62 protein-coding genes and 3 pseudogenes (1 of these 65 cut by a window edge) are annotated in these 54646 nt (G+C 66.0%); 35 read left to right on the top strand and 30 right to left on the bottom strand.

Annotated features, from left to right (window positions below):
• The 8 genes from ABZX61_RS08895 to istB all read left to right on the top strand — a co-directional run.
• Positions 1-69, top strand: the final stretch of a protein-coding gene (locus ABZX61_RS08895; RefSeq protein ID WP_158441122.1) for a hypothetical protein. It extends 99 nt beyond the left edge of the window; only the last 69 of its 168 coding nucleotides appear in the window; its start codon lies off the left edge, out of view; it ends in the stop codon at positions 67-69.
• Between the two features lie 232 nt (positions 70-301).
• Positions 302-895, top strand: a complete 594-nt coding sequence (locus tag ABZX61_RS08890; protein WP_355192844.1) for a PadR family transcriptional regulator — start codon at positions 302-304, stop codon at positions 893-895.
• 101 nt (positions 896-996) lie between these two features.
• Positions 997-1962 carry an ATP-binding cassette domain-containing protein gene (locus ABZX61_RS08885; protein ID WP_355192842.1) on the top strand — a complete coding sequence of 322 codons (966 nt, stop codon included), beginning with the start codon at positions 997-999 and terminating at the stop codon, positions 1960-1962.
• Positions 1959-2804 carry an ABC transporter permease gene (locus tag ABZX61_RS08880; protein ID WP_355192840.1) on the top strand — a complete coding sequence of 282 codons (846 nt, stop codon included), beginning with the start codon at positions 1959-1961 and terminating at the stop codon, positions 2802-2804. The genes ABZX61_RS08885 and ABZX61_RS08880 overlap by 4 nt, the downstream gene beginning before the upstream one ends.
• Before the next feature lie 103 nt (positions 2805-2907).
• Positions 2908-3330 (top strand): DoxX family protein, encoded by a 423-nt coding sequence (locus tag ABZX61_RS08875; protein ID WP_074946215.1) that lies wholly within the window; start codon positions 2908-2910, stop codon positions 3328-3330.
• Between the two features lie 27 nt (positions 3331-3357).
• Positions 3358-4191, top strand: a complete 834-nt coding sequence (locus ABZX61_RS08870; protein ID WP_355192838.1) for an alpha/beta fold hydrolase — start codon at positions 3358-3360, stop codon at positions 4189-4191.
• Between the two features lie 422 nt (positions 4192-4613).
• The gene (istA, locus tag ABZX61_RS08865; RefSeq protein WP_355192836.1) at positions 4614-6290 is read left to right on the top strand and encodes an IS21 family transposase; all 1677 of its coding nucleotides are present in this window, start codon (positions 4614-4616) and stop codon (positions 6288-6290) included.
• On the top strand, positions 6287-7066 hold the full coding sequence (istB, locus tag ABZX61_RS08860; RefSeq protein WP_355192834.1) for an IS21-like element helper ATPase IstB: 780 nt from the start codon (positions 6287-6289) through the stop codon (positions 7064-7066). Before istA ends, istB begins: the two co-directional genes overlap by 4 nt.
• Positions 7067-8052: 986 nt before the next feature.
• Here istB and ABZX61_RS08855 read toward each other — a convergent pair.
• From ABZX61_RS08855 to ABZX61_RS08845, 3 genes are all read right to left on the bottom strand, one after another.
• Positions 8053-10038: an ATP-dependent helicase gene (locus ABZX61_RS08855; protein WP_355192832.1), complete on the bottom strand. Its 1986-nt coding sequence runs from the start codon at positions 10036-10038 to the stop codon at positions 8053-8055.
• Positions 10035-11981: an AAA family ATPase gene (locus ABZX61_RS08850; RefSeq protein WP_355192830.1), complete on the bottom strand. Its 1947-nt coding sequence runs from the start codon at positions 11979-11981 to the stop codon at positions 10035-10037. Before ABZX61_RS08850 ends, ABZX61_RS08855 begins: the two co-directional genes overlap by 4 nt.
• Positions 11982-12699: 718 nt before the next feature.
• On the bottom strand, positions 12700-13806 hold the full coding sequence (locus ABZX61_RS08845) for a virulence RhuM family protein (protein WP_355192828.1): 1107 nt from the start codon (positions 13804-13806) through the stop codon (positions 12700-12702).
• A gap of 118 nt (positions 13807-13924) precedes the next feature.
• Here ABZX61_RS08845 and ABZX61_RS08840 point away from each other — a divergent pair, with 118 nt between their 5' ends.
• Positions 13925-15118: a Fic family protein gene (locus tag ABZX61_RS08840; protein ID WP_355192826.1), complete on the top strand. Its 1194-nt coding sequence runs from the start codon at positions 13925-13927 to the stop codon at positions 15116-15118.
• 63 nt (positions 15119-15181) lie between these two features.
• On the opposite strand, the gene ABZX61_RS08835 is transcribed toward ABZX61_RS08840, so the two are convergent.
• The 3 genes from ABZX61_RS08835 to ABZX61_RS08825 all read right to left on the bottom strand — a co-directional run bounded on the left by ABZX61_RS08835 (position 15182) and on the right by ABZX61_RS08825 (position 18035).
• Positions 15182-15577, bottom strand: coding sequence for a hypothetical protein (locus ABZX61_RS08835; protein WP_355192824.1), 396 nt, complete (start codon positions 15575-15577; stop codon positions 15182-15184).
• 430 nt (positions 15578-16007) lie between these two features.
• Positions 16008-16799, bottom strand: a complete 792-nt coding sequence (locus tag ABZX61_RS08830; RefSeq protein WP_355192822.1) for a DNA-processing protein DprA — start codon at positions 16797-16799, stop codon at positions 16008-16010.
• A gap of 846 nt (positions 16800-17645) precedes the next feature.
• Positions 17646-18035 carry a metalloregulator ArsR/SmtB family transcription factor gene (locus ABZX61_RS08825; RefSeq protein ID WP_355192820.1) on the bottom strand — a complete coding sequence of 130 codons (390 nt, stop codon included), beginning with the start codon at positions 18033-18035 and terminating at the stop codon, positions 17646-17648.
• A gap of 77 nt (positions 18036-18112) precedes the next feature.
• On the opposite strand from ABZX61_RS08825, the gene ABZX61_RS08820 reads away from it, so the two are divergent.
• From ABZX61_RS08820 to ABZX61_RS08790, 7 genes are all read left to right on the top strand, one after another.
• Positions 18113-19192, top strand: coding sequence for an NAD(P)-binding domain-containing protein (locus tag ABZX61_RS08820; RefSeq protein ID WP_355192818.1), 1080 nt, complete (start codon positions 18113-18115; stop codon positions 19190-19192).
• A gap of 114 nt (positions 19193-19306) precedes the next feature.
• Positions 19307-20701, top strand: coding sequence for an FAD-dependent oxidoreductase (locus ABZX61_RS08815; RefSeq protein ID WP_355192816.1), 1395 nt, complete (start codon positions 19307-19309; stop codon positions 20699-20701).
• 174 nt (positions 20702-20875) lie between these two features.
• On the top strand, positions 20876-22057 hold the full coding sequence (locus ABZX61_RS08810) for an MFS transporter (RefSeq protein WP_355192814.1): 1182 nt from the start codon (positions 20876-20878) through the stop codon (positions 22055-22057).
• Positions 22054-22401: a metalloregulator ArsR/SmtB family transcription factor gene (locus ABZX61_RS08805; RefSeq protein WP_355192812.1), complete on the top strand. Its 348-nt coding sequence runs from the start codon at positions 22054-22056 to the stop codon at positions 22399-22401. Before ABZX61_RS08810 ends, ABZX61_RS08805 begins: the two co-directional genes overlap by 4 nt.
• On the top strand, positions 22398-23453 hold the full coding sequence (locus ABZX61_RS08800; RefSeq protein ID WP_355192810.1) for an ArsO family NAD(P)H-dependent flavin-containing monooxygenase: 1056 nt from the start codon (positions 22398-22400) through the stop codon (positions 23451-23453). The genes ABZX61_RS08805 and ABZX61_RS08800 overlap by 4 nt, the downstream gene beginning before the upstream one ends.
• Positions 23454-23513: 60 nt before the next feature.
• Complete coding sequence (locus ABZX61_RS08795; RefSeq protein ID WP_355194039.1) at positions 23514-23627, top strand: helix-turn-helix domain-containing protein; 114 nt, start codon at positions 23514-23516, stop codon at positions 23625-23627.
• Between the two features lie 38 nt (positions 23628-23665).
• On the top strand, positions 23666-24022 hold the full coding sequence (locus ABZX61_RS08790) for a metalloregulator ArsR/SmtB family transcription factor (protein WP_355192808.1): 357 nt from the start codon (positions 23666-23668) through the stop codon (positions 24020-24022).
• A gap of 2 nt (positions 24023-24024) precedes the next feature.
• Here ABZX61_RS08790 and ABZX61_RS08785 read toward each other — a convergent pair whose 3' ends face one another.
• The 8 genes from ABZX61_RS08785 to ABZX61_RS08750 all read right to left on the bottom strand — a co-directional run bounded on the left by ABZX61_RS08785 (position 24025) and on the right by ABZX61_RS08750 (position 28895).
• Entirely contained in the window at positions 24025-24369 is a 345-nt protein-coding gene (locus ABZX61_RS08785) for a helix-turn-helix domain-containing protein (RefSeq protein ID WP_355192806.1), read from the bottom strand.
• Between the two features lie 77 nt (positions 24370-24446).
• Entirely contained in the window at positions 24447-24902 is a 456-nt protein-coding gene (locus ABZX61_RS08780) for a tetratricopeptide repeat protein (RefSeq protein WP_355192804.1), read from the bottom strand.
• Between the two features lie 83 nt (positions 24903-24985).
• Entirely contained in the window at positions 24986-25393 is a 408-nt protein-coding gene (locus ABZX61_RS08775) for an arsenate reductase ArsC (protein WP_355192802.1), read from the bottom strand.
• A 29-nt stretch (positions 25394-25422) separates the two neighbouring features.
• Positions 25423-26073: an arsenate reductase ArsC gene (locus tag ABZX61_RS08770; protein WP_355192800.1), complete on the bottom strand. Its 651-nt coding sequence runs from the start codon at positions 26071-26073 to the stop codon at positions 25423-25425.
• Between the two features lie 2 nt (positions 26074-26075).
• Positions 26076-26756: an ArsR family transcriptional regulator gene (locus ABZX61_RS08765; protein ID WP_355192798.1), complete on the bottom strand. Its 681-nt coding sequence runs from the start codon at positions 26754-26756 to the stop codon at positions 26076-26078.
• Between the two features lie 47 nt (positions 26757-26803).
• A complete protein-coding gene (locus ABZX61_RS08760) occupies positions 26804-27517 on the bottom strand; it encodes an MIP/aquaporin family protein (protein ID WP_355192796.1) in 714 nt (237 codons plus the stop codon).
• Positions 27514-27861: a metalloregulator ArsR/SmtB family transcription factor gene (locus ABZX61_RS08755; protein WP_355192794.1), complete on the bottom strand. Its 348-nt coding sequence runs from the start codon at positions 27859-27861 to the stop codon at positions 27514-27516. Before ABZX61_RS08755 ends, ABZX61_RS08760 begins: the two co-directional genes overlap by 4 nt.
• Before the next feature lie 122 nt (positions 27862-27983).
• The gene (locus tag ABZX61_RS08750) at positions 27984-28895 is read right to left on the bottom strand and encodes a Clp protease N-terminal domain-containing protein (RefSeq protein ID WP_355192792.1); all 912 of its coding nucleotides are present in this window, start codon (positions 28893-28895) and stop codon (positions 27984-27986) included.
• 113 nt (positions 28896-29008) lie between these two features.
• On the opposite strand from ABZX61_RS08750, the gene ABZX61_RS08745 reads away from it, so the two are divergent.
• Positions 29009-29779: an ankyrin repeat domain-containing protein gene (locus ABZX61_RS08745; protein ID WP_355192790.1), complete on the top strand. Its 771-nt coding sequence runs from the start codon at positions 29009-29011 to the stop codon at positions 29777-29779.
• A gap of 27 nt (positions 29780-29806) precedes the next feature.
• On the opposite strand, the gene ABZX61_RS08740 is transcribed toward ABZX61_RS08745, so the two are convergent.
• Positions 29807-30838, bottom strand: a complete 1032-nt coding sequence (locus ABZX61_RS08740) for an alkylmercury lyase family protein (protein ID WP_355192788.1) — start codon at positions 30836-30838, stop codon at positions 29807-29809.
• Between the two features lie 83 nt (positions 30839-30921).
• On the opposite strand from ABZX61_RS08740, the gene ABZX61_RS08735 reads away from it, so the two are divergent.
• Positions 30922-31317 (top strand): heavy metal-responsive transcriptional regulator, encoded by a 396-nt coding sequence (locus ABZX61_RS08735; protein WP_355192786.1) that lies wholly within the window; start codon positions 30922-30924, stop codon positions 31315-31317.
• 36 nt (positions 31318-31353) lie between these two features.
• Here the strand turns inward: ABZX61_RS08735 and ABZX61_RS08730 are convergent, their stop codons facing one another.
• Positions 31354-31932, bottom strand: a complete 579-nt coding sequence (locus ABZX61_RS08730; protein WP_355192784.1) for a hypothetical protein — start codon at positions 31930-31932, stop codon at positions 31354-31356.
• Positions 31914-32252, bottom strand: a complete 339-nt coding sequence (locus tag ABZX61_RS08725) for a helix-turn-helix transcriptional regulator (RefSeq protein ID WP_355192782.1) — start codon at positions 32250-32252, stop codon at positions 31914-31916. The genes ABZX61_RS08730 and ABZX61_RS08725 overlap by 19 nt, the downstream gene beginning before the upstream one ends.
• An 88-nt stretch (positions 32253-32340) precedes the next feature.
• On the opposite strand from ABZX61_RS08725, the gene ABZX61_RS08720 reads away from it, so the two are divergent.
• The gene (locus ABZX61_RS08720) at positions 32341-32853 is read left to right on the top strand and encodes a hypothetical protein (protein WP_355192780.1); all 513 of its coding nucleotides are present in this window, start codon (positions 32341-32343) and stop codon (positions 32851-32853) included.
• 74 nt (positions 32854-32927) lie between these two features.
• On the opposite strand, the gene ABZX61_RS08715 is transcribed toward ABZX61_RS08720, so the two are convergent.
• The 4 genes from ABZX61_RS08715 to ABZX61_RS08700 form a co-directional block, all read right to left on the bottom strand.
• Complete coding sequence (locus ABZX61_RS08715; RefSeq protein ID WP_355192778.1) at positions 32928-34172, bottom strand: GNAT family N-acetyltransferase; 1245 nt, start codon at positions 34170-34172, stop codon at positions 32928-32930.
• 12 nt (positions 34173-34184) lie between these two features.
• A complete protein-coding gene (locus ABZX61_RS08710) occupies positions 34185-34520 on the bottom strand; it encodes a metalloregulator ArsR/SmtB family transcription factor (protein WP_355192776.1) in 336 nt (111 codons plus the stop codon).
• Between the two features lie 455 nt (positions 34521-34975).
• Positions 34976-35173: a hypothetical protein gene (locus tag ABZX61_RS08705; protein WP_355192774.1), complete on the bottom strand. Its 198-nt coding sequence runs from the start codon at positions 35171-35173 to the stop codon at positions 34976-34978.
• Between the two features lie 130 nt (positions 35174-35303).
• The gene (locus tag ABZX61_RS08700) at positions 35304-35666 is read right to left on the bottom strand and encodes a metalloregulator ArsR/SmtB family transcription factor (RefSeq protein WP_355192772.1); all 363 of its coding nucleotides are present in this window, start codon (positions 35664-35666) and stop codon (positions 35304-35306) included.
• A 374-nt stretch (positions 35667-36040) separates the two neighbouring features.
• Here ABZX61_RS08700 and ABZX61_RS08695 point away from each other — a divergent pair, with 374 nt between their 5' ends.
• The 13 genes and pseudogenes from ABZX61_RS08695 (at position 36041) to ABZX61_RS08635 (ending at position 44589) form a co-directional block, all read left to right on the top strand.
• The gene (locus ABZX61_RS08695) at positions 36041-37039 is read left to right on the top strand and encodes a PstS family phosphate ABC transporter substrate-binding protein (RefSeq protein ID WP_355192770.1); all 999 of its coding nucleotides are present in this window, start codon (positions 36041-36043) and stop codon (positions 37037-37039) included.
• A gap of 2 nt (positions 37040-37041) precedes the next feature.
• Complete coding sequence (gene pstC, locus ABZX61_RS08690; RefSeq protein ID WP_355192768.1) at positions 37042-37983, top strand: phosphate ABC transporter permease subunit PstC; 942 nt, start codon at positions 37042-37044, stop codon at positions 37981-37983.
• Complete coding sequence (gene pstA / locus ABZX61_RS08685) at positions 37980-38879, top strand: phosphate ABC transporter permease PstA (protein ID WP_355192766.1); 900 nt, start codon at positions 37980-37982, stop codon at positions 38877-38879. Before pstC ends, pstA begins: the two co-directional genes overlap by 4 nt.
• 9 nt (positions 38880-38888) lie before the next feature.
• Positions 38889-39725 carry a phosphate ABC transporter ATP-binding protein PstB gene (pstB, locus tag ABZX61_RS08680; RefSeq protein WP_355192764.1) on the top strand — a complete coding sequence of 279 codons (837 nt, stop codon included), beginning with the start codon at positions 38889-38891 and terminating at the stop codon, positions 39723-39725.
• Positions 39726-39747: 22 nt separating this feature from the next.
• The gene (locus tag ABZX61_RS08675) at positions 39748-40479 is read left to right on the top strand and encodes a response regulator transcription factor (protein ID WP_355192762.1); all 732 of its coding nucleotides are present in this window, start codon (positions 39748-39750) and stop codon (positions 40477-40479) included.
• Positions 40480-40727: 248 nt separating this feature from the next.
• Positions 40728-41102, top strand: coding sequence for a metalloregulator ArsR/SmtB family transcription factor (locus ABZX61_RS08670; protein WP_355192760.1), 375 nt, complete (start codon positions 40728-40730; stop codon positions 41100-41102).
• Positions 41099-41335 (top strand): hypothetical protein, encoded by a 237-nt coding sequence (locus ABZX61_RS08665; RefSeq protein WP_355192758.1) that lies wholly within the window; start codon positions 41099-41101, stop codon positions 41333-41335. The genes ABZX61_RS08670 and ABZX61_RS08665 overlap by 4 nt, the downstream gene beginning before the upstream one ends.
• A 118-nt stretch (positions 41336-41453) precedes the next feature.
• Entirely contained in the window at positions 41454-41852 is a 399-nt protein-coding gene (locus tag ABZX61_RS08660; protein ID WP_355192756.1) for a hypothetical protein, read from the top strand.
• Positions 41853-41879: 27 nt separating this feature from the next.
• Positions 41880-41990, top strand: a pseudogene (locus ABZX61_RS08655) (helix-turn-helix domain-containing protein); the annotation flags it as partial.
• Positions 41991-42274: 284 nt separating this feature from the next.
• Positions 42275-42928 carry an arsenate reductase ArsC gene (locus tag ABZX61_RS08650; RefSeq protein ID WP_355192754.1) on the top strand — a complete coding sequence of 218 codons (654 nt, stop codon included), beginning with the start codon at positions 42275-42277 and terminating at the stop codon, positions 42926-42928.
• Between the two features lie 115 nt (positions 42929-43043).
• A complete protein-coding gene (locus ABZX61_RS08645; RefSeq protein ID WP_355192752.1) occupies positions 43044-43517 on the top strand; it encodes a three-helix bundle dimerization domain-containing protein in 474 nt (157 codons plus the stop codon).
• Positions 43493-43762, top strand: a complete 270-nt coding sequence (locus tag ABZX61_RS08640; protein ID WP_355194071.1) for a hypothetical protein — start codon at positions 43493-43495, stop codon at positions 43760-43762. Before ABZX61_RS08645 ends, ABZX61_RS08640 begins: the two co-directional genes overlap by 25 nt.
• Positions 43763-43944: 182 nt before the next feature.
• Positions 43945-44589, top strand: a complete 645-nt coding sequence (locus ABZX61_RS08635; RefSeq protein WP_355192750.1) for a methyltransferase domain-containing protein — start codon at positions 43945-43947, stop codon at positions 44587-44589.
• A 96-nt stretch (positions 44590-44685) separates the two neighbouring features.
• Here the strand turns inward: ABZX61_RS08635 and ABZX61_RS08630 are convergent.
• Both ABZX61_RS08630 and ABZX61_RS08625 read right to left on the bottom strand, forming a co-directional pair.
• Positions 44686-44979: pseudogene (locus ABZX61_RS08630) on the bottom strand (transposase); the annotation flags it as partial.
• A 159-nt stretch (positions 44980-45138) separates the two neighbouring features.
• Positions 45139-45819 (bottom strand): TetR/AcrR family transcriptional regulator C-terminal domain-containing protein, encoded by a 681-nt coding sequence (locus ABZX61_RS08625; protein ID WP_355192748.1) that lies wholly within the window; start codon positions 45817-45819, stop codon positions 45139-45141.
• A gap of 108 nt (positions 45820-45927) precedes the next feature.
• On the opposite strand from ABZX61_RS08625, the gene ABZX61_RS08620 reads away from it, so the two are divergent.
• Positions 45928-46635, top strand: a complete 708-nt coding sequence (locus ABZX61_RS08620) for a DUF4386 domain-containing protein (RefSeq protein WP_355192746.1) — start codon at positions 45928-45930, stop codon at positions 46633-46635.
• Here the strand turns inward: ABZX61_RS08620 and ABZX61_RS08615 are convergent.
• The 7 genes and pseudogenes from ABZX61_RS08615 to ABZX61_RS08585 form a co-directional block, all read right to left on the bottom strand.
• Positions 46632-47656 (bottom strand): annotated as a pseudogene (locus tag ABZX61_RS08615) (IS5 family transposase). The gene ABZX61_RS08620 and the pseudogene ABZX61_RS08615 overlap by 4 nt on opposite strands.
• A gap of 119 nt (positions 47657-47775) precedes the next feature.
• A complete protein-coding gene (locus tag ABZX61_RS08610; protein WP_355192744.1) occupies positions 47776-49062 on the bottom strand; it encodes an alkaline phosphatase in 1287 nt (428 codons plus the stop codon).
• A 148-nt stretch (positions 49063-49210) separates the two neighbouring features.
• Entirely contained in the window at positions 49211-50563 is a 1353-nt protein-coding gene (locus tag ABZX61_RS08605) for an FAD-dependent oxidoreductase (RefSeq protein WP_355192742.1), read from the bottom strand.
• Between the two features lie 26 nt (positions 50564-50589).
• Positions 50590-50991, bottom strand: a complete 402-nt coding sequence (locus ABZX61_RS08600) for an arsenate reductase ArsC (protein ID WP_355192740.1) — start codon at positions 50989-50991, stop codon at positions 50590-50592.
• Positions 50981-51235, bottom strand: a complete 255-nt coding sequence (locus tag ABZX61_RS08595) for a DUF2180 family protein (RefSeq protein WP_355192738.1) — start codon at positions 51233-51235, stop codon at positions 50981-50983. Before ABZX61_RS08595 ends, ABZX61_RS08600 begins: the two co-directional genes overlap by 11 nt.
• Complete coding sequence (arsB, locus tag ABZX61_RS08590) at positions 51232-52332, bottom strand: ACR3 family arsenite efflux transporter (RefSeq protein WP_355192736.1); 1101 nt, start codon at positions 52330-52332, stop codon at positions 51232-51234. Before arsB ends, ABZX61_RS08595 begins: the two co-directional genes overlap by 4 nt.
• A 26-nt stretch (positions 52333-52358) precedes the next feature.
• Entirely contained in the window at positions 52359-52700 is a 342-nt protein-coding gene (locus ABZX61_RS08585) for a metalloregulator ArsR/SmtB family transcription factor (protein ID WP_355192735.1), read from the bottom strand.
• A 357-nt stretch (positions 52701-53057) separates the two neighbouring features.
• Between ABZX61_RS08585 and ABZX61_RS08580 the strand changes: the two genes are divergently transcribed.
• Together ABZX61_RS08580 and ABZX61_RS08575 are read left to right on the top strand one after the other, a co-directional pair.
• Positions 53058-53438 (top strand): hypothetical protein, encoded by a 381-nt coding sequence (locus ABZX61_RS08580; protein ID WP_355192733.1) that lies wholly within the window; start codon positions 53058-53060, stop codon positions 53436-53438.
• A gap of 171 nt (positions 53439-53609) precedes the next feature.
• Positions 53610-53816 carry a hypothetical protein gene (locus tag ABZX61_RS08575; protein WP_355192731.1) on the top strand — a complete coding sequence of 69 codons (207 nt, stop codon included), beginning with the start codon at positions 53610-53612 and terminating at the stop codon, positions 53814-53816.
• Positions 53817-54646: the final 830 nt, after the last annotated feature.

The following is a 54646-nucleotide window of genomic DNA, read 5'->3' as shown; positions in this document are numbered from 1 at the left end:
GATCAGGCCGAACTGTGGGCGGGACAGGCACGCACCGAACTGGAGTGGGCGAAGAGCCTGAGCAAGTGACTGTCTGAGGGCGCCTACACCATGGCCGATGATCCAGGTTCGTGGCGAACGGTCCCCGATCACCTCAAGATGCGCGCCTAATCAACCTTGACTAGACGTTTCTTCCTCGTGTACTTTGGCCAAGTAGTCAAACTGGACTAGTCTCTACCAATCCGTTCGCAACACGGGAGAAGGAATCGAACCCATGGGAAAGCTCGCGATCGAGACGAGAGGGTTGAGCGGAGGTGGGCGCATGTCGGCGACGAAGCTCCTGGTACTCGGTATCGTGCACCTCTCCGGCGGCGCGCATGGCTACCAGGTGCGGTCCGAACTGCAGAGCTGGGGTGCGGAGAGTTGGGCCAAGATCAAGCCCGGCTCGATTTATCACGCGCTGAAGAAGGCGGCGGCTGATGGCCTCCTCACCGAACACGCCGAGCCGGGCAACTCCGGGCCGGAGCGCGTTCTGTACCGCGCGACAGCTCGGGGACGTGACGAGATGGTCGAACTGGTCCGCGACGGTCTGCGGCGCACCCACGACCCGGACATGCTCAACGCGTCCATCGCCATGTTGCCCATGCTGACCAGGACAGATGCCATCGCGCAGGTTAACGAGCGGGTCGCGCGCCTGGAAGCGGAGCTCGTAGTGCAGGCCGAGTGGCGGGAGCACCCCAATAGGGACGCCCCCGAGCACGTCCGCGATCAGGCCGAACTGTGGGCGGGACAGGCACGCACCGAACTGGAGTGGGCGAAGAGCCTGAGCAAACGACTGTCTGAGGGCGCCTACACCATGGCCGATGATCCGGGTTCGTGGCGAACGGTCCCCGATCACCTCAAGATGCGCGTCTAATCAACTTGACTAGACGTTTCGTCCTCGTCTGCTTTGGCCAAGTAGTCAAACTTGACTAGCTCACCAATCCGTTCGCAACGCCGAGAGAAGGAATCGAACCTATGGGAAAGCTCGCGATCGAGACGAGAGGGTTGAAGAAGAGCTTCGGCACGACCCACGCGGTCGCCGGTGTGGACCTGGCCGTGAGCGCCGGGGGCGTGTACGGCGTGCTCGGTCCGAACGGGGCGGGCAAGACCACCGCGATCCGCATGCTGGCCACGCTCCTGCGCCCCGACGCCGGAGAGGCGCAAGTGCTCGGCTACGACGTCGTGCGTGACGCCCGGGCGGTGCGGAGCAGGGTGGGCCTCACCGGGCAGTTCGCGTCGGTCGATGAGGATCTCACCGGGGTGGAGAACCTGTTGCTGCTCGCCAGGCTGCTCGGCTACTCACGCCGCCGAGGCAGGGAGCGGGCGGCCGACCTGCTCGACGCGTTCGGTCTTGCCGAAGCGGCCGACCGGCAGGTGAAGAAGTACTCCGGAGGGATGCGCCGGCGCATCGACATCGCGGCGAGCCTGGTCGTCACCCCCGAACTGATCTTCCTCGACGAGCCCACGACCGGGCTCGACCCGCGCAGCAGGAACCAGGTCTGGGAGATCGTCAGGGGTATGGTCGCCGAGGGCACCACCGTGTTGCTGACCACGCAGTACCTCGACGAGGCCGACCAGCTGGCCGACCGGATAGCGGTGATCGACCACGGGAAGGTGATCGCCGAGGGCACGAGCGGCCAGCTCAAGGCATCGGTCGGCGCCGGCTCGCTGCACGTACGGCTACGTGCGCCCGAGCAGCGGGCCGAGGCAGAGCGGGTCCTCGCCGGCGTCCTCGAGGTGCCGGTCGAGCCGTCCGCTGACCCGGCCGCGCTGTCCGCGGGGATCTCCGACCCCGAGCGGGTCGCCCGCGCCCTGGCCGAGCTGTCCCGCAGCGGCATCGACGTCACCGAGTTCGCGCTCGGCCAGCCGAGCCTGGACGAGGTGTTTCTCGCCCTGACCGGTCACCCGGCCGAGGAGACACCCGAGGAGGATGCCGCATGAATGCCACGTCCGCGGAGCAGGCGTCGGCGCTGGTCACTGAGGACGCGCTGCGCAGTGTGCTGTTGGCCGGCGAGCGGCCGTCTCGGCCTGGCCCGGTGCTCACCTCGTTGACATTCGGCTGGCGCGCTCTGCTGAAGATCAAACACGTCCCGGAGCAGCTCGTCGACGTGACCATGTTCCCGATCATGTTCACGCTGATGTTCACCTACCTGTTCGGTGGCGCGCTCGCCGGGTCGACACAGGCGTACCTGCAATTCCTGCTGCCCGGCATCCTGGTGCAGGCGAACGTCATGATCACCATGAACACCGGCATAACGCTGAACACCGACATCCAGAAGGGGGTGTTCGACAGGTTCAGGTCACTTCCGGTGTGGCGACCGTCGCCGCTGGTCGGCGCCCTGCTCGGCGATGTGATGCGCTACTCGATCGGGTCGGCGATCGTGATCACGCTCGGATTGGTCCTAGGGTTCCGGCCGGAGGGTGGCGCCGTCGGGGTGGTGCTCTCGGTGGTGCTGCTGCTGGTGTTCTCGTTCTGCCTGTCGTGGCTGTGGACGATGCTCAGCCTGATCCTGCGCACGCCGAACTCGGTGGCGGGGGTCAGCATGATGCTGATGTTCCCGCTGACGTTCGTGAGCAACATCTTCGTGGACCCGAAGACGATGCCCGGGTGGTTGCAGGCGGTCGTCGAGGTCAACCCGATCACCCACCTGGCGACCGTGGTACGCGGCCTGATGCACGGCTCGGTGCCCGCCGGGGAAATCGGCTGGGTGCTCGTCTCGTCAGCGCTGCTCGTCGCGGTCTTCGGTCCCATCACCATGGTCCTCTACCGCAACAAGAAGTAGATGCCGCTCCCGCGAGCACTTGGTCGAAATCAACTCCGACAACCCGGCCCACTCGGCCAACGCCATCACCGGTACCAGGCCCGGACACGACAAGGAGAGCCGAATGAGCACCATCCCCAAGAACAACTCGGAAACCGTTGCGCACACGCCCGGGCGGGCGAGCAGCATCGGGGTCTGGATTCTGCAAGTCGTGCTGGCGGCGATAATCGCGGGCGGCGGAATCTCGAAGCTCGCCGGCGACCCGGTCATGGTGGACATGTTCGCCGACATCGGGGCTGGCCAGTGGCTCCGGTACCTGGTCGGAGCGCTGGAGGTCGCGGGAGGGGTTGGACTTCTGATCCCGGCTCTGGCGGGCCTGGCCAGTCTCGGGTTGGCGGCATTGCTGACCGGTGCTGTCATCACCGATCAGTTCGTGCTCGAGCAGAGCCCTTGGCTGCCGCTCGCCTTACTCGTCGTGGCGGCCGTGATCGCAAGGACGCGGTGGTCGCGCACCGAGGCCGTCGTCGGCACGCTGCTCAGGCGCTGAGACAAACCTCTCGAACGGAGATGTGAGATGAACGAGATGGCCTTTCGCGTGACATCAAACGATGGCACCACCATCGCCTACGACAGGGAAGGAAGCGGTCCGGCCGTCATTCTGGTGGGCGGAGCACTCGACGAGGGGGTGGAGAACGCTCCCTTGGCGCCGGCTCTCGCCGAGCACTTCACGGTCTACAACTATGCCCGTCGGGGACGCGGCGCGAGCGGCTTCACCGAGCCGTACGCCGTGGAGAGGGAGATCGAGGACCTGGATGCGTTGATCGCGGAGGCGGGCGGCTCGGCACACCTGTTCGGGGCGTCCTCTGGTGGCGCGCTGGCGCTGGAAGCGGCCGCGGCCGGGTCAGCCATCGACACGATCGCCGTGTGGGAGGTGCCCTACGCGGTCGGGGACGACATCCGCCAGCGATTCGAGGAGTACGTCGCGGACACCCGACGCGCCTTCGACGCCGGGCGAGACGAGGAGGTTCTCGAACTGTTCATGCGCTTGAGCGGCGCCTCCGACGACAACATCGCGGCCAGGAAAGCGGCAGGCAAGCAGACGGCGCATTGGGCGCATTCGGTCGCCCTCGCGCCCACGCTGGTCCACGACAGCGTCTTCCTCAACCGCTACCAATTGCCGGCCGATCGACTGGCAACGGTCACCCAACCGGTCCTGGTCACCACCGGAGGACCGATCACGGTCCCCTATATGGCAGGCCTGCCCTCGGACTTCTTCGACCGCGCAGCCGACGAGCTTGCAGACCAATTACCCCACGCTCAACGGGAGACCCTCGAGGGGCCGGATCACGTCGTCGACCCACAGACCGTCGGCCCGCTGTTGCTACGGTTCTTCAGCAGCGAACACTGAGGGGCCTGCGAGGTGTTGCGGGAAGACCGATTAGGCACCGCGCAAGCAGATCTTCGTCGCGCCAGGGACACGGGGCGGACAGGTGGTGTCGAGGTTGATGTCGTCGGCGGCATCACAGGCCTGATCCTGGGCGTGCTCGTCACCAACGTCTTCGTCACCACGCAAGGCCGGGCCGTCGTACTGACCTGGGCTTCAGTGGGACTCGACCTGGCCTACTCGCTGCTCATCGGCTCCGTCGTCGGTCGTACCCTCCGCTCCGGGCCGACTCAGTACCGCCCACCGAAGCCCTGCGCAGCACATGACCAGGCACCTCGGTAGGGCCAGTGATTCCGGGCTGTGGTCGCATGCGGTCACCGTTCCCAGGCGGTGGCCCCGGTGCCGAAAGTCGTGCCCACGGCGTGCTCACATCAGGAGTGCCACCGATGACGCAGCCGCGTTCCCGGGTCGACCTGTACGCGGCGATCCGACGGGATGCCCGATCTGGGATGTCCAACCGCGCGCTGCAGCGCAAGCACGGCGTCGGCTTCCGAACCGTGACAGCGGCGCTGGAATCTGCATGGCCGAAGGAGAGAAAGCAACCGCCCAAACGCGGCTCACGGCTTGACGCGTACCGAGTGGTGATCGACGACTGGCTGCGCTCGGACCTCGACGCGCCGCGGAAGCAGCGACACACGGCGAAGCGGATCTTCGATCGACTGCTTGACGAACATGACGGGGCCGGGGTGGTGTCGTACTGGATGGTCCGCGAGTACGTCGCCACCCGACGCCGTGAGATTCGCGTCGAGGTCGGACGGGAACCTGCCAACGCGTTCATCCCGCAAGAGCACCGCCCGGGCCGCGAGGCCGAGGTTGACTTCGGCGACGTCGCCATCCGCCTGCGCGGCGAGCTCGTAACCTGCGCGCTGTTCAGCCTTCGGCTCTCCTACTCGGGCAAGGCCGTGCACAGGGTCAGTGCCTCGGCTGGGCAGGAAGCCTTCTTCGAGGGTCACGTCCACGCCTTCAACGTGCTCGGCGGGGTGCCGACCGGGAAGATCCGCTACGACAACCTCAAGGCCGCCGTCGCGAGCGTGATCGGGTTCTCCCGCCAGCGGGTCGAGGCCGACAGGTGGACCGCCGTCCGTTCCCACTACGGCATCGAAGCCTTCTATTGCCAGCCCGGAATCCAAGGTGCGCACGAGAAGGGCGGCGTCGAGGGGCAGATCGGCTGGTTCCGACGCAACCACCTCGTCCCCATCCCAGAAGTCGACTCCCTCGCCGAGCTCAACGCTATGGTCGACGCCTGGGACGAAGCCGACGACGCCCGGCGGATCGGGTCCCGCGCCCGCACGGTCGGTGAACGATTCGCCACCGAGCAGCCACTCCTCGCGCCCCTTCCGACCGAGCCGTTCGAGACCGGCCGCTGGTTCACCCCGCGCGTGGACCGGTACGCCCAGGTCACGGTCCGGATGAACAAGTACTCCGTGCCCGCGCGCATGGTCGGCCGTCAAGCCCGGGTGCTCCTGAACGCCAGCGACCTGGTCGTGTTCGACGGCAGGACCGAGATCGCCCGCCACGAACGGCTCATGACCAAGGGCTCGACCCGGGTCGACCTGGACCACTATCTCGAGGCCCTCCTCCGCAAACCGGGCGCGCTACCCGGTGCGAAAGCGCTGGAGCAGGCCAGGGCATCCGGGCGGTTCACGCCCGTTCACGACGCCTGGTGGACCGCGGCCTGCAAGGCCCACGGTGACGCCGACGGCACCCGTGCCCTCATTGAGGTCCTGATGCTGCACCGGCACCTTCCACACGACCACGTCGTCGCCGGACTCGCGACGGCGCTGCGTGCAGGCGCGCTCACCGCGGACGCTGTCGCGTTGGAAGCGCGCAAGTACAACGACACAGCAGATGGCGGAGCCGACGACACGACAGCGGACCACCAGTCCCTGATGAGCGGCGACAGGGCACGCGGAGAAGGCGAGATCCCTGCCGTGCGATCGCTGACCGAGCGCCGGCTCCGCGCCCACATCCCGGCCGACACTCGGCCGCTGCCGAGCGTGGAGAAGTACGACCAGCTGTTGGCCAGCCGACGTGACACCCCGAACGAAGGAACCGCACCGTGACCACCAAGCGCCGTGGAATGACCGAAGAAGCAGCCGACGCCGCGATCGACCAAGCGTGCCGGATGCTGCGAATGCCCACCATCCGCAACTCCTTCACCAACTACGCCGACCAGGCAGGGCGTGAGCAGATGTCTTACCGCGGGTTCCTCGCCGAACTATTGCTTGCCGAGTGCGACGATCGCGCCCGACGCCGGTCCGAACGCCGGATCAAGGCCGCCAAGTTCCCCCGCGAGAAGTCCCTGCGGGCCTTCGACTTCGACGCCAACCCCAACATCGATCCCGCCGTGATCCACACCCTCGCCAAGTGCGAATGGGTCCAGAAGGGACAGCCGCTGTGTCTGATCGGGGACTCCGGCACCGGCAAGTCCCATCTGCTGATCGCACTCGGCACCGAGGCCGCCATGGCCGGCTACCGGGTCAAGTACACCCTGGCGACCCAGCTTGCCAACGAGCTCGTCGAGGCCGCCGACGAGATGACGCTGGCGAAAACCATCGCCCGCTACGGCCGCGTCGACCTGCTCTGCATCGACGAACTCGGCTACATGCAACTCGACCGCCGCGGCGCGGAACTCCTCTTCCAGGTTCTCACCGAGCGTGAGGAGAAGGCCTCGGTCGCGATCGCGTCCAATGAGTCCTTCGGCGGCTGGACCAAGACCTTCACCGACCCCCGGCTATGCGCAGCCATCGTCGACCGACTCACCTTCGGCGGCACCATCCTCGAGACCGGCACCGACTCCTACCGTCTGGCCCAAGCCACAAGGCAGCGGACAACCTGACACCCGTCGGGCGCGGAAGCGGTGTCGACGCAAACCAACATCCGCGGCACCGACACGTGCCCGGCGGTGTCAGAACTCGCCAACAAGCGGTGTCGGACGAAACCTCCGCAGCCATGAGTAGGTACCCTCGGTGTCGCTCAGTGTCGCGAAGTGCTGTTTTCTATCGCTGCCGCCGGAATTCTCCCCACCGCCGTGTCGGGAAGTGATGGTGGCTGCTGTGCTGTACCGCGTGCACGCGAGTAACCACCGAGCAACCACCCGTTCTTGACCATCGGGTATTCTGCGCCATTTGTCCCTGTTTCAGCAGGGTGGCGTGTGGCCAGCCTTTCGTGAGGAGGCTCGAGTTTTCCGGCAGATCAAACGCGTACGAGCAGCCACCGAGTAGTCATTGGCCGGAGATTGCGTTCGCGAGCCAGGAAGGCTTGCAGCCGATCTCGGATGCAGAGTCCGCCCAGGTCATTGGTGGCAGGGTGCCCGAGACCTGAACCCCGGAACCTACGGATTAAAAGTTGCCAGCTTTTATGCCGGCCCCTGCCTCAGAGCGTTCAATTGTGACACTCTCTTTATTTTTGTCCCTTTTGTAATGCCCCAGAATGTCGCCCCGTGTTCGTCGGTGCCGTTGGCCGAAGAGCATGCGACGAGCACGTGAGCGCGGGGTCCATGGCCGCCCGCCATAGCTCGTGGTGAACCTTTGACTGTTCGATCGGTTCCACTCTGGCCGTATTTTGGTCTTCGCCTGCGGTGGGTGTCATGCGGCGCTGGTTCTGGTGCGGAGAGACGGACTTTGAACGCGGCCCTTTGTTTCCCGGTCAAAGATGATTCGGCCTTCCTCTCTGGCGGGCGCAGCTCGGAGTCTGCGAGGTGACGATCTCAACCATCTGCGATCCGACGGCCGAAGAATACGTCCTCGCAGAATGAGCAGCCAATGCCATCACGTTGCTTAACCGCAGCTCAGATCACGTGACCCAATATCCGAGCGGCGCAGGTCAGGCTTCAGGCCATGCCTGAGTAGTGACCACTCGCTCACGGATACCCGCCTGGTCGAGCAGCGCATAAAGGTCAGCGATTCCGCCTGTGCGGGCTGTCGGGGACGTACTGGTGAAGACCAGGCGCTGGGCCGCGCGGGACAGCCCGACGAAGAACGCCGATGTTGAGCCCTGCACATCCTTTGTATGCGCCCACCACTGCTCGTCGTCGAGGCCAAGGAAGAAGACGGTGTGGTACTCGAGTCCTTTGCTGCGGTGGATGGTCAGCAGGCTGACGGCATCTGCGGCCTCGTACTCTTCAAGGAGGGCTGGCCAGTTGAGCGCAGGATCGGTGACTTGACGTAGCCGGGCGTGAACGCACTCGAGGATGTCCGGGAGTTTTTCGCCGCGGTTGTAGCGGCTGAGGGCGTCGAATCCGATCGCGGCCACTACTCGCTCCAGGGTCTCGGGTAGGAGCGCCTGGGTCGGGGGATGTTCGTTGAGCCAACTGCGCAGTGCGACGATGAGATGGGAGAGTTCGTCGCTGAGGGCGCGGACTGCTGCTTCCTCGCCTGTCGCTCCGCAGATACGTCCCATGGCAGTGGCCACGTCCATCCATACCTGTGGGAGCCCGGCGGGCGTGGCCGCCAGGCGCAGCAACCCGATGAGGAGCTGGGCGACCTCGTTCTTGAGGAGGTCCTGTAGCTTCATTTTTCCGACGCTGGCGTCGTCGTTACGCAGGCGGATGCCGTGATGGGCTAGCTCGGGCTGGAAGAGGAGGTCGATGTCGGCGACCTTCTGCCGAGCGACTAGTGCGAAGTCTGACGCTGCCCGTTTCGACGTAGCGATGTCGTCTGCGATCCATTTGGCTATGGTCTGAGCTTCGCTCTGGCGGTTGCCGAAGATCCATAGGCCGCCCGGCTCGTCTGTGTGCGGATGCTTGGCTTTGGAGATTGCGTGCGTCGTTGATGTGTCCAGTTGGCGCGCGACGATGTGCTGCAGATCCACCAGTGATTCCGATGACCGGAAGTTCCAGGTGAGCTCATGACTTTCGGGGGCGAAGTCCGCAGCGAAGGATTCGAAGGCGTTGGGCAGCGCTCCGGCAAATCCCATGATCCGTTGCTTACGGTCGCCGACGATGGTGACCGTCGGCCTGTGGGCGAACCCAGAGTAGGCAGCGACCGGGCGGTCAGAGTTCCCGAGGGCGGAGTTGGCAACGGTGACATCGGGGGCGGCGAACAGTGAGCGTAGGAAGGAGAGCTGCGCCGATGTGGTGTCCTGGAATTCGTCGACGAAAACGAACGGGTAGGTCAGGCGCAGCGCCCGACCCAGCCGGGGGATGGCTCGCACCAGCAGTTCCCCCAGCCGGTTGATCATGACGAAGTCGAGGCGGGGCTGAGCGGCGGCCAGATAGTGTCGGCGCCACCACGCGAGGGCAGCGAAGGCTACCGGATCGCGCGGAGCGCCCTCGGGCCGTACGAGAGGTAGATCCCATCCGCCTACCACATGAGGAAGGAAAGTTCTGGCCGCGAAAGTCTGGATCGTCGATTGCAGGGCCGGAGGAGTGTTCCGCCGCAGCTGGGCGAGAAACACCTCGACTTGCCTCGTGGAGGGGTACTCGATGATGTAGTCACCAGGCATGGCCCAACTGGCTGGCAAGGAGAGTCTGAATCGATCGAGGAGGCTCTTGGTGAAGGCATCGAAGGTCATCGAGTCGAACCGCCACGCGTGCTCGGGAATCCGTGAACGGACCCGGTTGCCAAGGTTGGCAGCGGCGTCGCGTTTGTAGGAGATCGCGAGAATGCGTCGAGGGGACGGGCATACACCGGTCTGGAGCAGGTAGGCAGCTCGTTGGGCGAGCAGTTCGGTCTTTCCCGCACCGGGACCAGCAGTGACGGAGGTAGACACCGTCGATCGCACCACCTGCCAGGCAGCGGGCTCTAGGTCGTCGATTCCGACCGGACGCCACGCATCGGTGTCTCGTGCCGGGCTTGGGCTGCCGATCATAGGGCCAGCTTCCGCTGGATGTAGGCGACCAGCTCGTTGAGAGCTTCCGGGCCGTGTTTCAGCTGGTCATCGTTCAACCGCGTGAGCGCGCTCAAATGGGTACTGGGCTTAGACCGGGACAGGAACAAGTATCGGTACCAGCGCAGTTCGTCGTCGCGGTCATCCTTGTCGGCTTGATCCGCTGAATCCCAGTAGGAGGTGACGGGGTGGTCGGCGCCCAATACGCTCTCGTGTGCGTTGGAGGGGTGGGGGCCCCGTTCGTTGCCGGTGCGGACCTTGTAGGCATCGGGGTAAGCACGGACCATGCTGTGGTCGAGGTCGAGAGGGCTGCTGAAGAACACGCCGAAAGAACGCAGGTGCGTTGCGACCTCTTCGACCTGGTCGTAGGTGATGTCAGAGGTGATTTCAGCGACGCTCTCATATTCGTCCAGGCCGGCCAATACGTCGACGCCTTGGTCCAGCAGCCGAGTACAAGCGTCTCTCAACCGCCCGGGGCCGCCTCCGGAACGGCCGTAGTCGAGATCCAGGAGTGTGGCATGGGGGATGTCGAGGTCGTTGAGGAGCTTCCAGAAGTGATTGGTGTGGCGTCCGCCGAGCGGGACCATCGCTACGAAGGACGGATCGAGCGCGATGCCCTGTGCTTCAGCGATGCGAGGGATGACGATCTGTTCCGAATCGCCTTCTCCCAGGACGACGAACCGGGCGAAGTAGAGCTCAGGATGTGCCCTGACCGCTTCGCGCACGTATTTGCCGGCCTCGCTGCTTTCCTCGGGAAGGGTGATGGGCCGGACTGATGCGGTGCCGGTATCGGCGGCCAGCCGGAAGTAGCGGATGCTTTCGGGCTCGATGCGCGCCAGAGCTCCGGCGGAGTGGCTGGCGATGATCGCTTGGGCGCGGGGGTTGGCACTAAGCTGTTTCAGCTGGCCGGCGATGCGCGATAGGTAGAACGGTGACAGGCTGTTCTCTGGTTCTTCCACGATGACGACTGTCAGGCTGGGCAGCCGGACGGAGCCTAGGTCGAACTTGTCGGCGTGTACTCCCTCAGCCAGGCCGCTCTCGATATCCAGAGCAGCTGCGGTAAGCGCCAGATGAAGCAAAGAGCGCTGCCCATCGCTCAGCATTTCAGCTGATCGGGGCCTGCCGGTGTGTGTCGGCTCGAACACCAGCTCGGTGTCACGCAGCAGTTGTGCCAGGTTGCCCTCTAGCGGGCGTAGCCGGGGCACGGCGTGTGTGTCGGCGTCGTGGAGTTCCTGCCATCGGCTCGCCAGCGCCGCCTCCACAACGCTGGTGCTTGGCTCGGCGTGAAAGTGGTTCGTAATCGTTGCGGTGGCTTGTGTTACAAGGTCGCGAATCTCCGGCGACCAGCGTGCGGCTCGCCAGATCCGGCTGCGCAGAAACGTGGCCAGCTGGCGGGCGCCGTCACGCGACGCCGGAACGTAGATCACCTGGATGCGCGAACGCTCAGCGGGCGGCAGTGGGTGGGTGGCGTCGCTGCCATACTTCTCATCGAGGGTCAAGACGGTTTCGTACGTTTCGGTCACCGAGCCGTCGAGGGTGCCATCAGCTTCCCACGTTGCTTTCAGGACGATGCGGCATTTGAACGTTCCATCGGCGGTGGAGGCCATGCGGTGGAAGAACTCGGGGACCGTGATGTTGCCCAGGTCGCTCTCCTCCTCCAGTTCGGGGAAGGCAAGCACTGCCTCGATAGTCAGGTTCCGACTTTCAGGTGGAGTGGTCTCTCCTGCTGGCACATGGAAGTCGTCGGCACGGACGCCTCGATCACTGGCGCTGATGCCGAACAGTCGAAGCAGAGCTTGGCAGGCTGCGGTTTTGCCGGCCCCGTTGGCGCCGATGAATGCCGTAAATCCGTCACCAATACCGATAACCGTCGGGGTGGGGCCAAAACATTGAAAGTTTCGTAGGGTAACGCTCTCGATGTGCAATCTGATACATCCGTCCATATGGTACAAATTCGACATTGTAGAAGGCGATATTGCTGAGCACGTTTCAACAGGTGCGCCAAGCGTCACGCCATCTTGGCAGAAACTATTCGCGAGGAACGGCTCAATGCGTAGAACGATATGACTGTCACGGAGAGTCATCGTTGCACGCTTGCCGAAGTACTTGAGTATGACTAGACCAGGAGTCGCTATGACTCCGGTTCGTCGAGTGGTCGGTTGGCATGCACAGCGCAACGGGTTTCCGGACATGCCAAATGGAGAAGATTCTCAACCAGCTAGGTCATTGTGCGCCGGGCTAGGCGGCTGAGGGGCGAAGTTTCGGACTCCCACAGGTTATCGATCTCCCGGGGCACCACACTGGAAGCCAGTCTACGCGCGGCGATACGAGCAGCCGGGCTGACCAGCTCTCGGCGGGTAGCGGACATGAAGAATTCACCTACGTCTTTAGAAGATCAAAGGCGGCGCCATGCTCGGCAATGACGTCGACGTGCGGGCGGGTCTTCAGGAAAGCAGGGCGCCGGAACGGGGCCATCGGGATGTTGGTGCGATGGTGTCATCCTCGGCTTCGTAGAGAGCGCGCTGCAGATTGCCTCCGGGCTCCTTGCGTTGAATGGAGTCGTCGTGCTCACGCCAGCCTCCACAACGACTCCTGCGAACTCCTGAAGGCACTTCCGACCTCAGGAATCCGGAACCGCGAGGTTTACTCGTCTCGGGCGGCACGAATGTCGTTCTCGATGGCCTCCAGGTCGACGAGAACAGACTCGACCGCCTCTGCTTCCTGGAGCAAGCGGGCCGTCTCCGCCTCATGCTCCTTTTCGGCGAGCGCCGCGGCGATCTCTTTGCGCCGCTTGTCGAACAGCGCAAACTTCTGATTCGTAGTGGCGAGCATGGCGTCGTGAGACACCTTGCCAGCGCCGTTTAGGACGCCGAAGTCGTTCATCTCGATGAAGCGGTCGGCCTGCTTGGCCCAGTCGGCCATCGTCATGGCCTTGCGTCGGCGAGCCTGCAGTTCTGCGTAGTCCAGGAACTGGGTCGTGAGGATGTTGAGCATCTCCATCTCCTCGTGGTTGAGGTAGTTCTTGGAGATGCTGACGTCCTCTTTGCGTACCTTGTCTCCCCTCCAGCAGGTGAGCCCCATGTTCGGCTTGTCGGGATCGGCACGGTTTAGGACGAGTTCGGCGGCGGTATGCCCTGTGACGGCGAAGACGAGCTTGTTCTGGATGGAGGCGAAGAACTTCTTCGCCGTGGGCGCCTTGGAGTCGTAGTCGACGCTGGTGCTGAAGACGTCGCGCACCTTCTGGTAGAACCGCTTCTCGGACGCCCGGATGTCCCTGATGCGCGCGAGCAGCTCGTCGAAGTAGTCGATGCTGTCCGGGTCCTTCAGGCGGTCGTCGTCCATCACGAAGCCCTTGACCAGATATTCGCGGAGCGTCGTCGTGGCCCACTGGCGGAACTGGGTACCTCTTGGGGAACGCACCCTGTAGCCGACCGCAAGGATGACCTCGAGGTTGTAGCAGTGGATCTCGCGGCGAACGAGCCGTTCGCCTTCCTGACGAACTAGAAAGAAACTCTTTCCAGTTGCCTGCTCTGGCAGCTCCTCATCCTCGTAGATGTTGCGGACGTGCTGTCCGACGTTCTGAGGCGTGACACTGAACAGCTCCGCCATCTCGCTCTGCGAGAGCCAGACCGTTCCGTCAACGGCACGCATCTGTACCTGCGTCCGTCCGTCCACTGTCGTATAGAGGATGAGCTCTCCTGGACTCTCAGCCACAGTCTTCCCTGCCTTCGATCCGCCCTTGCCTTCCACACGATCCATTAGACACCCTTGGAGACACACATGTGGACACATGATGAGACATACTGGCAGGTAACGATCTCCTAAATGCCCTTCTACCTGCGCATATGGATGGCATAGAATTGGACACATGAGCCGACATTTCACGCGATCGCATCCATGGATTGCGTTCGACTTCGACCCCCGCGAACAGCTCGACTACCGCACCTGGATGCTCCTCGGCGAGGTGCTCTCCAAGGTGGCGCACATCGCTGGCGCCCCCCTCCAGCCGCAGCTAGCCGATGAGCTCAACCAAATCTTCCTCAGCAGGAGCGCTCACGCGACCACCCGCATCGAGGGAAACACGCTGTCGGAAGGCGAGGTACTTCGGCGAGTCCGCAACGAACTCGATCTTCCGCCATCCTTGGAGTACCTCGGCCAAGAAGTCGACAACATCGTGGACGCTTACGACCTGATCGAGTCCGACCTAGAGAGCAGAAGGTCGCTTGCTCTGACCCCTGAGCGTGTCAAGGAGCTCAACCGGCTCGTTCTGCGTGACGTCCCGGGGACCGGCAGTATGAAAGCGGGCGAAGTGCGGGCCGAGAGCGTACTCGTCGGTAACTATAGAGGGGCGCCGCCGGAGGACTGCGAGCACCTACTTGATCAGCTATGCAAATGGTTGCGGGTGATCTCTAGAGTTGCAGGTCCGGAGTTACAGCAGCCAGCTGCGATCTTGTCGGCCTTCCTTGCTCATCTGTACATCGCGTGGATCCATCCGTTCCGGGACGGTAACGGGCGTACAGCGCGACTGGTGGAATACCAATTGCTCCTCCACGCGGGCGTGCCAAATCTCGCCGCCCATCTGCCGGCGAACTTTTATATGCGCACTCGTACGCGCTACTATCAGGTCCTAGAAGACAGCAGCATGCTGCCCTACGGTCCGGTCGGCTTCCTCTACTATGCTCTGCAGGGGTTCGTCGACGAGCTACGTGAACAAGTCAGGACGATTCAAGCACAGCAGTTGATGGTAGCCTGGGTTAATTTCGTTCATGAGACGGTCACTGACGGCCATACCGCTGCTAGCGTCCGTCAACGGCATCTGGTTCTAGATCTTCCAATCGGCGAGTGGACCTCCATCAGCAAAATCCCAGAGCTTACACCTCGTCTTGCCCGTGAATATGCAGGGAAGACCAGACGGACGGTGAGTCGGGACGTGAACGCTCTGGAGGAGCTTGGATTGATTCTGAAAGTCCGTGGTAACGTCTGCCCTTTCATTGATCAAATGCGCGCTTTCCTTCCGCTGAAAGCAAAAACGGACGAAAATCAAGAACCAGGCGAGGACTGATCAGAGCAGTATGGGTTGAGTCCAGCGCGGCGTCCGTCGTTGATGGATCGCCGCTTAGTTTGGTCACCCGTGGGCATTGTATTGAGCAGCCTGACTTGCAGGTCCAGTCGATGTGTCGCACAGGCAGCAGCGATCGAAGCAGAAACGCTCGGCCGAGGCATTTGCCCAAATTGAGCGATTCGCATCGTTGTAACTCTGATCAATCAGTCTCGCGATCACAAGAGCAACAACAGCGTCGGCCCCGGCACGGGTCATCGCCGAAGCCGCGCTCTGCACCGATCCCCCGGATACATAAAGCTCGCTTAATAGCAGTACCTTCTCGCCCTTTACTCGCTTTGATGCCTCAAACGCATATTCGTGGGACTTATGGTCAAGGAGGGCTGCCGCGCCTCGGCCCAGCGAAAGAATGTCGTCGTACAGATCCCAAAGATCGGGGATTTGTTGAACGAGTCGCTGCATGGGGTGAACTGCCAAGCCTGATGAAGAACAGGTCTAGGCATCGTGGTTACCATCGTGAAGTTGCCGCCAGCCAACTCCTGCAAACATGAGGCGTGACGACGGTAGAAGCGCGTTGTGACATCGCCGAGGATCGCCATGAGGTCAATGCTGTCTGGCGCTGGAGGAGGCTGATCGTAGTAGGACACATATGTGTATAGCTGGGATCCCCGCTCTTCGGTATCAACACACAGAGAAATCGGGATAACGTGGATCGTCGGCTGGGATACCTCTCGCAGGACAACTTCACAGCCAGCGCAGATCGGGTGCGGCTTGCCGGTGAGATCGTCGTTTGGCCCCGAGTGGCAGATCCGGCAGACTCCGGGGCGTACAGCCGGAACATTCCTAAGGTGACGGATGTACCGCTCCATCAAGTCGCGGTGAACATCCATGATCACAGGGCTGTCATACGAGGGGTCATATCTACCACATTGACGACCTGCTTCGTGAGGTCGTCAATGTCCTGAACGGCAGTGATACCTCCCCTGAAACCTATCCGGCTGACCCACTGTTGTTCCTGGTGAAGCTTGTGGGGCACAAACACGTGCTTGCTATGATCGAGAGCGATCTCAGCTTGAAGGTGAGAAGGGCCACCATCATGCCCGTCAACGACATAGACGGAATCAGCTAATCCGCTGGTCACGACACGTGACAGCTCGATTGTCTTGCTGGTTGGTATGGCGTCGGGCCAGAACTGGGAGACGACCGCCCCGCTGCGGGCTATCTTCTCGGCCACATTGGCGTGCTCAACCGGACCGATAGGCATTGTGATGCCCCCCGCCAAAACCGCGATGGTGCGCCCACCGGCCCGCAGGGCGGCGGTGTGGATGGCGGCGTCTACATCGGAGCGCAGCGCGGCCACGACGGTCAGGCCGGCCTCCACCAGAGCTCGAGCTGCCTCGCAGGCTTGGGCGATGGTGTAGTCGCTATCGCCAATCACGGCGACAGATCGGTAGTCCTCGGCCAGCAGTCCGCCGCGGACCCACAGGAAGGGCTGGACGTTGTGGGCGAAGTAGAAGTTCGACGGGTACTCCGGCTCCAGTACGGTGACCAACTGGGCGCCTTGGGCATGAGCTGCCGCGATGAGATTCTTGGCCCAAGTATGGTCGTTAGGCTGCAGTCGGGCAACGAGCTCTGTGGCATGCGTCTCGTCTCGCTTGCTCAGGCCAGCGAAATCGCTGTCCATCAGACGTAGGGCGCTTCGCCGCGCCGCGATGACGCGGGCAGTGCGGTTCCAGGGGCCTGGAGTGGCTCTGGTCAGGGCGAGCACTGCAGCTCGCTCTTCGGTAGTTAACGACATCTTCCTACCCCATCTATGGCTGATACGACGTGCAGGAGACACTTACAGGAGACGGCTAGTCAGCTGAAGCGGTTGGCGAACCACGGGTTCTTGTCTACTTCCGGACGGTGGTACAGGTGCTTCCATCGTGTCGAGAGTTAGTGATCAGGGAAGTGGAATCGCCGAATGGTCTTGATACGGGTCTGTAGGGCGCCAAACTCCTCCAGCCCCCTGACCTGGGACGCTGTCGCATGATGACAGCCTGCTGCCGGGACAGGCTTGAGTAACCGCTCAACAATGTTTGAGCGGTTGCTTAAGAGGTGATCTTTGTATATCGAAGACTTGCAGGTCGGATCGTTGGACGCAGTTTTCGGCACTCGCAGTGATCGCCTCGGCGGCCTGATCCATAAATATGCGCAGGTCGCGTAGGGCGGCCGAGTTTCTGGCACCCACAGGGCTGCGCCTCTGGACGGACTGGCGGCGGCCAGCACATCCCTTTGTGGCCACCGCCGCGCCTGGTGGGGGACATCTTGCGAGCGTTTGGCCACCCGGACGTCCTGCACATCACGACGGAGGGGCAAATTGCCCCGAGCCGTTGAGGGCTGCACCAGGGAGCGATCGCCTCCTGGCCGAAGGCTTCGGATACTGGCCGTGTGGCAGGTGGGTGGCGATGGAGAGCCCTTGAGTCCGTAGGCCCCGCCCAGGAGGACAAGGCGTGCGTGCTGGGGGTTGCGCACGCTCAGGCGGCGGATGTCAGCAGCAAAAGCGCAGATAGGTCTGCAGATCCCCGAGGGTGCGGGCGACGCTGTCGCGGTCGCCGCGATACAGCACCTCCTTGCCGTCGCGGCGGGAGGTGACGATGCCGCCGCGGCGCAGCAGGGCCAGTTGCTGGGAGGCGGCGGACTGGCTGATGCCGGCGCGTTCGGCGACCTGGTTGACCGACAACTCGGCGCCCTGGGCGAACAGCAGCATGATCTGCTGGCGGCCCGGGTTGGCCAGCGCTTTGAGGAAGTCGTGGGTGGCCTGGGACAGCTGCGGTGCGCATGAGGCGCCGTCCGGCCCGCTCGACGCGCAAGACGGCGCCATCGCTTCGGGCGTAGCCGGGGTGGTGGACCCTGCGGAAGATGTTGTGGTCTCGGCCATGCCTGCTCCCTTCCGTCTGCACCCTATCGTTCACATCAACATATTGACATATTAGAAAATGACGATACGTTTCGGGCATGTCCATCCATACCGAATCCGTGCTAATCGTCGGGGCCGGGCAGTCCGGACTGGCCGCCGCACACGCCGCTCTCGAAGCAGGGCTACGGCCCGTGCTGCTGGAGGCAGCCGACCGGGCCGCCGGGTCCTGGCCGCACTACTACGACAGCCTGGCCCTGTTCTCCCCAGCTCGCTACAGCAGCCTGCCCGGCCTGCCCTTCGAAGGAGATCCACACCGCTATCCGCACCGCGATGAAGTGGTCGCCTACCTGAAGCAGTACGCGGCCGGTCTCGTACGGCGGGGCACCGAGATCCGTACCGGGACCCGCGTCATCGAGGCAACCGCAGACGGCGGGCACGGCTTCGTAGTGCGCCTGGCCGACGGCCAGGAGGTGACCGTGCCGCGCCTGATCTCCGCCACAGGTTCCTTTGGCCGGCCCTACCGGCCCGCCCTTCCCGGGCAGGAGAGCTTCACCGGGCAGATCCTGCATGCCGCCGACTACCGCGCTCCTGAGGCGCTGGCGGGACAGCGCGTGATCGTGGTCGGCGCGGGCAACTCGGCCGTCCAGATCGCTTACGAACTCGCCGAGCACGCCACCGTCACGCTGGTCAGCCGTGCCCCGATTCGGTTCCTGCCGCAACGCCCGCTCGGCCAGGACGTGCACTTCTGGTTTCGCGTGACGGGCTTTGACCGGCTGCCGCTGCGCCGCGCCGACCGCCCACCCACTGGGCCGGTACTCGACCCCGGACGCTACCGCGAGGCGCTGCGCTCGGGTCGACTGGAGCGTCGTCCCATGTTCGCCCGCCTCGACGGCGAGAAGGCGGAGTGGGCCGATGGTCGCCGCGAAGGCGTCGACGTGGTGCTGCTGGCCACCGGCTACCGCCCCAACCTGGACTACCTGGCACCGCTGGGCGCGCTGAGCGGCGATGGTCGCCCGCGCCAGGCCGGCGGGCTGTCGACCACGCACCGCGGCCTGGGCTACCTCGGGCTGGAGTGGCAACGCACGCCGGCCTCCAACAGCCTGCGCGGCGTCGGCGCCGACGCCCGTTACCTGCTGCGCAAGCTGGCCCCTGTCGGCAACCAGGCTGCTTCGACATAGCTCTAATTTGACATAGCTCTAATCAGTGAGGCATGCTGCCGACTAATTAGAAGAACATCTATCCAAGGGGTGGCGGCTCGCCCCTGGAGTCCCGTCTCATCAGGGAGAACACTCATGAGTGATGGATGCTGCGGCACCACCGCGATCGAGATCGAGCAGTTCACCACGGCCGAGCAGACCGACACCCTGCCCGTGGTCGTGATCGGCGCCGGCCCAGTCGGCCTGGCCGCCGCCGCGCAACTGGCCGAACGCGGCCTCGACTTCCTCGTCCTGGAGGCAGGGGAGCAGGCAGGGGCGTCCGTCGCCAAGTGGGCGCACGTGCGGGTGTTCAGCCCATGGAAGTTCAACATCGACGCCGCCGCCCGCCGCCTGCTCGAAGCAGACGGCTGGAGCGCACCGGACGCCGAATGGCTGCCGACCGGCGCCGAGCTGATCGATGACTACCTGGCCCCGCTAGTCAAACTGTTCGGCGACCGGGTCCGCCTGGGCTCGAAGGTGACCGCGATCAGCCGCCTCGGCTACGACCGGGTCCGCACCAACGGCCGCGAGCAGGCGCCGTTCCTGATCCGCCTGGACGACGGCCAGGAACTGCAGGCCCGAGCCGTCATCGACGCCTCCGGCACCTACGTCAGCCCCAACGTGCTCGGCGCGAGCGGGCTGCCCGCCCACGGCGAGGAGACTGTCGCCGAGCTGATCGACCACGCCCTGCCCGACGTGCTCGGCACCGACCGAGACCGGTACGAAGGCACACGCGTTCTCGTTGTCGGCGCGGGCCACTCGGCCGCCACCACCTTGCTCACCCTGGCCCAGCTGGAGGACACCCCGATCACCTGGGCGATCCGCGCGGGCAACGCCAGCCGCACCTACGGCGGCGGCGAGGCCGACGCCCTGCCCGCGCGCGGCGCGCTCGGCACCCGCCTGCACGCCCTGGTGGCCTCCGGCCGCATCCAGCTCGTGACCGGCTTCTTCGCCCACCGCGTCGCCGCCGTGGACGGCGGGGTCGAGGTGATCAGCCGCGACCCGTCCGGCGCCGAGCAGTCGATCGTCGTGGACCGGATCATCAGCGCGACCGGTTACCGCCCCGACCACTCCATCGCTGCCGAGCTGCGCCTGGACCTGGACCCCATCCTCGGCTCCACCCGGCAGCTCGCCCCGCTCATCGACCCGAACCAGCACTCCTGCGGCACCGTTCCACCGCATGGTGTGGACGAGCTGGCCCACCCCGAGCCCGGCTACTACGAGGTCGGCGTCAAGAGCTACGGGCGCGCCCCGACCTTCCTGATGGCCACCGGCTATGAGCAGGTCCGTTCGGTCGTGGCCGCCCTGGCCGGGGACTGGGAGGCGGCCCGAGACGTCCAGCTCGACCTGCCGGAGACGGGCGTGTGCTCCTCCTCGCTGGCCGAGGCCCAGGAACAGCGCGTCGGCCTGGCCACCGGCATCAGCGGCGGACTGCTGTCCACCCCGCTCCCGCTGGTCACCGTGTCCAGCGGTGGCGGTTGCTGCGGCTGACGTGAGACTGAACGTGTCCGAGAGATACCCCAGCACCGACACCGCCGAGTCCGGTAACGGCGCGTGGCGGACCACGGCGGACGGCCGTGGGGGCTCGTGAGCTCCACTGCCAAGGCCGCCGCCCCCACGACACGGGGCGGCGGCCGATCCGGCTCCTTCCACGGATGGCGGATCGTGGCCGCGCTGGCCGTCACCCAGACCATCGGCTACGGCGTGCTGTATTACGCCTTTTCGGTCTTCCTCATCCCCATGCAGCGGGACCTGGCAGCGGCCGGTACGCAAGTAGCCGCCGCGCTCACTCTGGCCGTACTCACCACCGCGCTATGTGCACCGCTGGTCGGCCGCTGGCTGGACGCCCGCGGCGGCCGCGGCCTGATGAGCGTGGGTTCAGTGCTTGGCACGTTGGCCGTGCTCGCCTGGTCACGCGTGGAGACGCTGCCCCAGCTGTACGGCGTTTTCCTGGCCATCGGCATCGCCTCGGCCATGGTGCTGTACGAGCCCGCCTTCGCCGTCATCGTCAGCTGGTTCGACGGACACGGCCGGGCCAACGCGCTGCTGGCGCTCACCATCGTCGCCGGGTTCGCCTCCTCCATCTTCCTGCCGCTCACCGGCCTGCTGGTCGAGCAGTACGGCTGGCGTCAAGCGCTGGCCATCCTGGCCATCGGCTACGGCACGCTCGCTATCCCGCTGCACGCCCTGGTACTGCGCCGCCGCCCCGACCACGCAGCCACGGCCAAAGCGGCGGCCCGCACCGACCTGGTCAAGGCCGCCGTCCGCGCCCGGCCGTTCTGGCTGCTGGCAGCGGCCTTCACCGCCCACGGCGGCGCGGCGGCCACCATCGCGGTCCTGCTGGTGACCTACCTCGTCCACCTCGGCCACAACCCCGTCTTCGCCGCCGCCATCGCCGGCCTGCTCGGCGTGCTCTCGGTGACCGGCCGCCTGGTCACCACCGGCCTGCGCCGCCGGTGGGCAGCGGCCACCGTCGCGGCCACGATCTTCGCCCTGCAAGGGATAGGAGCGCTGCTGCTGCCGCTCATCGGCGCCAGCGTGCCGGGCGCGATCTCATGCGTGCTGCTGTTCGGAATCGGGTTCGGCGTCGGGACGATCACCTTGCCGCACCTGCTCGCCGAACGGTACGGCACCGCCGCCTACGCCACCTTGTCCGGCCGCATCGCGCTGTTCTCGGTCGCCGACAAGGCACTGGCCCCCTTAGGGGCTGTCGCCCTGGCCCAGCTCATCGGATACGCCTGGGTGATGGGGGCCGTCACCGCAGCGTGTGGGATCGCCGCGTTCACACTGGTCGTCTACCATCGCCTATCATTTAGACAAATATCTAAGCAGGAGGTGTCGTCGTGACCGCCACCGCAGGAGTGTGCTGCGCCCCCATTGCCCGCGAGCCGCTCTCGGAAAGCGACGCGGCCGACCTCGCCATCCTGCTGAAGGCCGTCGCCGATCCCGTACGGCTGCGCCTGCTGTCGATGATCGGCTCGCACCCGGGCGGGGAGGCCTGCGTGTGCGACCTGACCGACGCCTTCGACCTGACCGCCCCCACCATCTCCCACCACCTCAAAGTGCTGCGTATGGCCGGGCTGATCGGCAGCGAGCGGCGCGGCACGTGGGTCTACTACTGGATCGTCCCCACGCAGGTGGCCCGCCTCGGTGCGCTGTTCACCCCGCTGGCCGAACCCGCCACCGTATGACACGTCGAGTCGACGTCCTGGTCATCGGTGGAGGACAGGCCGGGTTGTCGGCCGGCTACTACCTGCGCCGCGCGAAAGCCGACTTCGTCATCCTGGACGGTCAGGACCGGCCAGGCGGCGCCTGGCAGCACACCTGGGATTCCCTAAAGCTGTTCTCGCCCGCCCCTTACAGCTCGCTGCCCGGCCGGATGATGCCGCAGCCGCCCGGCGGCGGCTACCCGAGCGCCACCCACACCGTCTCCTACCTCACCGACTACGAACGGCGCTACGAACTCCCCATCGTCCGCCCCGTGACCGTGAAGGCGGTACGGCCCGACGCGAACCGTCTGCTGGCCGAGACCGATCAGGGGGACTGGGCGGCCAGGATCGTGGTCAGCGCGACGGGCAGTTGGTCTCGCCCGTACGTCCCCCACTGCCCAGGCATCAGCGACTTCCGGGGCAGGCAACTGCACACCGTCGACTATCGCGATCCCGAGGCCTTCCGCGGCCAACGCGTGGTGGTCGTCGGCGGCGGCAACTCCGCCGCCCAGATCGTGGCCGAACTCTCCACTGCCGCGCAGACCACCTGGGTGGCCCGGCGCCCGCCGCGCTTGCTGCCCGACGACATCGACGGCCGGGCGCTGTTCGACCTGGCCTCCCGCCGCCACCGTGCCGCTCTGGCCGGGCAGTGCGATGAGGGGGTCGGCGGCCTGGGCGACATCGTCGCCGTGCCAGCCGTGCGCGAGGCACGCGATCGCGGAGCGCTCAAAGCCGAGCCCATGTTCAACAGGATCACCCCCACCGGCGTCACCTGGGCCGACGGCGGCCAGCTGGCCTGTGACGCCATCATCTGGTGCACCGGCTTCCGCCCCGCCCTCGGACACCTGGCCCCACTGCGACTGCGCAGGCCCGACGGTCTCATCCCCACGGAGGGCACCCGTGCCGTCGGCGAGCCGCGCCTGCACCTTCTTGGCTACGGAGACTGGACCGGCTCCGCCTCCGCCACCCTGATCGGCGCAGGCCGTACCGCCCGTCAGATGGTCACCGAGATCACCAACCGACTCCAAGCTTGAGCATCGTGCAGTGGCTGGCCGCGAGGAGGCCCGCGTTGTCGACTTGACCGGCGAGACACCATCGCGGTGCACATCAAACAGCTGCGCCGCAGGGTCGGCGACGACCAGGCGCATCCCACCATCATCTGCACCGTGCGCGGTGTGGGCTATCGCATCGTCCATCCCGGTGACTGAGTGCGGCCTCCTCCCGGTGCGCTCCGTACACTGATCGGGTGGAGCAGGACGGGATGCCGTTGATCGACCAGGACGAGCACAGCCATGCCGAAACCTCCGCGTCCGCCCGTCCCGAACCGCTGCCGCGGTCAGAGGCCGAACGGCTCGCCGAGGCGTTGAGAGCGGTCGCCGACCCCACCAGACTCCAGTTGCTCAGCATGATCACCGGTAGCCCGACCGGCGAGGCCTGTGTCATCGACCTCACCGCCCCGCTCGGACTCACCCAGCCCACGGTGAGCCACCATCTCAGGATCCTTGTCGAGGCGGGGCTGCTCACCCGGGACAAGCGTGGCAAATGGTCCTGGTACGCCGTCGTCCCCGAGGCGATGAGTGCGCTCCGCGGTCTGCTGCCCTGACCTCATCGCGGCGGGCGCACCAACTGGGCTATCGCCACCCGGGTGACGCAGTAGGACGGCGTCTCGTTGACGTGGCAGACGTCCAGGCCGCCTGCGGCGACCAGGGCCTTCACGTGCGCGGTGACGGTGGTGAGGGGCTCGCCGAGGCGCTGGGCGAGCTCCGTCGCGTCGGTGCAGTCGCCTGCGGCGGCCAGGCTCAGGATGCGTAGCCGCGTGGCATCGCCGAGTACCCGGAGCAGGTCTGCGGTGCGCTCGGCGACCTCGCGGTCGATCGGCGGGCCGGGCACCGCCTCATCGCGTGCCCGAATGGGAGCCGGTTCCAGCGCCAAGACGTCAGAGACGGACATGCCTTGATCCTTTGCGGTCGGCTGGTGCCAGTTCAGAACGTGTCCCCGAGAACCGAAACGGTGGTGATGGCTCCGCGTCATCTCAGGATGACGCGTCGCCACCAGGGCTTCCGCTGTTCGCGTGCCTGGTTAAGGCTTGCGAGGCTGTTCGCCTGATCACGGCTGAATGCTTCCTCGCAGACGGCGGGAGTCCCTCGGTAGAGCGCGACGGCCTGGTCCTTCGCCCCTGTCGCGGCAAGGACGCGGGCCAGGTCGTTAGGGCTGCTCAGCGTGTCGGGATGATCCGCGCCTAGCAGCCGTTGACGGCAGGCGAGGGTCACCTCGTGGAGGGCGATGGCGTCTTGCGTATGGCCCGTCGACTCCAGCACGCCTGCCAGCAGGCCCTGGCTGGACAGGGTGTCGGGATGGTCGGCGTCGAGCAGTCGATGACGCTCGACGACAACCTCCACGAACAGGGCGATGACCTCTTGCGCCATCTCCTGCGCCGAACTGAACGCCTCTCGTGCGTGGGGAGGCGGGTTTGGCGTCGTCATGGCGATTCACCGCGGCGCAGCGGCGTGTGTGCTGCGGCTCGGCCCATCGATAGATGAGTCACCTTCCTGCCCTCCCTTGGGGCTCAATCTCCGGCCAGAATCTCGCTGATCAGCTTGTCGATCCGGGTGCGGATCTCGTCGCGGATGGGGCGTACGGCCTCGATGCCCTGGCCTGCGGGGTCGTCGAGCTTCCAATCCTCGTACCGCTTGCCCGGGAAGATCGGGCAGGCGTCGCCGCAGCCCATGGTGATGACCACGTCGGAGGCTTCGACCGCATCGACGGTGAGGATTTTGGGATGGGCGGCGGTGATGTCGATCCCGACCTCGTGCATCGCCTCGATCGCGGCCGGGTTGACCTGGTCGGCGGGCGCCGATCCTGCGGAGCGGACCTCGATCCGATCGCCCGCCAGGTGGGTGAGCCAGCCGGCTGCCATCTGGGAGCGGCCGGCGTTGTGCACGCAGACGAACAGGACGCTGGGCTTGCTGCTCAAGAGTTGGTTCCTTTCGGTTGTTTCCGTCTTCAGGCCACGGGGATTTCGAGGTCGTTGAGCAGGCGGCGCACTCGGCGTTCGATCTCGTCGCGGATGAGCCGCACGTCCTCGACGCTCTTGCCCTCAGGGTCATCCAATTCCCAGTCGAGGTAACGCCTGCCCGGGTAGACGGGGCAGGCGTCGCCGCAGCCCATGGTCACCACGACGTCGGCGGCACGGACGATCTCCTCGGTCCACGGCTTGGGGAACTCGCGGGAGATGTCGATACCCCGCTCGGCCATCGACGCCACCGCGGCGGGGTTGATCTCGCTGGCGAACTCCGAGCCGCCGGACCAGGCCAGCGCGTGGTCCCCGGCCAGGTGCTGGAAGAAGCCCATGGCCATCTGGGAGCGTCCGGCGTTATGCACGCACAGGAACAAGACGATGGGCCGCCCGTCGTTGTGGCCTTCGACGCGGGCCAGGGCGTTCAGGCGCTGGCGGGCGAAGCGTTCGGCGAGCAGCGGCAGGTAGTTGGGGATCGTGCTGTGCAGGGCGAACTGGTCGTAGCTGGTGTGCAGGAACCGCTCGATGGTCTCGGTGCCGAACGTGCCGGTGAACTCCTCGCCGAGCCGGCGGGCGGCCGTGAGCAGGGCGTGCTGCTGATCGATGGACAGGTCCAGGCGGCGGTAGGTCTGCGGCATGGCTACTCCTGGGGCGGATGGATGGCGGGTGCCAGCCGTTGCACGCGGTCGGCGATATCGGTGTAGGCGCGCTCGAACGCCTCGTCGCTGCCGGTGGGGACCGGGTCCGGGATGGACCAGTGCAGCCGTTCGAGGTCAGCGAGTTGCTCGTGGGCGGTGTCGCAGACGGCTACGACCAGGTCGTCGGGGCGCAGTGTCTGATCCACGTGACTGGTCGTGGCGTGGCCGAGGTCCAGGTCGTGGCGTGTGGCGAGGGCGAGGGCACGGGGGTGTACGTGTGGTGCGGGCGCCGTACCCGCCGAGGTGGCTGGCACGGCGCTGGCGCGGGCCCACAGGGCGGCGGCCAGTTGGGAGCGCGCGGAGTTGTGGGTGCAGACGAACACGATGCGCGGGGCAGGACGGGCCGCCGCGGGCACCAGGCCGGACAGGGATTGCGGGATTAGGCGCAGGTAGGTGCGGCGGCGGTCGCCTTCGGAGCGGCGGCGTTCGATCACGCCCGCGTCCTGCAGCAGTTTCAGGTGGTGGGCGAGCAGGTTGGTGGGCAGGCCGAGTACCTGCCCGACTTCGCCCGGGGAGGCGTCGCCCAGCAGCAGCCGGTCCACGATGGCCAGCCGGCCCGGGTCGCCGAGCGCCGCGTGCACCCGAGCCCGGGCCTCCAGCGAGGAAAACCCATCAACGTTCATTGAGTCAATGATTATTGAGGCATTCCTCGATGTCAAGCGGCCGCTGGTCAGCGCGCCTCTTGATGGGGCACAACCGACTCTGCGGTACCCACCTCAGGGCGACCGAACAGGCCATGCACCAACGCCAGGCCGATGACGCCGCCGACCAGCTGGGCCACGATGAAGCCGGGCACCGAGGCGGGCGCGATGCCGGCGAAGGTGTCGGAGAAGGCCCGGCCGATGGTGACGGCGGGGTTGGCGAAGCTGGTGGAGGAGGTGAACCAGTAGGCCGCCCCGATGTAGCCGCCCACCGCCAGCGGGGCGACGGCCCCACGACCCGACCGGGTCAGACAGAAGATCACCAGCACTAGGCCGGCGGTCGCGACCACTTCTCCCAGCCACAGATGCGCGCTCGATCGCTGGGTGACCGACAGGGTGACCGCGGGCTTGTCGAACATCGCGTTGGCCAGCACCGCACCGCCGATGGCGCCCAGCACCTGGGCGGTGATGTAGCTGCCGAGCTCGCTGCCGGACAGGCCCTGGCCGCTCTGACGTCCCTGCCACCAGTCGGCCAGCGACACCACCGGGTTGAAGTGAGCGCCGGAGACTGGGCTCAGTATGACGATGAGGACGGCCAGGCCGAAGACGGTGGCGGTGGAGTTCTCCAGCAACTGCAGCCCCACATCCTGCGGGGACAGCGTCTGCGCCATGATCCCCGAGCCCACCACCACCGTCACCAGCAGCGCGGTGCCGAGGAACTCGGCCAGCAAACGGCGCTTCACTTGCCCACCTCCACGGGCGCCGCCAGCAGCGCGGACAACTCGGCGAGCCTTTCCGGCACGATTCGGTAGTACACCCACGAGGCGCGCCGTTCGCTGGTCAGCAGGCCGACGTCCTTGAGCACCTTGAGGTGGTGGCTGATCGTCGGCTGGGCCAGGTCGAAGCTCGCGGTCAGGTCGCACACGCAGGCCTCGCCGCCCTGGTGGCTGGCCACGATCGACACGATGCGCAGCCGTACCGGATCGCCCAGGGCCTTGAACACCCGCGCCAACGTCGCCGACTCTTCCTCGCCCAGGGGCTCACGCGCCAGCGGCGAGCAGCAGTCCAGCACCTTCAACATATCCATAGACATCAATATTGACGTCCATGGATATCGGTGAGGACACGGCCGGATGAACCGCAGGTGGACGGCATTATCGGAGCGCCCATGTCGTCTGCGCAGCGTCGTGATCAGGGTTTGGCTGGTGATCAGCCAATGAGGCGTCGGCCTGGTTGCAGATCTCGTTTCGCCTGGTCGTGCTGGGTGGCGATGATCTCGGTGGCGATGGTGACGCATTCGCCGCAGATCTGCACGCCGGGGCCGTGGACCATGGCGCGGTGCGGGTCGGTGCAGCCGCAGAACGAGCATGCTCGTACGCCGGTGCCGAGCTTGCCGATCTTGCGGGCGCGGCGCCCGGGGCGGGGCGGGGCCGGGATCCACTCGTTGAGTGCCTTCTTGATCTGGGCGGTCTCTGCGCCCAGGTCGTCGAGGATCCGGTGGGCTGAGCAGCCGGGGTCGGTGGCCAGCATGAACAGGAGGTGCTCGGTGCGGGCCAGGTTCTGGCCACGGGTGGCGGCGAAACGGCGGGCACGCAACACAGCGTCGTGGGCCTCACCGTCACCCACCATGCGGCTGCCCCCGTCTCCCTCATACGGATGCAACAGGCGGGAGCCGGCTTCGAGGATCTTCTCGCGGGTGACGCCGACCCGGTCCAGCGCGTTCGCTGCCAGGCCGACCTGAAGCAGACCGAGCAGCAAGTGCTGGGTTCCGGGCACGCTGTTCTCCGCGTCCGCGGCCTCCTGGGCGGCCTGCAAGCAGGCGGCCAGGCGGGGATCGATGGCGGCCGGTTCGGTGGCGGGGCCGCCGGTGACCGCCAGGCGCGGCGCGTACCGCTGGCGGGCGGCCTGCTTGGAGATGCCCAGGCGGTCGCCGATGTCGGTCCACGACAGGCCGGCCTCGCGGGCAGCCTGGACGTAGTGGTCCACCATGGCGTCACCGGCGGCGCCCACCAGGCCGGCGTACGTAACCGCGGCCTCCAGCAGCGCGAGCGGATCGGTTGAGGAGGCCCGCTCGGCAACGGCGTCGATCATGACTTGGGTGTTCAGCGCGGGGCTGTCCATGCCGACAACATTAGATTGTCGATTCGCCCTCGACAACACGAACTTGTCATGCTCTCATCAAGTGCGGGGCGGACCCTCTGGCGAGCTGCGAGGGGGGTCGCGACAATGAGCCGGTGCGCTACCTGGACACTGATGATGCGCTGGCGGTTGCGGCGGTAAAGGCCATCCATCGTGGCGACGTCGGCGAGTTGCGCCGTTTGCTGGCCGCCCATTCCGGTCTGGCTCGGGTGCGGTTGGGGGATGAGGGCGGCATGTCGCGCACGCTGTTGCACGTGGTGACTGACTGGCCCGGCCGCTTCCCAAACGGCCCCGGCCTCGTGGGCGAACTGGTGGCGGCTGGGGCTGAGGTGGATGCCCGCTTCGCCGGCCCGCACACTGAGACGCCGCTGATGTGGGCGGCCAGCAGCGACGACGTGCCGGTGTTGGACGCTCTTCTGGACGCCGGCGCCGACATCGACGCCACCGGCGCGGTGATCGGTGGCGGCACCGCACTGTCGGACGCGTGCGCGTTCGGGCAGTGGAACGCCGCGCGCCGGCTGGTCGAACGCGGCGCAACCATCTTGCTGTGGGAGGCGGCCACGCTCGGGCTGATGGACCACATCGCTGCCGCGTTCGCTGCGGACCCGTCTCCAGGCGCAGATGAGGTGACGCACGGGTTGTGGGCGGCCTGCCACGGCGGCCAGCAGCAGGCCGCCGCGTTCTTCCTGGCACGTGGCGCCGACATCAACTGGGTTGGTTACGACCAGCTGACCCCGCTGGATGCCGCCCGCCGCTCCGGTGCCGACGAACTGGCCGCCTGGCTCATCGAGCACGGCGCCCGCTCCGCCACCCGCGCCGAGCTGACCCTCGCGCCCGCCCGGCCGAACGAATCTGATGACGAATGAGATACCTGCGGGTCGGGGCCGCGTGGGTCACGGGGTGGGGCCCGGGCTGGCGGCTAGCAATGGGCCGAAGATGGCCACGCCCAGTTCCAGCGCCGTGTGTTGGTTCAGGAGTCGGCCGTGCACCTGGGGGTGCGTCTCGGCCCAGGCCTGTGCGGTGGCCGGGGCGGTGAAGAAGTTGACGTGGCCACAGCACGCCTGCGCCGCCGCGACGACCCCTGACGCGCAGGGCTCGCAAGCTGCCTGCTGCCCGGCGAACACCACGGAGGTGCCTGGCGCCCACGCAGCCTGCCCAGCAGCGGCGACCTCCACAGTGACGACCTGGCCGCGGACAGGGTCTACCGAGCTGATGCGTACGTCGCGGCAGAGCATCGCGGCCATGCCGAGGGCATCGATCGCGCACATCGCGAACACCTCCGGTCCGTCAGCGATGCGCACTCGGTGCGCAGTGGGCGCCGCGGAGAAGGGATAGGCGGCGCTGATCTGGCCAGCGTCATCCAGGCGCAGGAAGTCGGCCGCGTGCAACTCGGCCAGCACCTGCTCGGCACTCACGCCGTACAGGGCGGCCACGCGCTCCAGTTCGCCCGGCTGCCGCGCCGCTCCCGTTTCGGCGAAGCCACGCAGCACTTGCTGATGCACCGCACGCAGCCCGCCTTCCACGGGGGCCACTCTCCCCGCTCCGGCGCGGCCCAGCGCATCCGCCCACACCGGCGTTGGCCCCCCTCTGGCCGGGCCGCCGTCTGCGAGCACCTGGCCCAGCACCCGGCGCAGTTCCGTGACCGACGGCGCTCCCTCCAGCCGGCCGTGCTCATCGCGATACATCCGGCATGCCAGCCCGATCGGCAGTGTGTCGTCGGCGAAGGGGTCGATCCAGTCCACCAGCAGCGTCGGTGAGCCACGCATCCGCCAGCGCGCTGCTTGCCTGGCATCGGTCACGGTGTGCCGCGTGATCGAGACTCGCTCGTTCGCGTCCAGTTCGGTGAGCACCCGCGCCAGCCGCTCCCCCAGGATGGGCGCGTTCGGGCAATCGGGCACCGTCACCACCGTCAGCTCCATCGCCATGGCCTCCTCACTTCGCCGAGTGCCTGTCGCCTCGACGGTAAAGCTTCCAGCGCACTGGAAGGTCAAGGCCGTACGCTGGAGACGTGCGCATCGGGGATCTCGCCGCTGAGGTCGGCGTCACCACCAAGACCATCCGCTTCTATGAACAGGCCGGGCTGCTTCCCCAGCCGCCGCGCACCCCCGCCGGCTACCGCGACTATCCGGCGGTTGCCGCCGAGCGCCTGACCTTTATCCGGGACGCGCAAGCAGCCGGGCTCACTCTGGCTGAGATCCGCGGCGTGCTGGCCATCCGCGACGCCGGTCAGCCGCCCTGTCACCATGTGACCGCCCTCATCGACACCCACCTGCAGCAGGTGGAGCAGCGCATCGCCGAACTGCTGGCCGCCCGCGCCGCCCTGCGGGCCTTGCGGCAACGGGCCACCAGCGTCGACCCGGCCCAGTGCGACCCAACCAGCATCTGCACGATCCTTACCCCCTGACTGGGGATTGAGCGTCAGGGCCAACAGGCCGGTTGCTCAGCGGGTGAGTGCCGCAGGCATGGCCCGGAGGGTGGCCAGGATGCGAATCAGACTCGCCGGCACAGCCACCAGCAGCGGCCACACCACGCTCGACGACATGCTCATCGCGGCGGCGATCATGCCGATATCCAGGGTGATGAGGCCGGTCGCGGCGGCCAGCGTCGCGATGCGCGTTCGCCGGTAGGCGTGCTTTGCCCGCGCGACCGTCAGCAACGTGAGGGCGGCCCCGACCAAGACCATGCCGTAGGCGATGCGCACGACGAGGGGAATGGGCCAATCCCACACCCGGGCGGACAGGAGAGTCGGCCCCCAGACCACCCCCATGATGGGTCCGGTGGCCAGCAGCGTCAGCGCCATCCGCCGCCAGGGAGATTCCCGGACGAATGCGGCGGTGATGGTGTCGGCGTCGCCGAACTCGGCGATCGCCGCACGCGCGGCCACATCGGGATCGTGTAGCTCGGCAAGCCGGGCTTCGTAGGCCTCCTGCAGCCCGTCGGCCAGTTCCTCCACGGCCTGTGCCGGGAGCCGCTCGGCCAGGATGGCCAGCTGCGCGGCGATCAGCTCGTGGCCGGCCATGGGCGTGTTCTCAGCGCTGCGGTGACGGCGGATGCGAACTCCAGCCAGCTGTCGCGCTCGCCACCGAGCGCCGTGCGTCCCGCGGCGGTGAGCGCGTAGGTGCGACGGCGTCGCCCGCCCACCACCGACCAGCTACCGCTGATCAGCCCGGCCCGCTCCAGCCGGTGCAGCGCAGGATAGACGGTCCCAGTAGGCAGGTCGATGCGGCCGTCGGTGATCTCACGCAGTGTTTCTTTGACGGCGTAGCCGTGCAGCGGCCCGGCCTCTAGCGCGGCCAGCAGCAGGCCGTCCAGGTGTCCTTTGAGCGCTTCTGCCCTCATAGGTAGTAACGCTATATCGGGCCTTCCTCGCCAGCAATTGCCGGAGTAGCGTCCCTATATATAGCAATGCTACTTATCGCAGGTGGCGATGGACGAAATCGATGTCTTCGGCATCCCGGTACCGGACGCCGGGCCGGTGTTCTTCACTGCCCTGGGCGTCCACGTGGCGGCCGGGCTGTGCTGTGTCGGGTGCGGGGCCGTCGCGGCCCTGTCACTCAAGGGCGGCGCCTGGCATGTCCGGTCCGGCCGGATCTACCTGTGGGGCTTGGGAGTGGTGTGGGCGTCGATGGCGGTGCTGTCGGTGATCCGCTGGCGAGAGAACGCCGGCCTGTTCGCCGTCGGAACGCTGGCCCTGGTCGCCGCGCTGGCCGGGTACACGATGCGCCGCCGACGGCCGGCACTGCACATCACCGGTATGGGAGCCTCCTACATCGCGCTGCTGACCGGCTTCTACCTCGACAACGGCCCGCACCTGCCGCTGTGGGAACAACTACCGCGCTGGAGCCACGGGGCGTTGCCGAGCGTGGTGGGCGTGCCGTTGATCGCCCTTGCCCTGTGGCGCAGAAGTCCCATGCGGACGGCGAAGAAGGTGACGTCGTGATCATTCCTCTGATCGAAGCGGCCGAGCAGGGGCCGGCCCGCGTGGGCGGGAAGGCCGCGGAGTCGTGGAGGCACCTACCTAGACCGGCCGCCACCGCCGACCGCCGAGCTCCGGCGCTCCACCATCAGCACGTCCCGCCAGACGCCGTGATGGCAGCCGATGCACTCACGCGTGCCCAACACACGGAAGCCGACCGCCTGATGCAGGGCCAGGCTCGCGGTGTTCTCACCGAAGATGCCGGACTGGATCGTCCACACCCCGGCGTCCTCGCTCGCCGAGATGAACGCCTCCAGCAGCGCCCGTCCGACGCCCTGCGCCTGGCAACCAGGGTGAACGTAGACACTGTGCTCCACCACACCCGCGTACACCGGCCGCGCCGACACCTGTGAAGCAGCCACCCAGCCCAGCACCTGACCGGTCGCGGTATCGGCGGCCACATAGCGCAGGTGCGGCAGCTTACCGGCGGCGAATCCTTCCCAGCTCGGCGCCGTCGTCTCGAAGCTGGCCTGCCCGGTGTCCAGGCCCGCCTGGTAGATGGCCAGCACCTGCTCGGCGTCAGCTGGGCGCATTGGCCGGATCTCCATTCCCGGTCCGGCCGTGGGTCTGACGGCCTGGACGGTCGCCGAGTGGACACCATCGCCGTGGCTGGCGGTCAACGTGATGCGGATGCCCACGAACCCGGTCGCCGCCAGCAGTCCGCGGTACTCGCTCGCCGGCAGCGCCCCGGCCACGCACCCGATCCGCTGCTCGGCAGCCAGGCGACGGGCCGGGTCAACGTCGCCGTCGACCACCACGTCGCTCACCCCGAACCGACCACCCGGCCGCAACACCCGGAACGCCTCCGCGAGCACCGCCGCCTTGTCGTCGGACAGGTTGATCACACAGTTGGAGATGACCACGTCCACCGACCGATCCGGCAGCGGCACCCCTTCGATTCCGCCCTGCAGGAACTCGACGTTGGCCACCCCCGCTTGCTCGGCGTTGCGGCGAGCCAGCGCCAGCATGTCCGAACTGGCGTCCAGCCCGTACGCCTTGCCGGACGGACCGACCCGCCGAGCCGACAGCAGCACGTCGATGCCGCCACCTGAGCCGAGATCGAGCACGGTTTCGCCCGGACACAGGTCGGCAACCGCAACGGGGTTGCCGCAGCCCAGGCTGGCCCGCACCGCGCCGTAGGGCAGGGCGCTGGTGTCGTCATAGCTGGCGGCGCCGAAACAGCCCTCCTCGAAGGCATCCGGCCCGCAGTCGGCGACGATCCGGCCGTCGGCCGTGGCCCGGGCTAGAGCAGAGTAGTGGTCGATGATCTCGTCATTGGTCATGACGACGCTCCTTCACTCACAGGTGGGCGCGCCTGGGGCGGGGTTGCCCATGACCACGTCGGCGGCGGTCGGGAAGCAGCTCACGCAGTTCTCGTTGATCCGGTACAGGCTGGAGGTGCCCTGCTTGTCGACCAGTACGAACCGCACCTCGGCCAGGATCTTCAGGTGATGTGAGACGGTGGACTGCCCCACACCAGAGGCTGTCACGATCTCGCCGACACTCATCGGCTTCCGCTGCCGGGCTAGCAGCGCCACGATCTGGATCCGCGTGGCATCGGCCAGGGCCTTGAACCAGCTCGCGTACTCCTCGGCCTCCGCCCTCGGCAGAGGTCCCTTCTCTTTGTTCATCGTTAATCGACGATAGTCGATTTAGCTTCGCAGGGGAATCCTCCGACTGCATAACCTGTGTTCTTCGGAACTTGCCACTTCACATGAGAACCAGTGTCAGCTGGTCAGGCGATCGCACCTGGCGAACCGTTGCATCCTGGATGAGCATCTCGTCGACCGGCCGATCATGACCATCGGCCCGTGCCTGCTCGGAAATCACTATGCCAACGAGACGAATCGCGTGCCGGGCGTGTGAGGCAGTCTGAAGAACCGTAGGTCACACAAGACCCACATGGTGGCCGCGTTGTTCGAGATCGGCGGCGCTTGGCTGGTCTGGCAAGGCGTGCGCGAAACAGCGCGACCTGATCTGAGGAGAGGCGCTCAGGCGCCGGCAGGGACGCGGGTCAGGCTGGTGAACAGATCCTGACCGTCTTGGGTGGCTCGATAGAAGGCCCACGCGCCGCGTTGGTCCGATTTCAGGAGACCCGCTTCCCGCAGTTCCTGAAGGTGCTGGTCGACGGTGGCTTCGTCAAGGCGGAAAGCTCTGGCTTGACGTCACACGCGCATGCTTCGCCGTCGGCGCGAGACAGCACGATGCTCAGGATGCGCAGCCGCACCGGATCGGCGACGGCCTTGAGACGCCGGGCCAGCTCGGCGGCTGCGGCGTTGGGCATGGGTGGGGCTGGTCTTGGGCCGACGCAGTCGTCGGTCGCCACCAGAGGCGGCAACTCCCCATACATAGACACGGATCTATATTTACGAACGTGGCGTTCTTTGTCCAGCGACTGCCTGCGCACGTCAAGCTCAGGGAATCAGGCCGCGCAGGACCGCAAGTTTCTCGGGCACGATCGTGAACCACGCCCACTTTCCGCGCTTCTCTCGGGAGAGCAATCCGGCATCAACAAGAATCTTGAGATGGTGACTGACGGTCGGCTGCGTGAGCCCCAGTGGTGCGGTGAGATCGCAAACGCAGGCTTCTCCGGTCGGACTGCCGCTGATCATGCTCAGCAGTTGCAGCCGGGTGGGATCCGCGACTGCTTTGAGTGCTCCGGCAAGTTGTTCCGCCTGCGCCCGTTCTAGCGGTTCCGCGATCAGCGAGACAGGCGGACAGTCATCATCGTGGCCGGGAACGTTAGGGGAAGCTGCCGTGATCTCATCCTGATACACCCGTCAAGTCTACAAACGGACGGCCGGCATCGATTGTTGAGTGTGCACCCTTCAAGGGCTCGCTCGATGGCGGTAGTCATGCGTGCCCCAGCGGTGCCGGACGCCCTGACTGTGACGTCGCTGCGCGATCTCCTCACCGAGGCGCCCCTGGTCAGGAGCCTGTTCATGACTCTTTGGCGGGTCGCGGTCGTTCCGGTGCGCCCGGGATAGCGCGTCGCAACGGCATGGACTGGACGCAGGACGCATAGAGGGTGGTCGATGAATTTATTGCCCGATCAGACCCTGTTTGCCAACTGTTCACATAGGCGAGCTTCTATGCATGGGTGACGGGAGCCTGGTCGGGGCCGGGCCTGATTCGAGGAAAAGGAAAGATCGTGAACGATCGAGTGCGGACGGCGCGTGCCTTGCTTGCGGTGGCGGTGTGCGCTGTCGCGCTGGCGGCCTGCGGCGGCAACAACCAGAACGCCGGCACCACGGATGCCGCGACGACTGGCGGAGCTGACACGGCAGCCAAGGAGCTGGCCGGCGATGTGAAGGTCGATGGCTCCAGCACGGTCGCGCCTTTGACGACGGCGGCGGCGGAGCTGTTCCAGGAGCAGCAGGCCAAGGTGCGGGTCACGGTCGGCACCTCGGGCACAGGTGGAGGTTTCGAGAAGTTCTGCGCCGGTGAGACCGACATCTCCGACGCGTCCCGGCCGATCAAGGACGAGGAGAAGACGGCCTGCCAGGGCAAGGGCATCACCTACGAGGAGTTCACCGTCGCCAACGACGCCCTGACGGTCGTGGTGAACAAGGACAACACCTGGGTGAACTGCCTGACGGTCGACCAGCTGAAGAAGATGTGGGAGCCCGGCTCGAAGGTCAACAACTGGAACCAGGTCGACCCCAAGTTCCCCAACGAGCCGCTTAAGCTGTTCGGTGCCGGCACCGACTCGGGCACCTTCGATTACTTCACCGGCGAGATCAACGGTGAAGAGGGCAAGAGTCGTACCGACTACAGCCCCAGCGAGGACGACAACGTGACCGTCCAGGGTGTGGCCGGGTCCAAGGGCGGGCTGGGCTACTTCGGCTTCTCCTACTTCGAGGAGAACACCGACAAGCTCAAGGCCCTCCAGATCGACGGCGGCAACGGCTGCGTCGCGCCGAGCGTGCAGGCGGCCCAGGACGGGTCGTACAAGCCGCTGTCGCGGCCGCTGTTCATCTACCCGAAGGCCGCATCTCTCAAGCGGCCTGAGGTGCTCGCCTTCGTCGAGTACTACGTGGCCAACCACAAGCAGATCTCCGAGGACGCCAAGTTCATCCCGCTGAACCCGCAGCAGGAGACCGAGCTCAAGGCTGACCTGGACAAGCTGAAGGCCACGGCCGGCGGATGAGTATGACCGGCACCGCGTCCTCCCCTACCAGCCCGAAGGGGCTGTTGGGGAGGGCGCGCTCGCGCTATGGGGAACGCGTCGTCCAAGTCGTCCTGGTCGCCGCCGCTCTGGTGTCGGTGGCCACGACCGCGGGCATCGTGATCTCGCTGGTGCCGCCGACCCTCGAGTTCTTCGAGGCGGTCAGCGTCAGCGAGTTCTTCACCACGACTGACTGGGCGCCGCTGTTCGAGCCTCCGGCTTACGGTGTGCTGCCGTTGGTGAGCGCTACGTTCCTTATCACGATCATCGCCATTGTGGTGGCGATCCCCCTCGGGCTGGGCGCGGCGCTGTACCTGAGCGAGTACGCACACACCCGTACCCGCAAGATCTTCAAGCCGATCCTGGAGGTCCTGGCGGGCGTGCCGACCGTGGTGTACGGCTTCTTCGCCCTGCGGTTCGTCACCCCCACGCTCCAGGCCTACCTGCCTGCCAGCCTGCAGCCCGACATCTTCAACGCGATCTCGGCCGGCCTGGTCATGGGCGTCATGATCGTCCCGACGGTGGCGTCGCTGTCGGAGGACGCCATGTCGGCCGTGCCGCGAGGTCTACGGGATGGGGCCTACGCTCTGGGGTCGTCCACTCGCCTGGTCGCCGTCCGGGTCGTGCTTCCCGCGGCGTTGTCGGGTGTCGTGGCCTCGTTCGTGCTGGCCATTTCCCGCGCCATCGGCGAGACGATGATCGTGGCCATCGCCTCGGGCAACAAGCCGGCGTTGTCGTTCAACCCGCTGGACGCCATGCAGACGATGACCGGGTTCATCGCCCAGGCGGGCTCGGGTGACCTGCCGACCGCCTCGCTCGATTACAAGACCATCTTCGCTGTCGGCGCCCTGCTGTTCCTCATCACTTTCGCGATGAACTTCATCAGCGCTCGGCTGGTCCGCCGGTTCCGGGAGGTGTACGAATGACCGCCCCCACCAGCACTCTGCCCGGGGAGCGCAAGCTCCTGCTCTCGCGGCAGCGCGTCCCGTGGGCCGACATCATCTTCAAGATGCTGCTGCGGCTGTGCCTGGCCATCGCGGTGGCGTTCCTGGTGACGCTCTTGGTCTATGTCGTTTACAAGGGCTGGTCGCGCCTGGATCCCCGGTTGTGGGAGAACTTCCCGTCGATCCGGCGGCCGGAACGGGCGGGCGCGAGATCCGCGTTGTTCGGCAGCCTGTGGGTGATCGGTCTGACAGCGGTGATCTGCCTGCCGATCGGCATTCTCGGCGCGATCTATCTGGAGGAGTACGCCAAGCCCGACCGCTGGTACAACCGGATGATCGAGCTGAACATCGCCAACCTGGCCGCGATCCCGTCCATCGTGTATGGCATCCTCGGCCTGGGCGTCATCGCCCGCGGCTTCGGCTTCGGCACCACCATCCTGACCGCGTCCATGACGCTGTCGCTGCTTGTACTGCCCATCGTGATCATCGCCTCACGTGAGGCGATCCGCGCCGTCCCGAACTCGATCAGGAACGCCTCCTACGGTCTGGGTGCCACCAAGTGGCAGACCGTCTGGCGCCAGGTGCTGCCCTCGGCGATCCCCGGCATGGCGACCGGCTCCATCCTGGCCCTGTCCAGGGCGGCCGGCGAGGCCGCGCCGCTGCTGCTGCTCGGCGGCCTGACCTACGTCGCCTACGTCCCGGACGGGATCCTGAGCGGGTACACGGTTCTGCCGATCCAGATCTATGGCTGGATCAGCCAGTCCCGCGAGGAGTTCCACGACCTGTCCTCAGCGGCGATCGTGCTGCTGCTGGTAGTGATCATCGCGATGAACTCCATCGCCATCTTCGTCCGTAATCGCTCGCAGAAGCGGTGGTGAAACACATCCATGAGCTCTGACATCACAGTGAAAGTCACCAACAGCAAGGACATCGACATCGCCGAGGTGCTCGACCCGGTCTTCACGCTGGAGGACCTGTCGGTTTTCTACGGTGACTACGAGGCCGTACGCGGTGTGAACATGCGTATCGCGCCGCGGGAGATCACCGCGTTGATCGGCCCGTCCGGCTGTGGCAAGAGCACCGTGCTGCGCTGCCTGAACCGGATGAACGATCTCATCCTCGGCGCCCGGATCGGCGGAAAGATCAGCTTCTACAGTGAGGACCTGTACGGCGAGCATGTCGACCCGATCGAGGTGCGGCGCCGGATCGGCATGGTCTTCCAGAAGCCCAACCCGTTCCCCAAGTCGATCTACGACAACATCGCCTACGGCCCGCGCATCAACGGCCAGCGCAAGGGCCTGGACGACGTGGTTGAGGAAGCCCTGCACGGGGCGGCCCTGTGGGACGAGGTCAAGGACAAGCTCAAGCAGAACGCTCTTGCACTGTCCGGCGGCCAGCAGCAACGTCTCTGTATCGCCCGCGCCATCGCGGTCAAGCCCGATGTGATCCTGATGGACGAGCCCTGTTCCGCGCTGGACCCGATCGCCACCACCAAGATCGAGGACCTCATGCAGGTGCTGGCGCGCGATTACACGATCGTGATCGTCACCCACAACATGCAGCAGGCGGCCCGTGTGTCGGAGCGCACGGCCTTCTTCACCGCGGAGGTGGACGAGAAGGGGGTACGGCACGGCCGCCTCGTCGAGTTCGACAACACCGCGCGGATCTTCAGCAACCCCGCCGACAAGCGTACCGAGGGTTACATCACCGGGCGCTTTGGCTGAGCAGAAGGGGAGCCGAGCAGACATGAGCCGCGCGACAGCCGCCGTCTCGCTGCCCGCTCAGTGCGGCAGCGAGGAGGCCCCCAGGACCGGCCCCGTCCTGTTGGTCGCCGACCCGCAAGCCGAGCTGGGCGGCCTGGCCCAGCACGGCGTCACCGTCGTGCAGTGCAACGACGGCATGGAGGCGTTGCTGCGCATCGGTGCCGAGCGTCCGGACATCCTGCTGCTGGGCCCGGATCTGCCTGGCATCGACGCGGTGACGCTCATCGCCACGTTGCGTCGGCAGATGGACCTGCGGATCATTTTCGGCGCAGGGGCCGAAGACGCCGAGGTCGCCATGCGGGCGCTGCAAGCGGGTGCGACGGCGTGCGTGGCCAGGCCGTACCGTATCCCGGAATTGCTGCCCATCATTCAGGTCACGGCCAGCTCGGACATGCTGCTGCGTGTGGGCGAGGTCGAGCTGGATGAGCTGGCACATGTGGTCAAGGTGTCAGGACAGCCGATACACGTCCCGCTCCGTGAGTTCGAGTTGCTCGCATATCTGATGCGAAATGCCGGTCGTGTGGTCACTCGCAGCGAGATCAGCCGAAAGGTGTGGCATAGCAGCGTCGCTCCGCCCAACAACACCATCGCGGTGCACATCAAGCGCCTGCGCCGCCGGATCGGCGACGACGAGAAGAACCCGACGCTCATCCACACCGTTCGCGGCGTCGGCTACCGGCTCGCGCTGATCGAAGATCCGGCCGAGGAGAAGTGAGGGCCTCCTCCTCGGCCGGAGGCTCTGGGCGAACCAGACGAGAGGGCGATTGCGCTGCCTGCCCGTCTCGCCGGCCTTCATGACCTCGCGTTTGAACCTGCCGGGCTTTGCTTCGTCGGCGTCCCGCTCAAGGCGTCACGCTCAGCCCGGATCCACCGCGTGATTACGCAGACGCAGCGTCGGCTCTCCAGTCCTGCCTCCCGCGCTGGACACAGCGGGTGCGGATACCCAAAAATAGATGAGTGTCTATGGATCCGGAGGCGCGGCCCGCCCTGCCTGCTGTCGATGCCTGTTCAGGCTCGGTGCCTGGTCCGCCGCTGCCTCCGCAGTTGGCCGTCGACCTGGCGGGGCGATTGGGGTCGCTGGCCGACCCGGCGCGGCTACGGTTGGTGAGCATCCTGCTTTCGCATGAGCAAGGTGGAGCGGATGTGTACGAACTCAGCGACGCCTTGGATCTGACCGAACCGACGCTCAGTCATCACCTCAAGGTGCTGCGTGACGCCGGGTTGGTCGACTGCGAAAGAACCGACGTTCGCGCCTTCTACAAGGTCGCTCCGGTCGGCTCGGACCTGTTTCCGCGTCTCCTGCGTCTCCTTGCCGACCTACCAGAGGTCGCGCCATGAGCCTTCCGCCCCTGACGCACCGCTGTCGAAGCTGGGCCGCAGGCATCATCGCCACGCCACGGGAAGCGGGCGGCCTGGTGGTCGTGGTGGCCACGCCGCTCGATGCGATCGCCTGGAACATCATCACGCGGCGCTTCGGCTTGCCTGCTGCTTCTCCCGTGCCAGCCCTGCGCGATCTTGGCCTGCACCGACACAACAACTACGGCAAACCGCGGCAGGCGATAGGGGGGTGACGACAATGCCCACCTTGGTGGCTGCGGACCCCGAGGACGAGCTGAGCGATCTGTCCGGTTGCGGCTTCATGGTCGTCCACGCCAGTGGCGGTCTGGAAGCCTTGCTGGGATCGGCGCCATGCACCCCGAGATTGTGCTGCTCAGCGCGCAGTTGCCCGACATCGACGCGGTGACACTGATCACCGCCCTGCGTCGCATGCTCACTGTGCCGATCATCGTTGGCATCGGCCCTAGTGACGCCGAGATCACCGTCCACGCCTTGCAGGCCGGCGCGACAGCCTGCGTGGCCAGGCCGTACCGTAACGACGAACTGCTGCGGTTGATCACCTCATTGTCTCGCAGCGGCGCCCCGGAGCCGTTGCGCGTGGGTGACGTCGAGTTGGACGAGGCGGCCCACCACGTGCGCGTCTGCGGCAAAGATGTCCACCTGCCGCTACAAGAGTTCAAACTGCTGCGCTATCTGATGGTCAACGCAGGGCGGCTGGTCACCATGGATGCGATCGCCCGCAACGTGTGAAACAGAGAGGACTCTTTCTCGCGCGTCACCATCCTTTCCCACATCAAACGCATCCGGCACAGGATCGGAGACGATGAACGGCATCCGGCGATCATCTGCACCGTCCGCGGACGCGGCTACCGGATGTCCGCTTCATGAGGCGATTGACCACAACCATGTAGCTGGCGCAGTCGTGTACTCAGGACCCGCGCACCATGCCTGGCAAGCGCCGCCAGCGATATTCATACTCTGCCGAGTCAACGCGTGACCAGGGCCTGACGGTCATGCTCGCCATAGCCGCCGCCGTTCTTTGTCCGGGTGGGCGGCGCGGCGTGAGCCGCACGGGTGGAGACTGTTCACCTCCCCTTCCCCTGCTCGTTTACCGGCGATGCCACTATCGGCTTCTATCGAATAGATACTCATCGATGCGATGGGAAGTGCTCATGGCCAACACCTACAAGCGCGACGATCTGACCATTGACCAGCAACTTGCACTGGACGGTGCCGCCGCGCGACTGAGCGATGAATTCACCGGCACGTTCGGCACTGAGACCATCGAACGCTTCCTGCACAGCAGCTATGACCAGTTCGCCGATCGCGCTACCGTGCCGAACTTCCTGCCGCTACTGGCTGAGCGCTTCGCCCGCCAGCGACTCCAGGCCCTGGCGCGCATTGAGGGCAAGGACACCAGTGGCACGCCGATCGTGCTGTTCCTGTGCGTGCACAATGCTGGACGCTCCCAAATGGCACTCGGCCTCTTCACCAAGCTGGCGGGAAGTCACGCGATCGCCTGGTCGGGCGGATCCGAGCCCACCGATCAGATCAATCCCGCCGCGGTCGAGGTGATGCGCGAACGCGGCATCGACATCATGGGCGAGTTCCCCAAACCCTGGACCACCGAGATCGTCCAAGCCGCAGACGTGGTCGTCACCATGGGCTGCGGCGACGCCTGCCCCATCTACCCCGGCAAGCGCTACCTGGATTGGGAACTCGACGACCCGGCGGGCAAGACGGTCGAGGAGATCCGCCCGATCCGCGACGAGATCGAACGCCGCGTACGCACCCTGCTGGTGGAACTCGACGTTCCCATTGCCTGAGAGCGACCCGCGATCTACAGGCGGGAACAGCCCTGCCTACTTGTATCGCATCGACATCCGTCTATATTAAGATGCATAGATAGATGTCTATGTTAAACCTCAAGACGTCGATGGGATGGGCTTGGATGAAGCCTTTCGGGGTGCTCGACCCTGCCGGCCGCGTGCCGCCTTACAGGCGAGCCGTCTTGGGGGCGCGACAATGGAGCTGAGCCGGCCTGACGCCTTGCTACGCAGGATCGCTCAACAATTGCTGCCGCGCTTTCCTGGGATCTTTTCCATCGAGACCGTCGAGCGGTATGTGATCGAGTCATACGAGTCACTCGCTCGCGGCGCCCGCATCCGCCAGCACTTGTTCACCCTCACCCAGCGACTGGCCGAGGAGCGGCTTACCGCACTCGCGCAGAGCCGGGGTGAGATCGGTAAACCGGTGTGTGAGGTGTTGTTCGTCTGTACGCACAACGCCGGGCGGTCTCAGATGGCCGCGGCCTTGATGAGCCATCATGCGGCGGGCCGCGTTCATGTTCGAACGGCAGGCACTCCCCTGCTCATGAGATCGAGCCCGCCGTGGTCGAGGCGCTTGCTCTCATGAAGGTCACGATCGGCGCCGAGTTCCCCAAGCAGCTCACCGATGAAATCGTTCTGGCCGCAGATGTGATCGTCTCCATGGGCTGCGGAGACGCCTGCCCCATCCACCCTGGCAAGCGCTATCTGAACTGGGACTTCTCTGACACACGAGGCAAGTCGCTCGATGAGGTTCACGAGCTGTGCATGATGATCGACCTGATGGTGCGTGACTTGCTCGACGAGTTGATCCCACATCCCGCGAGCCAGTAGCAATGGTGCCTCGTGGGGTTCATACAGTTCGCCTCACACGTGCGAGGAGACCGATGTGGCTCCCGGCAACATCACCGACTCCTGCGCCGACCTGGGAGGGCAGGCGCTAAGAGGACACTGCCTGGCTGCTTGCGGACGCGACGCCTCGCCCAAGGGACGGTCCGGGGCGGCCCGCCGGGGCGATGCCGCCACGCCGCCCATCAGTGCATTGCGAGCCGATCTCGGCTGCGGCGACCCGCTCGCTGTCGTCGGCCTACGCGAGGGGCAGATCATCTTGGAACTGGGCTCCGCGGGCGGCATCAAAGGTGCTCATCGCGGCAGGCCGAGTCGGACCGCTAGGCACGGCCTACGGCCTGGACAGCAATATGGAGATGGTGGAGCTGTCTCGCCGAAACGCCGCCGCGGCAGGAGTAACCAACGCCGAGTTCCTTCACGGCAGCATCGAGGCGATCCCGCTGCCGGACGAAGCGGTGGATGCAGTCATCTCGACGTGTGTGAGCAACACGGCTCATGACAGGCTAGGCGTGCTGCGGGACGCGTTTCGGGTCCTGCGGCCCGGCGGTCATCTGGTCTTGGTCGATGTCGTAACCGCTAGACCGTTGGATGCCACGCAGCGGGCGGCGATTGAGCAGCGCACCATCTGTGTCGCCGGCGCCCTCAGCATTGCCGCCTATCATGCTGCGCTGACCGCTATCGGCTTTGCCGGCGGCGCTATTACCCTGACTGCTCAGCACGGTGACGACGTGAGATCGGCGATCGTCCAAGCGACCAAGCCCAATCTCTCTACCAGTCCCCCCAGCGGATTGCGCCCCGGGAACGTGGGTTAGTACCCGGCCGCGTTCCCACGCGCAAATACAGGCGGGAGCGCCCACGGCGCGGCCCAGGGGATCGCGCACGTTTCCCACCAGGCCCGATGAACCGCGCTAGGGCATGTATTGAGTCGTGATCAATGGGTGGTTTCGGGTGAGGTCCTTGATCCAGATCATTGAGGCCCGCAGGTAGAGGCCGGCGAGGTAGCTGTCCGGGGTCTTGTCGTACCGGGTGGCGATGCCTCGCCAGGCCTTCAGCTTGTTGATCAGCCGCTCGACGGTGTTCCGCTCCTTGTACAGGTCCGCGTCGTGGCTGACGGGCCGACCGCCTCCGGAGCCCTTCTTCTTCCGGTTGGCGGCCTGGTCCTTCTTCTCCGGGATGACCGCCTTGATACCGCGTTCCCGCAGGAGGACGCACGTGCGCCCCCAGGTAGGTCGATTGGGCCGCACTGCTGAGCAGAACACCCACCGGATCGGCGCGCATACCGGCGATCAGCCGCTGCAGGCAGACAATGCCCTTGCCGCACTCCGCACGGCGCGGCACTTCGTCGACCTACTGCTGTCGTACTACCCGCGGAGGCGTTCGAGCCCGTCCAAGAGCAGATCAAGGGTGAACTCGAACTCGACCTGGCTGTCGCACCAACCCAGCGCGGGGTCGGTGACGTCATGGAGCCCGGTTGCCACCATCGCTGCCAGATGCGGCAGGGCTTCGGCCATCGCGGCCAGGTCTGCCTCTGCGACGTCGGCCTCCATACTTCCGCCGGCCGACGCCGGGCTGAAGATCTCCTGCACGAACCCGAGAGGCATACTGCCGAACGCGTGCAGCGCCCGATGCGCGAGGTGGTACGAGAACCCAGCGCCGACCAGCGTGCCCACGATCCCGTCGTAGTATGCGTACACACTGGCCGGGATGATCCGACGTGAGCCCAACAGCCCGGGCACCCACGGGTGACGCAGCATGACTTGACGCGCCGCGAGGAACTGCTGCCGCAGCCGCGTACGCCAGTCTCCGGTCGTGTCGAGGCGGCCGACTGCGTCATGGATCTCCATGATCACGGTCTCAACGACGCCGTCGAGCAGGGCCTCCTTGCTGGGCAGGTAGTAGTAGAGCGACATGGCCTCGACATCGAGATCGGCGGCAAGGCGACGCATCGTCAGCGCCTTGATCCCCTCCGTATCCGCCAGGACGACCGCCGCCGCCAGCACCCGCTCACGGCTGAGCGGCTCCCGAAATGCCTTCACTGCCATCGGTCTCTCCACACTTGTTCCACCTTACCGCGTAAGATACCTTACGCGGTAAGACGGGTGGTCGATTTCGTGATCACTTCCACACCACCACAGCCACAAGGAACGATCATGCATGCGCTGATCCGCACCGCCCGCACGACCGGGCTGCTCTACCTTGGCCTCGCCGTCACAGGTGCACTAGGTTTCCTGCTCATCCGGCCACGACTCTTCACGGTCGACGACCCCGGTGCGACGCTCGCCCACCTTGTCGAGCACGAATCGCTCGCCCGCGCCGGGGTCGCCTTAGAACTGCTCATCGTCGTCACGCAAGCCCTCGCCGCCGCATGGTTCTACCGCCTGTTCCGCAATGCGGAGCCGCTTGCCGCCGGCGGTATCGCCGCCTTCGGCCTCGTCAACGCGGTCGCAATTCTCGCTAGCGCTGCGCTGCTCGCCACGGCGGTCCAAGTCGGGCTCAACCCGGTCGGCGACGCGGCAGCCGCCGTCCAAGTCCTGTACCTGGTCAGCGGCAACCTGTGGGGGGTGGGAGCACTGTTCTTCGGCCTGTGGCTCATCCCCATGGGCTCGTGCGTGCTCCGCTCGGGCTGGATGCCCCGCCCGCTCGGCTGGATTCTCGTCGGCGGTGGCATCGCCTACCTGCTCGGCGCGTTCGTCAGATATCTCGTCCCCGACTCATCGGGCATCGCCGACGCTCTCGCCTTGCCCGCGACCGTTGGCGAGTTCTGGATGGTCGGCTACCTGCTAGTCCGCGGCGTCCGCCGTCACGCACTCGACCAAGCACCGTCGAATGAGCCCACGGCGGCACCAGCGGCGAGTTAGGGCATGGATTGAGTCGTGATCAATGGGTGGTTTCGGGTGAGGTCCTTGATCCAGATCATTGAGGCGCGCAGGTAGAGGCCGGCGAGGTAGCTGTCCGGGTTCTTGTCGTACCGGGTGGCGATGCCTCGCCAGGCCTTCAGCTTGTTGATCAGCCGCTCGACGGTGTTCCGCTCCTTGTACAGGTCCGCGTCGTGGCTGACGGGCCGACCGCCTCTGGAGCCCTTCTTCTTCCGGTTGGCGGCCTGGTCCTTCTTCTCCGGGATGACCGCCTTGATACCGCGTTCCCGCAGGTGGGCACGGTTACCGCGAGACGAGTAGGCCTTGTCGGCGGCGACCGCGTCCGGCCGGGTGCGAGGGCGGCCGACAGGCCCGCGGACCCGTACCCGCCCCAACACGGGGACGAACTGCGGGCTGTCCGCGGCCTGGCCCGCGGTCAGGACGAACGCCAGCGGGCGGCACTTCCGGTCGGCGGCCAGGTGGACCTTGCTGGTCTGCCCTCCCCCGGAGCGTCCAATGAGGGCGGCCTTCAGCCGGAGATTCCGCCGGCGCCGGATGCGCCGCCGCTGTTCCCGCTCGGGATCGTCTTCGGTGTCCTGGCCGGTCGGTTCGCCGACGCCGCCCCTTTTGACCTGGTCTTCTCCTGCTCGGCGGCCTTCTCCAGAGCGGCGACGACGTCCTGGTCCAGGCACATCCCGGCGGCGTCGTGGTGGGCCCGGGCGGTGGTGGAGTCGATACTGACCAGGGACAGGTCCACCTCACCCCGCAGCCCGGCTTCCGCGATCAAGCCCTCCAGCAGGGCCTCGAAGACGCCGGCGTCACGCCACTGCCGGAAACGGTTGTGGACAGTGGACCAGGCACCGAACTCCTGCGGCATCTCCCGCCACTGCCCACCCGTCTTGAACCGCCAGATCACGCCCTCGAACTGCTGCCGCAGCCGCTCGGGGTAGGGGCCGTACTCGCCGATTGGCCGGTACGGCCCGATGAACTCCCACTCCGCATCCGTCAGTTGCACTCGCGTCACGCAGCAAGATCTACCGGTCCAAGCCCCGACGCGAAGGCGAATCCCACAGATTGATCACGACTCAATACGCGCCCTAGCCCCGCCGCGGGCCGAGAGCGCGGCGGGGCGAGCGTTGCCGCTCAGCGGCGAGTGAGGATCTGGGAGAGCACCTCGTGCACGTGGGTGTTCGGGTGCTTGCCGGTGAACTGCTCAGCCAGCGGCCCCTCGGCCGTGACGGGAACGTCGACGCCGGTGTGCCCGCTGGTGGTCCAGTCCATGACGAACTGCAGGTTGCTGCCCTTGACGGGGAACGGTCCGTCCTCGGTCGAGGGCGCGCTGCCGCTCTCGTCACTGGAGGACGTGTCCTCCACGGTCAGGCCGCCGCACTCGTGGTCGCCGGTGATGACGAGCAGGGTGTCGGGGTGAGTGGCCACGTAGGCGCGGGCGACCTTGACGGCGTTCTCCAGCGCCTGCATCGTCTGGAGCACGCGAGTGCCGTTGTTGTCGTGGGCGAACTCGTCGATGCCCTCTTCCTCCACCAGCAGGAAGAAGCCCTTCTTGTTGGTGGAGAGGGTGTCCAGCGCCTTCTTGGTCATGGTGGCCAGGTCCACCGCCGGGGAGTAGATGTCCCCCTCGCCTTCGGCTCGCTGCTGGAACAACTCCTCGTTGCTGAACAGGCCGAGGAGCTTGCCGCGCTTGGCCGCGGCCAGTTCCTGGGCGCTGGAGACGTACTGGTAGCCGTTGGTCTTGGCCTGCTCGATGAGGTTGCCCTTGGTGCCCTTGCTGGCCTCAGTGGGATCCTCGGCGGGCTTGTCCGGCCAGGCGCCAGGAGTGCCCGCAGGCAGCCACCAGTCCTCGCCACCACCCAGGATGACGTCCGGCTTGCTCACGTCCAGGTACTGACGGGCGATCTCGTCCTGCGCCGAGCGGTTGGCGGTCTGGGCGAAGAAAGCTGCGGGGCTGGCGTCGGTGACCTGCGCGGTGGTGACCAGGCCAGTGGCCTTGCCGGCCTGCTTGGCCTGCTGTCCAAGGATGGGCAGCGGATTGCCGTTGACGTCCACGCTGATGGCGCCGTTGTAGGTCTTGACGCCGGTGGCCCATGCCGTGGCCGCTGCTGCCGAGTCCGTGATGGCGGTCTTGGGGTCGCGCGGGCTGGTGGTCAGCTGCCCGGAGACGGGAAGTCGGTCCATGTTGAGCTGGCCTTCGAGCCCGGCCAGGTACAGGCGGGCAGCCTCACGGTGGGCGGCAGCCATCCCGTCGCCGTTGATGAAGATCACGCTGGTGGCCCGGCCACGGCCGTAGTCGCGATCGGTGCCCGTGGCCGCGTCGGCGGACACGATGGGGTTGAACGCCGCGACCGCGAGGGTCGCGGCCAGCGCGGCGGTCGCCGGTGCAATCAGGCGCCGGCGCTTGGGTGAGGAGTGCATTTACGCCCCTATGCAGAGACCAATCAAGCAGAACAGGACATATGGGATCCTTTAGGTATCGACAGACATCTATTTGTCGCGTGGGCGACCATTTGATGAACAGAGTCTGATGCGTCGATGTCGCACTTCAGGCGGCTACGGGAGGCGGCTAGGCTCGCGCCAGCCAGTGGCGAGCCGTCTGCTGCAGCGCGTCCCAGGGACTTCCAAGAGGCGGGGTGTAAGCCAGGTCCAGGTCGAGGATCTCGCTGACGGTAATGCCGTGGTGAATGCCGGTCGCCAGGATATCCACTCGCTTCGCGATCTCGGCGCCGCGCCGTCCGATCAACTGGCCACCCAGCAGCCGGCCCGTCCGGCGGTCGCCAGTCAGCCGCACGTGGATCGGGGTGGCGCCAGGGTAGTACGCCTTGTGGTCGTCAGCGGTGGCCTGCACCGTCAGCGTTGACAGGCCCGCCTGGGCAGCCTCCGCGTCACGCAGCCCGGTGGCGGCCGCTACCACGTCGAAGACCTTGACCACTTGGGTGCCGAGCACGCCCGCGAAGGTGCGGTGGCGGCCGGCGGCGTTCTCACCCGCGACGCGCCCCTGCTTGTGCGCGGTGGTGCCGAGCGGAATGTAGGTCGGCTGGTCCAGCAGACGGTGATGGGTGTGCACGCAATCGCCCGCCGCGTACACGTCCGGCAGGTTGGTTCGCATCCTGCGGTCAACGGCGAGGGCGCCACCCGCTCCGGTGTGTGCCCCGGCCGAGATGGCCAGTTCGGTATCCGGCTGCACGCCGGTGACCACCAGGACCAGGTCGCCACTGTGCTGCTTACCGTCTTTGCCCGTCACCACCAGGCCGCCACCATCATGGCGGGTGATGGAGGCCACTGTGACGCCGCAATGCACCGCGACACCGTTACGATCCAGTTCGGCGGCCAGATGCGCGGCCTGTTCGGCGTCCAGGGAACGGGCCATCACCTGGTCGAACCGCTCCAGCACGGTCACCAGCAGGCCGCGGGCGGTCAGCGCCTCGGCCATCTCCAGCCCGATGTAGCCCGCACCGATGACGATGGCCGATCGCATCCCGGGCTGTTCCAGCGACGCGATCAGTCGGGCCGTGTCGTCCATGGTGTGCAGCTCATGAACTCCGTCGTCGGGGCCGAGGGCCTCCAGCCCGGCGATCGGCGGGCGTTGGGGGCGGGCTCCGGTCGCTACGACCAGCCGGTCGTAGCTGAGGCGCTGTCCGGAGGCGGTGGTGACGTTGTGTGCCGCCGGGTCGATCGCCACGGCCCGCTCGCCGAGCCGTAGCTGGAGGCCGGCCGCCTTGAGCTCGTCGGCGTCGCGGTGGGCCAGGTTACGCGCCTGCGGCACTTCGCCGGAGACGTGGTAGGGGATGCCACAGATGGAGTAGTTCGGGTAGTGGTCGGCCACCAGCAGGCTCACCTCGATGGCATCGTCCACGGCGCGAGCGCCCAGTCCGGCCTCGATCCCCGCGTCGCTACCGCCGATGATCAGCAGGCGCATGTTTGTTGCTCGTTCCTTTTTCGTGTTCAGCCGGTGAGCTCGCCGATGAGCTTGTCGATCCGGGCGCGGATCTGGTCGCGGATCACCCGGACCGCCTCGATGCCCTGGCCCGCCGGGTCGTCGAGCTTCCAGTCCTCGTACCGCTTGCCAGGGAAGATCGGGCAAGCATCCCCACAGCCCATGGTGATGACCACGTCGGAGGCCTCGACCGCGTCGACGGTGAGGATCTTGGGCTGTTCGGCGGTGATGTCGATGCCGACCTCGCCCATAGCCTCGACGGCGGCCGGATTGACCTGGTCGGCGGGAGCCGATCCGGCCGAGCGGACCTCGATCGTGTCTCCGGCCAGATGCGACAGCCGGCCCGCGGCCATCTGGGACCGTCCGGCGTTGTGGACGCAGACGAACAACACGCTTGGCTTATCGGCCATGGGGGAGTCTCCCTTGATGCGTTGACGCCACGCCTGCGGCCTGACGGGCGGCGGCGCAGGTCATGCAGGTAAGCAGCCGTGCCGGTGGCTCCACCTGAACCACCCGATTGAGCGGTACGACCGTCGTGCGATGCACGACCTCAATGTACGCATGCTCCAGGCACATCGCGGCGCCGCAGTCGACGCAGACCCCCACGGCGAGAACGTCCAGATGTTGACCGGTGAGACAGTCAAGGCAGTTCATCGGGACACCTCAGCGGAGCCGAAGAAGCGCCGGGCCCACAGGGAGACGTAGACCAAGGCGACCAGCACGGGCACCTCGATGAGGGGACCGACGACGCCCGCCAACGCCTGGCCGGAGGTGACGCCGAAGACGCCCACCGCCACTGCGATGGCCAACTCGAAGTTGTTGCCAGCGGCGGTGAAGGCCAGCGTGGTGGTCCGTTCGTACGACATTCCGATCGCGCGGCCGGCCAGGAATGAGCCACCCCACATCAGCCCGAAGTAGGCCAGCAGTGGCAGTGCGATACGGGCCACGTCCAAAGGCCGTTCACTGATCGTGTGCCCTTGCAGGGCGAAGAGGATGACGATGGTGAACAGCAGCCCGTACAGCGCCAGCGGCCCCACCCTGGGCAGGAATCGGCCCTCATACCAGTCGCGGCCCTTGGTGCGCTCGCCCCACGTACGCGACAGGTAGCCGGCCAGCAGCGGGATGCCTAGGAAGATCAGCACGTACTGGGCGATGTCCCACATCGACACCTCCAGAGCCGCCTGCGACAGGCCAAGCCAGCCCGGCAGCACCTGTAGGTAGAACCAACCCAGCACGCCGAACGCGACCACCTGGAAGATCGAGTTGATCGCGACCATCACGGCTGCCGATTCACGATCGCCGCAGGCCAGGTCATTCCAGATGAGCACCATGGCGATGCAGCGGGCCAGCCCGACGATGATCAGACCGGTGCGGTACTCGGGCAGGTCCGGCAGGAAGATCCAGGCGAGCGCGAACATCAGCGCCGGGCCGACGATCCAGTTCAGCAGCAGCGACGACAGCAACATCCGACGGTCGCCGGTGACGGTGCCCAAGCGGTCGTAGCGCACCTTGGCCAGCACCGGGTACATCATCAGCAGCAGTCCGAGCGCGATCGGCAGCGAGATCTCGCCGACCTTCACCGCTTCCAAGGCGGTGTTCAGGCCCGGTACGAAGCGGCCCAGGAGCAGCCCAGCGACCATTGCCGCACCGATCCACACCGGCAGGAACCGATCCAAGACCGACAACTGGCCGACAACAGCCATGGTGACGTCCTGCGTGGGCGCCTGGGTGCGGGCAGCGTTCGAAGACATCTGTTTCTTTCCGGGTAGAGCGGCCGTCAGACCGTTGCGGGGATGTTCAGCAGGGCCGACAGTTGGGCCAGGCTCTCGGGGACCAGCCGGTAGTAGACCCAGGAGCCGCGCCGCTCATAGGTGAGCAGGCCGACATCCTTGAGCACCTTGAGGTGATGGCTGATCGTGGGCTGGGTCAGGTCGAAGGCGTCGGCGATGTCGCACACACAAGCCTCCCCACCCTGCCGGGCGCCCACGATCGACAGGATGCGCAGCCGGACCGGATCACCCAACGCCTTGAAGACGCGAGCGACCTCGGAAGCCTTGTCGACATCCAGCTCTTCGCGCACCAACCGCGGGCTGCACCCCAGGATCTGTAGCGGCTCCACGTGACCCCCGTATAGACGTTCGTCGAAGTGACAACTCATATTTACACACGTCTATGTATGCACGTCAATCGGCCCTACGGGGTGCTGCCCCTCTCTGGCCAGCCACCAGGTGGCTCTGACGTCTTCCGGATCCTGGCGGACACGGCAGCCAACGAGGCAGCCCCGAGCAGCACACCCGCATGTGGCCCAGGAGCGCGGGACCGCGCGTCGCATGCCTGTAGAGGCAAACACGCGGTTTGAACCATTTGACGCGGTTCGCCGACCGGAACGATGCAGGTCAATCATTGATCTCTACTTGACGTAGTCATTCAATTACCTAAAGTAATCCTCCTGGAGCTGTAAAGGATGGAGGATGCAATGGCATCACGAGCAAGTGGATCGATCGCGCTACTCGTCAGTGGACTGATCCTGAGCGTCGCCGTACCGGCATCGGCTCAGGCGTCGGGTTGGCGAGACGGCTACGCCGACGGCAGCGTGACCGTCCCGGCCGACCGATCGTCGATCAGAGTGTGCGACGGCAAGGACGACAGCCACGTCTACAAGGCGGTCTGGCATAACGACAATCCCATCGACGCCAGGAAAGCCTTCGAAGTACGGGCGCCCCAGGGTAGCTGCGCTACGGACGACTCCTTCTGGGGATCGGTCAAGGTCTTCAAGCTCTGTTATGGGCACCTCGGTACCAACAGGCTGGTCGTCTGGGATGGCTGCAAGGCGTCAGTGTGGCCAGGCGGTCACTAGGTCGACACCCCTCTTGACGCGCCACGTCCTCTGGCCTCGCACAGCATTGAGGCCGGAGGGCGTGGTTCTCTCCCGACTCCTCTTCGCGGCCTCACTGAGGGACTATAGCCAGACGTAACAGTTAAATTACTTACCGTAGTTGCTGGCTTCTGTGGATCTATGGTTGAGGCCATGACGCCGTGGACCTACGTTCAGGCCTTCCTGGATGTGCGTATTCAACGTGCCCGCAACGCGCCAAGTCGGGGCGCATCAGCGGTTGAATGGGTGATCATCACTGCCGTCATCGCCGGGGTCGCGATGGCCCTCGCTCTGCTGATCAAGAGCCTCGTTGGGCAGGAAATGGGCAATCTGGAGAAAGCCTTCAACACCCAACGATAAGCCTCGCAAAGTGTGGCTTCCCGACGCAGACGCCTGGCGGGTCGGGAAGCCCGCCTGGGTATGGTGAACCGCCCCGACTTTGATGGAGACCTTGGTGTGCCCTGGGTTCGCGTCGCTACCCAAGCGGTGGATGGCCGAGCAGGTCTAGGGCACCCTGATGCTGCACCGCCGGCTGGCTCGCGACTACGAGACACGACCCGCCAGTTCGGAGTCGATAATCTACTGGTCGATGACGGACAACATGGTTCGCCGCCTGGCCGGGACGGCCACGTCGACCTGGCGCGATCCCGTCCCGGTGGCGACGTAGCAGAGCCGGGGGACGCCGATGCATGAGTTCCTCGAGCGCCTGGCCGAGCGGGAGGCCGCCTCCCAGGCCGAAGTCGACCGGCTGCGCGAGCAGATCACCGGGCTGACACACCGGCTGAACGCTGCCGAGCAGGTCTAAAGTCCCGAACACCTGCGCTGAAGAGTTGCACGGTTCTTGCGACATCCACCGGTGCGCGCGATCTCTCTGCATGGTGATGCTGGGAAGGCGCTACGAAAGACGAGGCCGCCATTCAACCGAGGTCGCCGGCGAGGCCGGCCTTCTTGATGAGTCGGCCCCAGCGAGCAGATCGGTCGAAGGCTTGGGCTATGGCCCTCCCTGAGGGCAAGTTTCCGTCCTGTCTCCGGTTGGCCTGGGCCCATTGCCATGCCGATTGGTGGAGATCTCGGATACGGTCTCGCGGCGAACTGCGGTCACGTCCACGGACGTGGTGTATGAATCGATCTTCGCGTGATCCTGTTTCTGCAGGTTAAGCGGTGAGTGTCTGCGGGAGTGGGTTCTGGGC

Origin of the sequence: Nonomuraea sp. NPDC003709, assembly GCF_040610775.1 — a bacterium.
Classification (GTDB): domain Bacteria; phylum Actinomycetota; class Actinomycetes; order Streptosporangiales; family Streptosporangiaceae; genus Nonomuraea; species Nonomuraea angiospora_A.
Note: the sequence above shows the minus strand (reverse complement) of the source record. Positions and strands in the feature narration are given on the sequence as shown.

Excerpts from the sequence above, each read along its gene's own strand:
- ABZX61_RS08785 (WP_355192806.1), bottom strand. The coding sequence starts at position 24,369 with ATGTCCGTCTCTGACGTCTTGGCGCTGGAACCGGCTCCCATTCGGGCA.
- ABZX61_RS08890 (WP_355192844.1), top strand. The coding sequence starts at position 302 with ATGTCGGCGACGAAGCTCCTGGTACTCGGTATCGTGCACCTCTCCGGC.
- ABZX61_RS08600 (WP_355192740.1), bottom strand. The coding sequence starts at position 50,991 with ATGGCCGATAAGCCAAGCGTGTTGTTCGTCTGCGTCCACAACGCCGGA.
- ABZX61_RS08710 (WP_355192776.1), bottom strand. The coding sequence starts at position 34,520 with ATGAACAAAGAGAAGGGACCTCTGCCGAGGGCGGAGGCCGAGGAGTAC.
- ABZX61_RS08580 (WP_355192733.1), top strand. The coding sequence starts at position 53,058 with ATGGCATCACGAGCAAGTGGATCGATCGCGCTACTCGTCAGTGGACTG.
- ABZX61_RS08825 (WP_355192820.1), bottom strand. The coding sequence starts at position 18,035 with ATGGCCGAGACCACAACATCTTCCGCAGGGTCCACCACCCCGGCTACG.
- ABZX61_RS08730 (WP_355192784.1), bottom strand. The coding sequence starts at position 31,932 with ATGGCCGGCCACGAGCTGATCGCCGCGCAGCTGGCCATCCTGGCCGAG.
- ABZX61_RS08830 (WP_355192822.1), bottom strand. The coding sequence starts at position 16,799 with ATGGACAGCGATTTCGCTGGCCTGAGCAAGCGAGACGAGACGCATGCC.
- ABZX61_RS08705 (WP_355192774.1), bottom strand. The coding sequence starts at position 35,173 with ATGCCCAACGCCGCAGCCGCCGAGCTGGCCCGGCGTCTCAAGGCCGTC.
- ABZX61_RS08610 (WP_355192744.1), bottom strand. The coding sequence starts at position 49,062 with ATGCACTCCTCACCCAAGCGCCGGCGCCTGATTGCACCGGCGACCGCC.
- ABZX61_RS08625 (WP_355192748.1), bottom strand. The coding sequence starts at position 45,819 with ATGGCAGTGAAGGCATTTCGGGAGCCGCTCAGCCGTGAGCGGGTGCTG.
- ABZX61_RS08605 (WP_355192742.1), bottom strand. The coding sequence starts at position 50,563 with ATGCGCCTGCTGATCATCGGCGGTAGCGACGCGGGGATCGAGGCCGGA.
- ABZX61_RS08575 (WP_355192731.1), top strand. The coding sequence starts at position 53,610 with ATGACGCCGTGGACCTACGTTCAGGCCTTCCTGGATGTGCGTATTCAA.
- pstB (WP_355192764.1), top strand. The coding sequence starts at position 38,889 with ATGAGCTCTGACATCACAGTGAAAGTCACCAACAGCAAGGACATCGAC.
- ABZX61_RS08835 (WP_355192824.1), bottom strand. The coding sequence starts at position 15,577 with ATGCAGCGACTCGTTCAACAAATCCCCGATCTTTGGGATCTGTACGAC.
- ABZX61_RS08870 (WP_355192838.1), top strand. The coding sequence starts at position 3,358 with ATGAACGAGATGGCCTTTCGCGTGACATCAAACGATGGCACCACCATC.
- ABZX61_RS08715 (WP_355192778.1), bottom strand. The coding sequence starts at position 34,172 with ATGACCAATGACGAGATCATCGACCACTACTCTGCTCTAGCCCGGGCC.
- ABZX61_RS08675 (WP_355192762.1), top strand. The coding sequence starts at position 39,748 with ATGAGCCGCGCGACAGCCGCCGTCTCGCTGCCCGCTCAGTGCGGCAGC.
- ABZX61_RS08820 (WP_355192818.1), top strand. The coding sequence starts at position 18,113 with ATGTCCATCCATACCGAATCCGTGCTAATCGTCGGGGCCGGGCAGTCC.
- ABZX61_RS08880 (WP_355192840.1), top strand. The coding sequence starts at position 1,959 with ATGAATGCCACGTCCGCGGAGCAGGCGTCGGCGCTGGTCACTGAGGAC.
- ABZX61_RS08670 (WP_355192760.1), top strand. The coding sequence starts at position 40,728 with ATGGATCCGGAGGCGCGGCCCGCCCTGCCTGCTGTCGATGCCTGTTCA.
- istA (WP_355192836.1), top strand. The coding sequence starts at position 4,614 with ATGACGCAGCCGCGTTCCCGGGTCGACCTGTACGCGGCGATCCGACGG.
- ABZX61_RS08660 (WP_355192756.1), top strand. The coding sequence starts at position 41,454 with ATGCACCCCGAGATTGTGCTGCTCAGCGCGCAGTTGCCCGACATCGAC.
- ABZX61_RS08855 (WP_355192832.1), bottom strand. The coding sequence starts at position 10,038 with ATGATCGGCAGCCCAAGCCCGGCACGAGACACCGATGCGTGGCGTCCG.
- arsB (WP_355192736.1), bottom strand. The coding sequence starts at position 52,332 with ATGTCTTCGAACGCTGCCCGCACCCAGGCGCCCACGCAGGACGTCACC.
- ABZX61_RS08800 (WP_355192810.1), top strand. The coding sequence starts at position 22,398 with ATGACACGTCGAGTCGACGTCCTGGTCATCGGTGGAGGACAGGCCGGG.
- ABZX61_RS08875 (WP_074946215.1), top strand. The coding sequence starts at position 2,908 with ATGAGCACCATCCCCAAGAACAACTCGGAAACCGTTGCGCACACGCCC.
- ABZX61_RS08765 (WP_355192798.1), bottom strand. The coding sequence starts at position 26,756 with ATGAACGTTGATGGGTTTTCCTCGCTGGAGGCCCGGGCTCGGGTGCAC.
- ABZX61_RS08635 (WP_355192750.1), top strand. The coding sequence starts at position 43,945 with ATGCCGCCACGCCGCCCATCAGTGCATTGCGAGCCGATCTCGGCTGCG.
- ABZX61_RS08620 (WP_355192746.1), top strand. The coding sequence starts at position 45,928 with ATGCATGCGCTGATCCGCACCGCCCGCACGACCGGGCTGCTCTACCTT.
- pstA (WP_355192766.1), top strand. The coding sequence starts at position 37,980 with ATGACCGCCCCCACCAGCACTCTGCCCGGGGAGCGCAAGCTCCTGCTC.
- ABZX61_RS08840 (WP_355192826.1), top strand. The coding sequence starts at position 13,925 with ATGAGCCGACATTTCACGCGATCGCATCCATGGATTGCGTTCGACTTC.
- ABZX61_RS08750 (WP_355192792.1), bottom strand. The coding sequence starts at position 28,895 with ATGGACAGCCCCGCGCTGAACACCCAAGTCATGATCGACGCCGTTGCC.
- ABZX61_RS08650 (WP_355192754.1), top strand. The coding sequence starts at position 42,275 with ATGGCCAACACCTACAAGCGCGACGATCTGACCATTGACCAGCAACTT.
- ABZX61_RS08755 (WP_355192794.1), bottom strand. The coding sequence starts at position 27,861 with ATGGATATGTTGAAGGTGCTGGACTGCTGCTCGCCGCTGGCGCGTGAG.
- ABZX61_RS08770 (WP_355192800.1), bottom strand. The coding sequence starts at position 26,073 with ATGCCGCAGACCTACCGCCGCCTGGACCTGTCCATCGATCAGCAGCAC.
- ABZX61_RS08780 (WP_355192804.1), bottom strand. The coding sequence starts at position 24,902 with ATGACGACGCCAAACCCGCCTCCCCACGCACGAGAGGCGTTCAGTTCG.
- ABZX61_RS08595 (WP_355192738.1), bottom strand. The coding sequence starts at position 51,235 with ATGAACTGCCTTGACTGTCTCACCGGTCAACATCTGGACGTTCTCGCC.
- ABZX61_RS08740 (WP_355192788.1), bottom strand. The coding sequence starts at position 30,838 with ATGGCGATGGAGCTGACGGTGGTGACGGTGCCCGATTGCCCGAACGCG.
- pstC (WP_355192768.1), top strand. The coding sequence starts at position 37,042 with ATGACCGGCACCGCGTCCTCCCCTACCAGCCCGAAGGGGCTGTTGGGG.
- ABZX61_RS08815 (WP_355192816.1), top strand. The coding sequence starts at position 19,307 with ATGAGTGATGGATGCTGCGGCACCACCGCGATCGAGATCGAGCAGTTC.
- ABZX61_RS08885 (WP_355192842.1), top strand. The coding sequence starts at position 997 with ATGGGAAAGCTCGCGATCGAGACGAGAGGGTTGAAGAAGAGCTTCGGC.
- ABZX61_RS08720 (WP_355192780.1), top strand. The coding sequence starts at position 32,341 with ATGGACGAAATCGATGTCTTCGGCATCCCGGTACCGGACGCCGGGCCG.
- ABZX61_RS08725 (WP_355192782.1), bottom strand. The coding sequence starts at position 32,252 with ATGAGGGCAGAAGCGCTCAAAGGACACCTGGACGGCCTGCTGCTGGCC.
- ABZX61_RS08665 (WP_355192758.1), top strand. The coding sequence starts at position 41,099 with ATGAGCCTTCCGCCCCTGACGCACCGCTGTCGAAGCTGGGCCGCAGGC.
- ABZX61_RS08645 (WP_355192752.1), top strand. The coding sequence starts at position 43,044 with ATGGGCTTGGATGAAGCCTTTCGGGGTGCTCGACCCTGCCGGCCGCGT.